Consider the following 54,087-nt stretch of genomic DNA (forward strand, 5'->3'; position numbering starts at 1 on the left):
TGATCACGCCACGCTCGATACGACCGGTCACAACCGTACCACGACCCGAGATCGAGAACACGTCTTCGACCGGCATCAGGAACGGCTGGTCCACGGCACGCTCGGGTGTCGGGATGTATTCGTCGACCGCTGCCATCAGCTTCTTGATCGACTCTTCGCCGATCGCAGGCTCGGTGCCGTTCATCGCGTGCAGAGCGGAGCCGGGGATGATCGGAATGTCGTCGCCGGGGTATTCGTACTTCGACAGAAGCTCGCGGATTTCCATTTCCACCAGTTCCAGCAGTTCCTCGTCGTCAACCTGGTCGACCTTGTTCATGTAGACGACCATGTAGGGAATGCCCACCTGGCGGCCCAGCAGGATGTGCTCGCGCGTTTGCGGCATCGGGCCGTCGGCTGCGTTCACGACCAGGATCGCGCCGTCCATCTGGGCGGCACCGGTGATCATGTTCTTGACGTAGTCGGCGTGGCCGGGGCAATCGACGTGCGCATAGTGACGCGTTTCGGTCTCATACTCGACGTGTGCGGTCGAGATGGTGATGCCGCGGGCTTTCTCTTCGGGGGCGCCGTCGATCTGGTCATACGCACGGAAGTCACCGAAATACTTGGTGATCGCCGCGGTCAGCGTGGTCTTGCCGTGGTCAACGTGGCCGATGGTGCCGATGTTGACGTGCGGTTTGTTGCGTTCAAACTTTGCCTTACCCATGAGAGGTGCCCTTTTTGGTTGTGGAATCCTTGCAGACCCAAATGCGTTCCGCGCGGCATGTATTGCCATTGCGCAGGAAAATCAAGCGGTCTTCATCGTTTTGCCCCCCTGCCCGGCCGCTGCGGCATCGGCCTATTGGCGCAAACCCCCGCGCGCAATTCACGCGCGGGAAAATCTTTACTCGGCGGCCACTTCCGCGTCCGCAGACAGGGCCGGCGCGTCGGCCATCGCCGTTTCCGATGTCTCTGCCGCCACCACGCCCGGACGTCCGGAGCCGGTGGTGACGAACCAGCCTTCCTCGTCCATCTGTTTGACCAGATAGCGCTCGATCGCCTTGGCCACGTTTTCAGACAGCTGTTGCAGCTGCTCTTCGGCAGAAAGCGTATAGCCCGATCCGACGACGGTGCCGGTGCCGAAGGTTTCCAACACGGTGATCGTGTGCGGCTTGTCGGTCAGTTTCTTACCCGCCGCGTCATCCCAGACCGTCAGGTTGATGATCAGGATCGACTTTGGCGACAACACCAGCGGCACGCCGGGGGCTGCCAGCACATAGCCCTCGACCGAGACGCCGAAGTGATAATTGCTGTCGCCGTCATAGCGGTCGAACCGCTGGGCGATGGCGCTCTGGACGGCCGAGGTCAGCTGCTCTTCGGTGGCATCGCGGCTCAGCGGGCCCTTTTGCGCCTTGGGCGCGACGACGACGTTGTGCATCAGGTTGAAATTGCCCAAAGGCACCGGTTTGTCGTTCAGGTCTCTGGCACCGCCACAGGCCGTCACCAGACCCATCACGCACATCATCATCACAAGCCGCAGCATTGCAGTCCTCCCGAAAGGATTGTTCGGGCAAAGGCCTAGCGGATGATCGACACAGGTGCAATTGGTCGCAGCGCGATTGCACGCGGGGTCAATGCACTTATATCCTAACCAAACAAGGAGAGCATGATGCCCGACACGGTTCTGCCGCAAGCCGCCCTGAGCCCCCTGCCCGTCCGCGTGCCATTGGTCAACGAGCCCTGGGGCCTGCTGCGCAGCCTGCAGGAGGCGCGGCGCAACGTGCTGTCGATCCTGCCCGAGATTGCCACGACGCAGCCGATGGTGTCGGGCAAGACCGGCAAGCGCTGGCATATGGTCATGGACCCACAGGCGATACGCGAGATGCTGCTCGACCGGGTAGATGATTATCCCAAGTCGCTGGTGACCAAGAACCTGCTGAAGCCCGCCATCGGAGAATCGCTGTTCATCGCAGAGGGCGCGCACTGGCGCTGGCAACGGCGCACGGCGGCACCGGTGTTTTCGCACCGCAACGTATCGGCCCTGGCCCCGATCATGTCAGAGGCCGCCGACCGCGCCTGCGACCGGATCGCAGATGCGGGTCCGCGTGCGGTCAACCTGCTGGACGAAATGGTGACCACGACCTTCGACGTGATCGCCGATGTGACCTTCTCGGGCGGCGATACGTTCGACCGCGACGGGGTGCACAACGCCATCGACAGCTATATCTCCGAGGCGGGCAAGATCTCGCTCTTCGATATTCTGGGCTTTCCCGACTGGGTGCCGCGCCCCGGTCGGGTGATGTCGGGCAAGGCGCTGAAAGAGATGAAATCGGTCGCCGACAAGGCCATCGAGGCGCGCGCCGCCCGTGGCACCAGCCCGGTGCCCGACCTGCTGGATCTGCTGTTGGCGGGTGAGGACCCCAAGTCCGGGCGCACGATGTCCACCGCCGAGCTGCGCGACAACCTGCTGACCTTCATCGTCGCGGGCCACGAGACGACCGCGCTGACGCTGGCGTGGTCGATGTACCTGGTGGCCTTCGATCAGGACGTGCAGGACCGCGCCCGCGCCGAGGCGCAATCGGTGCTTCAGGGGCGCGCGGCGGGTGCGGATGACGTGGTCAACCTGCCTTTCATCCGGCAGATCGTCGACGAGGCGCTGCGCCTCTATCCGCCTGCCGGGATCGTGTCGCGCACCGCGCTGAAAAAAGACACTCTGGGCGGGCGCGACATCCTGCCGGGGGATACGGTGATGATCCCGATCTACGCGCTGGGACGGTCGAAACTCTTGTGGGAAGACGCCGATGCGTTTCGCCCGGAGCGGTTTGCAGACCGCAAGTCCATCGACCGCTACGCCTATCTGCCCTTCGGCGACGGCCCGCGCATCTGCATCGGCGCGTCCTTCGCGCTGCAAGAGGCGGTGATCATTCTTGCGACCATATTGTCGCGGTTCCGGTTCAAACCTGTAGAGGGGCGTGATCCCAAGCCGGTGATGATCCTGACGCTCCGGCCCGAGGGCGGCGTCTGGCTGACCGCGGAACCTGCGTAGGGTGGGGGCGCTGCCCCCGACGCTTCGCGTCTCCCCCGGAGTTTAGTTGGCAAGATGAAGCAGCCTCAGTCACAGATCGCTTTCAGCGCCTTGAATTCGACATCGTTCAGCAGCGGCTCCGTCGCTCCTTGTGTCGCGGCAAAGTCGCGGGCGGCGTCGGCGCGCGCGGCGGTTTCGGGATGGCTGGACATATAGGTCGGCAGGTCCGGCATGATGCTTTCTATATCGGACAGACTGTCGAAGAAATCTGCAAAGCCGCGGGTCGTGACCCCGGCGTTATCCAGCATGGTCAGCGCGTAAAGATCGGCCTCGGCCTCGGCCTCGCGGGTGTAGCTTGAGTTGAGCATCCATTCCGCCATCGCAACCGCAACCGTGCCGCCCGCGAAATCGCCCAGCACCAGACCCAGAAGCCCCGCCGAGCCTGCCGCGCGCAGCGCGCCGCGCGTGCTGTCGCGGTTCTCGACATGGGCAATCTCGTGGGCCAGCACAGCCCCCACCGCTTCGGGCGTCACGGCGGCCTCGATCAAGCCGCGCACCAGCACGATCTGACCACCGGGCGCGGCAAAGGCGTTGACCATTTCGTGGTTCATCACCGAGATATTCAGATCATATGCGACGCCCGTGGTCCCCGTCAGCCTGTCGGTCAGCTTCTCCAGCGCCGCGTCGCCTGCAGGGCTGGAACAGATCAGCGTACCCGCCTCGTCCCCGCCCATGAAACGCTCCATCTGGCGGACCATGGACTTGCCCCAGGCGACTTCTCTTTCGATCGGGATGATCAGCGCCATCGTGCCAGCCATCGCGGGCAGGATGACAAAGATCATCACCGCCAGCGCCCCGACCGCCAGCCCCAGCCGCGTGAGCACCTTTTGCGCCGTACCCTTTGCCACGTCACGGCGGCGCAGATCGGGGCAAAGCCGCGTGATGTCGCGGATCATCTGCGCATCGAACACCGTCAGCCGCGCGGTCTCGATAAGCCCGCTGTCGTAGGAATGATCGGCCCGCAGGGTCAGCACCAGCTGATCCGAACGGGCCTGATCCGCAAGCGCGCGCAGGGCATCCATTGGCCAATGCTGAACGCCCTGCGGCAGATCGGGGTGGCGCAATGTCAGAACCTGCGCAGCGGGGTCCAGCGCCAGGTCCACGTCCAGACGCAGACCCGTTTCGCCGTCGAAATACCGCGCAGTCTGCTCCACTCAGATCGCTCCACCGATGTCGAGCGCGTCGGCGAAACCTTCCGCATCCGCTCCAGGATCGGCGGCACGCTGGCGGACCTGTTCGAGATGCGGCGCGTTGCCCACGACCACCGACGACACCACGTGACCGATGATGCGCTGGGTGATCATCACCAGCGACAGCCCGCCCAGCGCAAGGATCAGCGCCACGTAGAGCACGGCAACCAGGATGCCGCCGAGAATGCCGCCGCTCGGGTCAAAGTCCCCCGGACCGGCATCGCCGAACACCGAGGCCACCGATCCGAAACTCAGCCCTAGCGAGGCCATCAAAACCAGCCCCATCACCAGCACGCCGACAATCGTAGCACCGATGATCGCCGCAATTCCCGTCAGCACGATCCAGACCACCCGCCCCGTGCGCGCACCGGAATCGAAGGTCACCGCACCATCAAGCACCTTGGCGCGCGTCATCACGTTGAACGCGTAGATGCGGTAATAAACACCGCCCACGATCAACCAGATATATCCGACGAACGCCGATCCGATCACCAGAAAGGGGGACTCGGCAGAGATGCCCAAGGCGGTGCCGATCCCGATCAGCAGCACGGCAAAAAGCACATGTTTCAACCCCGGATAAAGCGATTGCCAGCGGCCGGACTGCTCGAACTTCGCATCGCCGTACCACATCCGGTCAGTCATGTACTTTTCCAGCCAGAAGGTCTGGCGCGGCAGCAGGATGCCCAGGGTGATCAGTGTCAAAAGCCCGTGGCCCAACGCGCGCCAGACATAGCCCCAGGCGCCGTTGTCCATGCCGAACCGCAGACCCCGCCAGCGGGTGCGCGCGGTCTTGTACCGGCGCGCGCGATAGGCGGCGAACAACAACAGCGGCAGCACCGCCAGCAATGTGATGTAGATCGCGCCGACCTGCGCCAGCGCTTCGATGTCGTTGCGCGGCTCGGTAAACAGGTTCAGACCGAAGTAGAACAGCGCCATCTGCACGATGCCCAGGTAGATCGCCAGAACCACGATCGCGAACAGAAAACCCAGCAACTTTTCCAGCCCGGTGCCGGTGTATTCAAAGCTGTCGCCATCGCCCGAGGTTGCCGACCAGATGTATTTGCGAATGCGGGTCTTTGCCCAGAACCGATAGATGCCCAGAGTGATCAGGGTCAGAAATGCGGTCTTGAAATAAAGCGAGAACAAAGGTCCCGCCTTGCCGTGATATTCACCGCTGATTGTCGCGTTCATGATGTGCCGTGTCCTTCGTCAAAAATAGCTTTTTACATGCGCATGTTGCCTGCGCATTTCTGTCGAGCCGGAAATGGGTCTCGTACGTGCAAGACTAGCTTTGGTTGAATCGGTTGTCGCGGGGAAATCCACGTGGAGCCATGCGGCCCGAACCCGCGCGCTTGCCACGCCACTCGGCCAGGTCGGTCTGCGTGCGGGTGCGGCCCGCCGGGTCCAGCCATGTCAGCCCGTCGGCCAGGGTAAAGGTCGTGGCATCGGACAGGCCACCGTCCTTGTATTTTTGCAGACGCACGCCCTTGCCCCGGCCCATTTCGGGCAGCTCAGTCAGATCGAACACCAGAACCTTGCGGTTTTCGCCCACCACGGCGACGGCATCGCCGGTCACGCGCTTGCACACCAGTGCCGAGACATCGCCGCGCACGTTTAACACCTGCTTGCCGCTGCGGGTCTGCGCGATCACCTCGTTTTCGGGCACCACGAACCCGTCGCCTGCGGTCGAGGCGACCAGCAATCTGGCGTCGGGCTGGTGGATGAACAGATCGACGATCTGCGCCTCGTTCGGCAGATCGACCATCAGACGCAGCGGCTCGCCCATGCCACGCCCGCCGGGCAGATTGGCAGCCGAAAGCGTATAAAACCGCCCGTTCGACCCGAAGACCAGCAGCCTGTCGGTGGTTTCGGCATGAAAGACAAAGCGCGGCGCGTCGCCGTCCTTGAACTTCAGCTCGCGCGTCAGGTCGATGTGGCCGGTCATCGCGCGGATCCAGCCCATCTGGCTGCACACCACGGTGATCGGTTCGCGGTCGATCATCGCCTCCAGCGGCACGTCTTCGACCTGTCCGGCTTCGGCAAATGTGGTGCGGCGTGCGCCCGCGTTGGGCGTGTCGCCAATCGACCAGTCCTTGCCGAACTGCTTCTTGGTCACCTTCAACTGCTCGGCGATCGCGTCCCATTGCAGGTGCGGGTTTTCCAGCAGATCTTCAAGGCCCGCGCGCTCTTCCATCAGGGCGGATTGTTCGCGCAACAATTCCAGCTCTTCCAGACGGCGCAGGCTGCGCAGACGCATGTTCAGGATCGCGTCGGCCTGAACGTCGGTCAGCGATTCCTCGGTCGCGGGCGGCGGCGAGCGGTAGTCGTTCTCGTCCGTGGCACGCACATGATCGCGGCCCCAGTCTTCGCGCATCAGCGCGGCCTTGGGCGCGTCGTCATAGCGGATGATGTCGATCAGACGGTCCAGGTTGAGGAAGGCAATGATGAAGCCTTCCAGCACTTCCAGCCGATGGTCGATCTTTTCCATGCGGTGCAGGCTGCGCCGCTCCAGCACTTCGCGGCGGAAATCGAGGAAAGCGCGCAGCACCTCCTTCATCGAGCAGACCTTGGGCGTCACGCCGTCGATCAGCACGTTCATGTTCATCGAAAACCGCACTTCCAGATCGGTGTTGCGGTAGAGCATCCCCATCAGCACATCGGGGTCGACGTTTTTCGAACGCGGTTCCAGCACCAGCCGGATGTCATCAGCGCTTTCGTCGCGCACGTCGCCCAGGATCGGAACCTTCTTGGTCTGGATCACCTCGGCCAGCTTTTCGATCAGCTTGGATTTCTGCACCTGATAGGGGATCTCGGTGACCACGATCTGCCATTGCCCGCGCCCCAGGTCCTCGACCTCGTAGCGGCAGCGCAGACGAAAGCCGCCTTTGCCCGTGCGATAATTCTCGGCGATGCTTTCAGGCGGCTCGACGATGATCCCGCCGGTGGGGAAATCGGGGCCCTTGACGAAATTCAACAGCGTGTCGTCGCGCGCATCCGGTGTCTTGATCAAATGCAGGCAGGCATCGCACAGCTCGGCAATGTTATGGGGTGGGATGTTGGTCGCCATGCCCACGGCGATGCCCGACGATCCGTTGGCCAGCAAGTTGGGAAACTGCGCGGGCAAAACGACCGGTTCGGTCAGCGTACCATCATAGTTGTCGCGAAAATCGACGGCGTTTTCGTTCAGACCGTCCAGCAGCGCCTCGGCCACGGCGGTCATGCGCGCTTCGGTGTAGCGGCTGGCGGCGGGGTTGTCGCCGTCGATGTTGCCAAAGTTGCCCTGACCGTCAACCAGCGGGTAGCGCACGTTGAAATCCTGCGCCAGACGCGCCATCGCGTCATAGATCGCGGCGTCGCCGTGCGGGTGATAGTTGCCCATCACGTCGCCGGAAATCTTGGCGGATTTGCGAAAGCCCCCGGTAGACGACAGGCGCAATTCGCGCATCGCGAACAGGATACGGCGGTGCACCGGTTTCAGCCCGTCGCGCGCATCGGGCAAGGCACGGTGCATGATCGTGGACAGCGCATAGGTCAGATAGCGATCCCCCAGCGCGCGGCGCAGCGGTTCGGACAGGTCCAGATTGGAAGGTTCGGTGATATCTGACATGGATGCTGTGTAGTCATCTGCCCCAAACGGGACAAGAGGGCAAAACACTGCAATCCGCGCAGGGAACCGTTTGCACGGGTGCGGCGTTGCATAACCAACACGGGGACTACAGGTGCAGACGCCTGAACCCGTTTCTCGCTGCGCTTTGTGCGCCTGCATGATAGGGTACAAACAGCCCGCGCATAAGCTGCCGCGCATGCAGGGTTTTTTCTGGGGGTTATTTGTATGTTTCGTTTCATTATTCTTACGTTTGTGTTTTTGGGCTGGGCCTTTTTCGAAATGAGCGGGGGGACCGACTTTGACGGCGAAGCCCTGCGGATGTCACGCATTGACGCTGATGACACCACACCGACCGCACCGACCGCGCCCAAGACACTGCTTGCCGATGTCGACACGCAGCGCAGCGCGGGCGAAGTCACACGCGTGTCCCTGAACCTGGCCAGCACCAGCGATGTCGCAGCACCCGCCAAGCCGTTGCCCACCGTGGTGCAACCTGCGGGTTTCGACGGCGCGACGCTCAGCAGCGCATCAATGAACGTCTCGGATGGCCCAGAGATCATCCTGCCCAGTCTGATCCCATCGGCCCAACCCGAAGCGGCAAGCCAGCCCGAGACCGAACAACTGGTCACGGTGGACAACGGGTTTTCCGACATGCGCTCGGTTTCGGCCAGCCGCGTGAACGTGCGCGGTGGCCCCGGCACGCAGTACGGCGTTGTCGACAATCTGACACGGGGCACACAGGTCGAAATCCTGCAGGACCCCGGCAACGGCTGGGTCAAGCTGCGCCCGATCGAGGGCGGCGCCGAGGGTTGGATGGCCGACTTTTTGCTGACCAGCGGCTGATTGCCAACAGCGCGCACCCGTGACACACCTGCCCGCATGATCTTGCGGGCAGATATGTCATGAAATCCATTCTCATCACCGGATGCTCTTCGGGCATCGGATATGCGGCGGCGCATGGCCTGCGGGCACGCGGCTGGCGGGTCTTTGCATCCTGCCGACAGGCCGAGGATTGCGCCCGCCTGCACGCTGAAGGGTTCGACAGCCCGCGCATCGACTATACCGACGAGGCCAGCATCACCGCGGGCCTTGCCGAAGTGCTGGCGGCCACGGGCGGCACGCTGGACGCGCTCTTCAACAACGGCGCGCATGCAACGCCCGGCGCGGTCGAGGATCTGCCAACCGACGGGCTGCGCGCCCTGTTCGAAGCGAATTTCTTTGGCTGGCACACGCTGACCCGCGCCGTGATCCCGGTGATGCGCGCCCAAGGGCACGGGCGGATCGTGCAATGCTCGTCGATCCTGGGGTTCATCACGATGCCGTGGCGCGGTGCCTATAATGCATCAAAACACGCGCTCGAAGGGCTGACGAGCACCCTGCGTGTCGAGATGCGCGACACCGATATTCACATCTGCCTGATCGAACCCGGCCCCGTCACCAGCCTGTTTCGCACCAATGCAGTCACACATTTCGAACGCTGGATCGAATGGCGCGCCTCGGCGCGTGCCGACCAGTACCAGACCAAGCTGCTGAAACGGCTCTATGCCGAGAATACAGGGCCCGATACCTTCGAACTGCCCCCCGAAGCGGTTGTGAAAAAGTTGATCCACGCCATCGAAAGCCCCCGCCCGAAGCCGCGTTATTACGTCACGGTCCCAACGCATGTCATGGGATTCCTGCAGCGGATTTTGCCGACGCGGGCGCTCGACTGGATACTATCACGGGCCTAAGTGGCGCAAACGGGTTCGCATTCGTCGCGCAGACCACTACATCAGTCTACAAACACAGAATAAGGAACTGGTCATGACCTCTGATCCAATGTTCATCCTGATCCTGCTGGCCTGTGCGGCCGTCGTTCTGGTGCTGGTCACCGGGCTGGGCGGCTTTGCCAAGGGCGACGGCTGGGCCTCGAAGAACTCGAACAAGCTGATGCGCATGCGGATCATGGCACAATTTGCCGCCGTGGTGTTGATCGTGATTGCCATTCTGTGGCGCCAGTCAGGAGGTTGAAATGGTCGTTCTGAACAAAATCTACACACGTACCGGCGACAAGGGCGAAACGGCCCTGGGCGACGGCAGCCGCGTGGCCAAGCACAACGCTCGGGTCAACGCCTATGGCACTTCGGACGAACTGAACGCCTTTGTGGGTGTCGCACGGCTTGAGGCGACGGGGGCCACCGACGCAGCCCTTGCGCGTATCCAGAACGATCTTTTCGATCTGGGCGCGGACCTGTGCCGCCCCGACATGGAGGGCGACGCCAAGGCCGAATATCCGCCCCTGCGCATGATCGACGCCCAGGTGGACCGGCTGGAGCAGGAGATCGACGTGATGAACGCCGAGCTTGAGCCCCTGCGCAGCTTCGTGCTGCCGGGCGGTGCGGCACTCGCCGCACATCTGCACGTCTGCCGTACTGTTTCGCGCCGGGCCGAGCGTCTGGCGGTAGAGCTTTCCACATTGGAACAGGTCAACCCGTCGGCGATCAGATACCTCAACCGTCTCAGCGACTGGTTTTTCGTCGCCTCGCGCATTGCCAATAACAGCGGCAAGGACGATGTGCTATGGGTGCCGGGCGCGAACCGTTGACGCAACGAAACCGGGAGGGCGGGGCCAAAACGCGGCGTCGCCAGCCCATAATGTGACGATTTTACCCTGTTTCCCCACCGAGGGCTTGGGTAAACCCGTTCGGAATGAAGTGTTGGCTTGCCTTTTGGTGAGTCGAATATTGTCAAGGAAGGAACGCTCATGAAGGTGCTGGTGCCTGTCAAACGCGTGATCGACTATAACGTGAAAGTGCGCGTCAAAGCGGACGGATCGGGTGTTGATCTTGCAAACGTGAAAATGTCGATGAACCCGTTCGACGAGATTGCCGTCGAACAGGCGATCCGTATGAAAGAGGCCGGTCAGGTCGAGGAAATCGTCGCGGTTTCCATCGGCGTCAAGCAGGCGCAGGAAACCCTGCGCACCGCTCTGGCGATGGGCGCGGACCGTGCGATCCTGGTGATCGCGGCGGACGACGTGCATCAGGACATCGAACCGCTGACCGTCGCCAAGATCCTCAAGGCGGTCGTCGAAGAAGAGCAGCCGGGCCTCGTGCTCTGCGGCAAGCAGGCGATCGACAACGACATGAACGCCACCGGCCAGATGCTGTCGGCACTGCTGGGCTGGAGCCAGGCGACATTCGCCTCGAAAGTCGAGATCGAAGGCGACAAGGCCAAGGTCACGCGCGAAGTCGACGGCGGCCTGCAAACCATCGAAGTCAACATGCCGACCGTCATCTCGGTCGACCTGCGCCTGAACGAGCCGCGCTATGCTTCGCTGCCCAACATCATGAAGGCGAAGAAAAAGCCGCTGGATGAGAAGACCGCAGCCGATTACGGCGTCGACACGGCGCTGCATCTGGAAGTGATCAGCACCAAAGAGCCCGAAGCCCGCGCGGCAGGTGAAATGGTTGCCGATGTGGACGCTCTGGTGGCGAAACTCAAAGAAAAAGGAGTCGTATAATGGCTGTTCTGCTTCTTGCTGAAGTGACCGACGGCGAACTGTCGATGGACGCCACCGCCAAAGCCGTCACCGCCTCGAAAGCCTTGGGTGACGTGACCGTTCTGTGCGCGGGCGGCTCTGCCGCTGCGGCGGGCGAAGTGGCCGCGACAATCGAAGGCGTGTCCAAGGTGCTGGTCGCCGAAGACCCGTCGCTCGGCCACCGCCTTGCGGAATCCACCGCAGCATTGATCGTGTCGCTTGCGGATGACTACGAGCACATCGTGGCCCCCGCCACCACCGACGCGAAAAACGTGATGCCCCGTGTCGCGGCGCTCCTGGACGTGATGATCATCTCCGACGCCTCCGGCGTTGTGGACGGCGACACGTTCGAGCGTCCGATCTACGCGGGCAACGCGATCCAGACCGTGAAATCGAAAGACGCGAAAAAAGTCATCACCTTCCGCACATCGACATTCGATGCCGCCGGAACCGGTGGCTCTGCTTCGGTCGAGACGATTTCAGCAGCCGCAGATCCCGGTCTGTCGTCCTGGGTCGAAGACATGGTCGCCGCCAGCGACCGCCCCGAGCTGACATCGGCCGGTGTCGTTGTCTCCGGCGGCCGTGGTGTCGGGTCGGAAGACGACTTCAAACTGATCGAGCAACTGGCAGACAAACTCGGTGCCGCCGTCGGCGCATCGCGTGCGGCTGTGGACAGCGGCTATGCCCCGAACGACTGGCAGGTCGGCCAGACCGGCAAGGTCGTCGCCCCCGAGCTTTATGTCGCGGTCGGCATTTCCGGCGCGATCCAGCACCTTGCGGGCATGAAAGACAGCAAGATCATCGTCGCGATCAACAAGGACGAAGAGGCGCCGATCTTCCAGGTGGCCGATTACGGTCTGGTTGCCGACCTGTTCACGGCTGTGCCCGAACTGATCGAAAAACTGTAAACCGGACGGGCCCGGCCCTTCCGCCGTCTACGAAAGGGCCCGCCAGCGATGGCGGGCCTGTTGCGTCTCGGTCTTACGTCTTTGCCAGACGCCCCAGCAGTTGCCGCAACACCGGGGCAAGTGCCTCTGCGGCCTCCTCGTGCGCCACCGGACCCAGCATGGTCTGCGCGGCGGGGCGCTCCATCTCGGAAAACACCATGCCGTCGGTCCCCTGCGCGCGGGCGTGATCCGATGCCTTTACCTCGACCACGGCTGAAACCCTGCCGCGCAACGCCTCGATCATCTCGCGCGTGACGAACCACGGATCGCAACCCATCGCGTCCTCGCGGTTATCCGGTTCGACAGCCCCGAACCACAACAGAACCGTCTTGCCGGGAATACGCCCCAGCAGGTGGTGCATCCACGCGACCCACGCGCTTTGCAATTCGTCACGAACGGTGCGGAACCGCACGGGCGAAACTGCGCTCAGATGCGTCAGCATGTGCTTGTTGAAATTGAATTCAGCAAAGTCCACATCGCGAAAGATCGCCTCCAACAGACCAGACGGCTTGAGAAACCTGTCATTGCGGCGCGGATGGACCGAATAGAACCGGTTCGACATATTCTGTGCGCTCAGCACCTGCAGCACGGTCACCTTCGCCTTGGCCCCGATCTCCGTCAGTTGCGGATCAGAGGCAAAGACCTCGATGCCCGCATTGGTGCAGCCCAGATTGACGCAAGGCAGCCCCAACTGCTCCTCGACCAGCACCGGAAACGGTTTGGCCACGAATTTCCCATATGTCTCCGTACCGCCGAAAAACGCCACATACGGCTTTTTCAACGACTTGCGCGGCCCGCGAAACAACACCTTCGACGTGCCATAACGACACGGCAAATAGTCCAGGGGCCCCTGGCCCATAGCATCATAGGTCATCAACCCACCTCTCATTTTCACCCGAAGCCGGGTATAACGGGCAGGTCCTTAGAATTTGCTAACAGGGTCAGACCCGCCCGCGCGGCTCTTCACACCTTGCGGCCAGAGGCACGGGACGCATATGGTGCGCTAACAGCAGAAGGGGCATTTCATGGACATCAAGACGGTCGGGATCGTGGGCGCGGGTCAAATGGGCAACGGCATTGCGCATGTGATGGCGCTTGCAGGCTATGACGTGACGATGACGGACATCAGCGACGACGCGCTGAAAGCCGCCATAGCGCTGATCGACAGCAACATGGAACGGCAGGTCAGCCGCGACAAGATCACCGCCGAAACCAAGGCCGACGCGATGGCGCGGATCACCACGACGGTGAAGCTGACCGATCTGGGCCCCAGCGATCTGATCATCGAGGCCGCGACCGAACGCGAAACCGTCAAGCAGGCGATCTTCGAGGACCTGCTGCCCCACCTGAAACCCCATACGATCCTGACGTCGAACACCTCGTCGATCTCGATCACCCGGCTGGCCAGCCGCACGGACCGGCCCGAGAAGTTCATGGGCTTTCACTTCATGAACCCGGTGCCGGTGATGCAACTGGTCGAACTGATCCGCGGCATCGCCACCGATGCCGAAACCTACGACGCCTGCAAACAGGTCGTGGACAAGCTGGGCAAGACCGCTGCCAGCGCCGAGGATTTCCCCGCCTTCATCGTCAACCGCATCCTGATGCCGATGATCAACGAAGCAGTCTATACCCTCTACGAGGGCGTCGGCAGTGTGCAATCCATCGACAGTTCGATGAAACTGGGTGCGAACCACCCGATGGGGCCGCTGGAACTGGCGGACTTCATCGGTCTGGACACCTGCCTTGCGATCATGAACGTCCTGCACGACGGGCTGGCGGACACCAAGTACCGCCCCTGCCCGCTGTTGACCAAATACGTCGAGGCAGGCTGGCTGGGTCGCAAGACAGAGCGCGGGTTCTACGACTATCGCGGTGAAACGCCGGTGCCGACGCGCTAACGGCCGCGCTCAACCTTCAAGGTTGAGCGTATGCGCGCGCAGCCACGCCATGAAGCCGCGCGGATCATCGGCCCAGGCCTTGATGTCCTCTGGCGGGATCGGGTCGCCGACGATAGGCCCCTGCGGCTTGTTCAGCGAATAGACGATCTCGTGCAACAAAAGCCCCTGCCGCAGCATCGGCGACAGCTTGTTGGCGATCTGGTAGGCGCGGCTGTTCTGACCGGGGAACTTCATCGGCACCACGGTCGCACCTGACCGGCGGATCAACGCGGCGGTGAACACGTTCCACTCCGCCTCGACCGCTGGCCCCATATAGGTTTCCGATGCAGCGACCTGCCCCGAAGGGAACAGGGCGACGACACCGCCCTCCTTCAGGTGCTTCATCGCCTTGGCCCGCATCTCGACGCCCTTGCGCTGCGCATCGGGGTCGTGCGGGAACGGCACGGGGATCATGTAGCTGCCCGCCACCTCGTCGATGGCCGTCAGAAGCGAACGGGTCAGGATGCGGTAATCCGGGCGCACACGCCCGATCAGATCGCCAAAGATCATGCCGTCGACCATGCCGTGCGGATGGTTCGCCACCACGATGACCGGCCCTTCCTTGGGGATACGGTCCAGCTGGTTCTGCGGCGTGGTAAGCTCGATGCCCATCACATCGAGGCAGGCGCGCCAGAACGCCTGGCCCTGCGGCGCGCCCCGGCGTTCAAATTTGCGGATCAGACGCAGGATCGTCAGCTTGCCGGTAAACGCCTCCATCAGACGGATAAAGCGCGCTTTCCACGGATCGTCAAAGGTCGAGGCATAGGACAGGCTGCGGCGGTCATATTTGGTAAACGTGACCGTTTCGTCCTGCCTCTGTGTCAAGCCTGCTGAGCTCTGCGAGCTTTCAACCACGTCTGTGTCACCCTTTGTCATGCCGTGAAATCAGCGACCGCCTGAGGTTCAGGCGCCTTCGCCGAATTTGTCCGCGACCAAGGCCGTCAACGCTTCTGCAAGCGCCTCGGCGTCCGGACCGGAGGTTTCAACGTCAATAAAGGTTCCTTTGGAGGCTGCCAACATCAAAAGCCCCATAATACTGTCACCCGAAGCCGACATTCCGTCCTTGACGACCTCGGCCTGCGCGTCGAATGCCTCGACGACTTCGACCAGTTTGGCCGACGCGCGGGCGTGCAGCCCCTTTTCGTTGACGATCTTCAGGGTGCATTTGGTCATACGTGGTTCGGGCTTTCTGCGCTGACATTCTGGCTGTCGATATACTTTTTGCCCGCGTCCAATGCCGCGCGAACGGCATCGCCTACAGGTTTGTGCCGACTTTTGGCCAGTTTGATCAGCATAGGCAAGTTCGCACCGTAAAGAATGCGGCGTCCCTGCGGCTGACAGGCCCGCAGCGACAGATTGGACGGCGACCCGCCATAAAGATCGGTCACCACGACGACACCGTCGCCATCATCGACTTCGTCGGCTGCGGTGCAGATCTCGGCCTGTTTTTCGGCCCGGTCGTGGTTCGCCTCGATGGCGATGGCGCGCACACCGGATTGCGAGCCGACAACATGTTCGATGGCGGCGAGATACTCTCGCGCCAGTCCGCCATGTGCAACAATCACAATTCCGATCACTCTGCCCCGTCCTTTTTCCGGCGGTCCAATTCGCGATGCCTAATTGACACCTGCCAGCCTGCCTTCGCAAGGGCCGCAGCACAGGTTTCCGCCATGGCAACCGACCGATGTTGCCCGCCGGTACATCCAAATGCGATCGACAGGTGCGATTTCCCCTCTTCCGCGAATGCCGGCAGCAACCACAGCGCGAGATCGGTGGTCTTGGCGACAAATTCCGCATGGCGCGAATCTGTGGCGATATGGTCCTGCACGATCTTCTCGGTGCCATTGGCCGCGCGCAACGACGGCTCCCAATAGGGGTTCTTCAGGAACCGGCAGTCAAACACCATGTCGACGCTGCGCGGCAGCCCGCGCTTGTACGAAAAGCTCTCGACCGAGACCGACAGATGGTCCTGCTCGTCCGGGGCGAACCATTCCTCGACAGCGGCGCGCAACTGGTGGACGTTCAACTGCGAGGTGTCGATCAGGATGTCGGCACGGGCACGCAGAGGTCCCAGCATGTCAAGCTCGCGCGCGATACCCGCCTCGGGGCGGTCACCATCGGCCAGCGGGTGCCTGCGGCGCGTCTCGGAAAAACGACGCAGCAGCACGTCGGTGTCGCAGTCGAGATACAAAAGCTCCGGCACCAGCCCCGGCACGGCCGCGATCTGTCCCAGGGCGTCCGTGACCGCATTCACCGAAAAATCGCGCGTGCGCGGGTCTATCCCCAGCGCCAGCGGACCGGTGCTGGACGGATCATCGAGCAGCGCGCGGATCAGACGCAGGGGCATGTTGTCGATCGCCTCGAACCCCAGATCTTCCAGCGCGCGGATGGCACTGGACCGGCCGGCACCTGACGGTCCGGTGATCAACACGAGGCGGCGATGGGTGGGTTCTGTCTGGGTCATATCCTGCTGCGTCATAGGTCGGCGGCTCCGGCCCTAAGATACTGTCTGATTGCGGCAGGCCAAGCGGCGGTATCGCACTTGTGAAGACAGGGCAAGTCGACGCCCAGCAGCGTATACGAATGCGGCTGCGGCAGGCGTTGGGTCTCATCTTGGTCCAGATCAATCACCAGCGTCACCGGGACCGGCCCGGCAGCCTCGGCGTTAAGGACGCCGACACCCCGCGCCTCGATCAGACCGCGCAGCGCGTCGGGTGCATCCGCCATGATCCGGGCACCCTCCTTGTGCAGCACTGTGCGGTCATCCGAGACCAGCACAGCCCCCAGTGCCATCATGTGCAGTGCAAGCGATGATTTCCCCGAACCCGCCGCGCCCACGATCGCGACGCCGCGGCCCGACATTGCCACTGTCGTTGCGTGGATCGTGACCGGGTCCGCCGGGGTCGGCATATCAGACCGGCAGACCCACGACGAAACGGGCGCCCAGCGGCTCGCTGGTGATATCGGCATCGGTCGGGCGAATGTTCTCTGCCCAGATCACGCCGCCATGCGCCTCAACGATCTGTTTCGAGATCGCAAGGCCAAGGCCGGAGTTGTTGCCAAAATGCTCTTCGGGACGTTGGGAATAGAACCGCTTGAAGATCTTCGTCAGCGCCTGATCGGGAATGCCAGGCCCGGTGTCCTCCACCACCACCAGCACGCGGTTTTCCTTCTTGCGGGCCCAGACGCGGATCGCGTCGCCGTCCTCGCAGAAGGAAATCGCATTGGTGATCAGGTTGACGAAGACCTGCGCCAACCGCGCCTCAAGCCCGTGCACCTGCAAAGGTTGCGCGGGCAGATCAGTGATAAAGTCGATGCCCTTGGACTTGGCGTCCTCGCCCAGATATTCGCTGAGATTGCCCAGCATCTTGAGCAGATCGAAAGGCTCTTCCTCTTCCTTGACCAGTTCTGAATCCAGCCGCGAGGCATTGGAAATATCGCTGACCAGACGGTCGAGACGGCGCACATCGTGGTCGATCACGTCCAACAGCTTCTCGCGCTGGTCTTCGCGCTTGATCAGCCGCAGCGTGCCCACGGCGGACCGCAGTGAGGCCAGCGGGTTCTTGATCTCGTGCGCGACGTCGGCGGCGAATTGTTCGTTGCCGTCGATACGATTGTAGAGCGCCGCGATCATGCCGCGCAGCGCACCCGAAAGCCGTCCGATTTCATCGGGCCGCGCGGTCAGGTCGGGAATGCGGATGCGGCCGGGGTTCACCTTGCGCTGGTTGCGGTCGCGGCCCAGTTCGGCGGCGGCGGCCAGATCTGCCAGCGGGTTGGCGATAGTCGACGCCAGCACCAGGCTGAGCCCGACGGATACCAGCGTGGCGATCACGAACATCTGCAAGACGCGCTCGCGCTCGCTGCGGACCAGGTTGTCGATCTCGCCGGCAGCCGAGGTGATGCCGACGACGCCAACGGCGGTGCCACCTTGCAGGATAGGGGTCACGACGCTGAAAAGCGTGCCGCCAACGGTATCAAGCCCGTCGCGCACCTGCGTGCCGCCGGTCAGGCTGACCGGGACCAATGTGCGCAACTGATCCTCGACCGTGGGCACGTTCATCGGCGGATCGGTCGCAAAGGGTGCCGACAGCTTGCCCCAGAGCCAGCTGAGCCCGTCGGTCAGGATCGTCCGGTTGCCACCATCGGGCAGCCCAATCAGGGGTTGCACCGCGTTGCCTTCGATGCTGGACACCAGCGTGCCCGACGGGTCGAACACCAGAACCTCGATACCGCTGCGCAGGTCCAGCCCTTGCAGGGTGGTGGCCACATCCACGCCGTCGCCCGTGGTAAGGCTGACAGGCGCGCCCACGGGCAATTGCGCCTCGATCACGTCCGCGATCAGTTCGGCCTCGCTGACCATCGAGGTGGCGCGCTGCACGGCCAGACTGTCACGCGACGAATTGAGGTAGAGGATACCGGCGACCAGGACGTTCAGCGCGATCAGGTTGAAGGTGATGATCTTGCGTGTCAGAGGCGACCCGCGCAACGAAAAGAGCCCGCGCCGCGCGCGGCTGGCACGGATTTCCCTGCCGGTTTCCGAGCGGTCGGGCGCGACCCAATCGTCGCCCAGCACAACGTCGCCATCACGCGATGGGGGTGGGGCCAAGTCCCGCACAAAGTTCCTTTCGGCCAGCGCCATTTGCCCGTGTCACTCTTCGTTGTAACGATAGCCGATCCCATACAGCGTCTCAATCGCCGAAAAGGAATCGTCGGCGGTGCGCATCTTCTTACGCAACCGCTTGATGTGGCTGTCAATTGTCCGGTCGTCGACATAGACCTGATCGTCATAGGCGACGTCCATCAGCTGGTCTCGCGACTTGACGAAACCGGGCCGCTGGGCCAACGCCTGCAGCAGCAGAAATTCGGTCACGGTCAGCGAGACATCGTTGCCCTTCCAGCTGACCGAATGGCGCAGCGGATCCATCCGCAGATCGCCGCGTTCCATCACCTTGGTCTCTTCGGTGTCGCCGACCTCGTCCGTGGCGACCGCATCCTGACGGCGCAACAGCGCGCGGATGCGTTCGACCAGCAGGCGCTGACTGAAGGGCTTCTTGACGTAATCGTCAGCGCCCATGCGCAGACCCAGAACCTCGTCGATCTCATCGTCCTTGGAGGTCAGGAAAATCACCGGCATCGAAGTCTTCTGGCGCAGCCGCTGCAACAGGTCCATCCCGTCCATGCGCGGCATCTTGATGTCCAGAACCGCCATGTCCGGCAGCCCCTTGTTGAAGGCGTCCAGCGCCGCCTGCCCGTCATTATAGGTTTCCACCTCAAAGCCTTCGGCCTCAAGCGTCATCGAAACTGACGTCAGGATGTTCCTGTCGTCATCTACCAATGCGATCTTCGACATTGCCCATACCCTTTATGCTGCTCAATATTGTTTTTTACCCATACATCCAGAAATTAACGGGTCGAATCAATCCTTAACTGCGAATCGGCTGGCTCCAACGCCGCAATTGCGCCACAATTTGGTTAGGAATGGCTAAATTGACGCACTTTTTCTTACCGTGGCAAGCCCTGGATCAAGGCACGTAGCGCTACTTGGGCCAAAGATCGCGGTGGTGGCGCTAACTGTGCCAAAGCGTCCTGTTCATGTTTGGAAACCTCATGTTATGAGGCGATCAGGCCATGATGGCCGCGGCGCGCCAGCGTCGTATTTGGCACCATCCGCCCGTGGCGGCGACAGGGAGACGACACATGACATCTGGACGGGTGAACCCGAATTTCCGGCTTGAAGATCAAGGGATCGAGGAGCTGGGCAATGTCTATTACAACCTGATCGAGCCTGCGCTGGTCGAAACAGCCCTGTCACGCGGCGAAGGCACCCTGGGCAAGGGCGGTGCCTTTTTGGTGACCACGGGCAAGTTTACGGGGCGCTCGCCCAAGGACAAGCACGTGGTGAAAACCGCCAGCGTCGCCGACAATATCTGGTGGGAAAACAACGCCGCGATGTCCGAGGCGGGCTTTGACGCGCTCTATGATGACATGCTGGCCCACATGAAGGGCCGCGATTATTTCGTGCAGGACCTGATCGGCGGTGCCGACCCCGCCTATGCGATCAACGTGCGCATGGTCACCGAACTGGCCTGGCATGGCCTCTTCATCCGCCATCTTCTGCGCCGCCCCGACCGCGAGGACCTGGAAGACTTCGTGGCCGATTTCACCATCATCAACTGCCCCTCGTTCAAGGCGGACCCGGCCAAGCACGACTGCCGCTCCGAGACCGTGATCGCGCTGAACTTCGACCGCAAGATCATCCTGATCGGCGGCACCGAATATGCGGGCGAGAACAAGAAGTCGGTCTTTACCCTGCTGAACTACATGCTGCCCGAAAAAGGCGTGATGCCGATGCACTGCTCGGCCAACCACGCCACGGGCAACCCTGTCGACACTGCCGTGTTCTTCGGCCTCAGCGGCACCGGCAAGACCACCCTTTCCGCCGACCCTGCCCGCACGCTGATCGGCGACGACGAACACGGCTGGTCGGATCGCGGCACCTTCAACTTCGAGGGCGGCTGCTATGCAAAGACGATCAACCTGAGCGCCGAGGCCGAGCCGGAAATCTATGCCACGACCGAAAAATTCGGCACCGTGATCGAAAACATGATCTTCGACGACGAAACCAAGAACCTCGACTTCGCCGACGACAGCCTGACTGCGAACATGCGCTGCGCATATCCGCTGCACTATATCTCGAACGCGTCCAAAACCGCCCTGGGCGGGCACCCCAAGAACATCATCATGCTGACCTGCGACGCATTCGGCGTGCTGCCCCCCATCGCGCGGCTGACACCGGCGCAGGCGATGTACCACTTCCTGTCGGGCTTCACGTCCAAGGTTGCCGGAACCGAGCGTGGCGTGACCGAACCCGAGCCCACGTTCTCCACCTGCTTCGGTGCGCCATTCATGCCGCGCCGTCCCGAAGTCTACGGCAACCTCTTGCGTGACAAGATCGCCCGCCACGGCGCGACCTGCTGGCTGGTCAACACCGGCTGGACGGGCGGCGCCTATGGCACCGGCAGCCGGATGCCGATCCGCGCCACCCGATCGCTGCTGACGGCGGCGCTGGACGGCAGCCTCGGCAATGCGAAGTTCCGCAAAGACGCCAACTTCGGCTTCGAAGTGCCGGTCAACGTGGACGGCGTCGCCGACATCCTGCTGGACCCGCGGCGCACTTGGGGCGATGCAGCAAGCTATGACCGTCAGGCCGAAAAGCTGGTCGAGATGTTCGCATCCAACTTCGCGCAGTACCTGCCGCATATCGACGACGACGTGCGCGCCGCTGCCATCGGCTGAACGCACCCCATCCAGACACGACACAAGAAAGCCCCCGACACCCCTAAGGTGCGGGGGCTTTTTCATGCGAGGTCAGGATCAGGCCGCAAGGTCCAGCGGCACATGGATGATGTGCTGAAGATCCTCGAACCCCATATAGACCATGTTGCCCTCGACCGGCTTGTTCTGGCCTTCGATCTTCCAGCTCAGGCAGAACGGATCGACGTGCATATACCCCTCGCGCTCGGCCAGTCCACGCCGGGCGATGGTTCGCGGCATGAAGCCAAAGACGTAATCGGGCTGCCACTGCAACAGGCTGGTCAGGAACGCGAACCGCGCAAGGATATCGACGATCCCGCGCCCGCGATAATTGCCCTCTTCAGGGTTGATCCACATTTCGCCGTGATAGCAGACCTTGCCCGCCATGCGACGCGCCCCCGGACCCGACTTGTACCAGGAATCGTCCAGATCAATCGGCACGCCCGACGGCGGATAGGCGCGAAAGTTCTGCTCCATGTGATCGGCCAGCGTATGCCCCTGAAGGTCGATCAACCGCACCGCCTGTGTCTGCACGATCTTGCCCTGCGGGTTGCGCCCGACAGACCAGAACCCCTTGTCCGCCGTCATGTCAGAGCGCGCGGTATCAAACGGCAGGCTGACCGGCTGGTGAGGCCGACACTGTGAAATCAAGGCCTTATATTCGTTGAAATCGTCACCGACAGAAATGTAAAGCTGTCGCTTTGCCAACAACTCAACCGTTTCCGTCAGCAAACGCGAGCCTTCAAAGACAGTGTGGATGCTCATCAGGATTCTCCTTCGTGAGACGCATGAACAGGATGAACGGTGGCAGGCGGACATCCCGTTCATGCCCGCATCAGACACAGTTCCAGCCCGAGACATACACCAAACGTGTTGCATTTGCATGGCAGAAGACATGCGCCAGCCAGATCGGCGTGGCCCTGACACGCATGGCCAGCTCCGTCAGCGGTCAGATATCGACGTTCATTTCCCAGTCCGCGTCCATCGTGTTGGCGAATTTCTCCGGCAGGTCGTCGATCATCAGATCGTTGGTCCGCTCGATGATGTTGACCAGCGCAAAGGATCCGTCAGGGAACCGCGCGCCCAGCAGCAGACGCGCATAGCTCAGCGGCATCAGCGGTGTGCCGGGCTTTCGCGCCACCGTTGTGTGTATGTGGTCAAAGCGCAGCGCGTTGTTCGCCGCGATCTCCTGAAAGGTGCCCTCCATGAGGTCACTGATCAGCGGCCCGCCCGGGAGTGCCTCGAGCGTGCGGCCAATGGAACTGCTTTGCCATTCCCAGCCGAACCAGGTGGCGAAGGAAGACTCGCGCCCCACGTCCACACAGACCCAGTGCTGATCGTTGGGCCGGAACACCATCGCATAGGGGCGCACGGGCTGGAACGCGGGATGCTCGATGTTGCCGCCAGACTCGGCCCAGTACCGCATGCACGCGCGCATGAACTCGGACCCGTTCTGCCACAGATCGCCCAGGGGGCGTTGCTGCATGAAAAAGCGCCATTCGCCATCTTCCTTGGAAATGCGCAGCATGCCGTGTTCAAAACCGACCTCGGAGGTCAGCCAGGCGTTGCCGCGCGACAGCAGCGTCAGAGCCTCTGGCAACGCACTGGCGCCGCGCTCGGTCAGCTCGTATCGGCGGTCCCTGATTCGAAACAGGTCGAATCCCTTGGCCTGCTCCAGGAACGAAATGTGCCGTCGCACGGTCTGACGAGTGCTTCCCAGTTCCTCTACAGCCGAAGACAGGTTCAAATGACGCGCCAAAGTGGTGAATGAGCGCAGCATTTCAAACAAGAGGGGGTGATGGTCGTAGTGTACATCTGAAGGCTTACGTGTAATTTTACGGCCCCTTTCAACCTATACTTTTATTAGTGGTACATAAATCATCCAGTGATGCAACATCTATGCACCCCATTTGTAAAAATCTATGCACTTGATTGCGGACGAGATTCCGATGATCACTGACCGCCATACAACCGGAGGTACTTAAACAGATGTCTCATCCCGTAGATATTCATGTTGGTCGTAAGCTGAAACAAGCACGCACCCTGCGACGCATGTCGCAAACAGATGTTGCACGTCAGCTGAAACTGTCTTTCCAACAAATCCAGAAATACGAAATCGGCTCGAACCGCATCGCGGCCAGCCGTCTTTACGACCTGTCACGCATTCTTCAGGTGCCGACCTCTTACTTTTTCGAAGGCCTGACCGACGCGGACAGCGCACAGGAAAGCACCCGCGATCACGGTCTCGATATCGTCAACGCAGTGGCCTCCATCGAGGATGAGCAGATCAAGTCCCGCATCGTCACCTTCATCGAAGACGTGTCCGGGCGTACCGTCGCCAAATCAGCCTGAAGGCTATTCAACCAGCGCGCGACGCACCAGGTTCACCCCTGCCACCAGCAGAACGAACAGCGTCGCGCGGCGGAACAGCACCTGGTCGATCCGGTCCATGACCCGGCTGCCGCAGACCATGCCCAACAGCGCCGGAACGACCATCGCGGCACTCAGCGGCCAGGTCGCCGCGTTCAGCACACCCGACCCGACGTGCGCCCCCACCAACGACACCGCCCCCAGCCCATAGATCACGCCCTGCGCGCGCATCTGTTCATGTTTCTCGGTCCCCAGTGCCGTCAGATACATCACCGTCGGCGGGCCCCAGATGCCGGAAATACCGCCCAGAAACCCGGCAACCGTCCCGATCACCACCTCGAAGACCGTGCTTTGCCCATTCAGCTTCAGCGTCCAGCCAACGATCTGCATCAGCGCAAAACCGGTCACCGGAACCCCGATGATCAGCAGCATCACCTGCATCGGCAGCACACTGACCAATTGCGCGCTCAGAACCAGAACAATCCCGCCCACGATCATGTAGGTCCTGAACTTGGTGATCGACGCCCAGGCGGCACGAGGCCCCTGACGCAGCGCCTGCACTCCGTTCGTGGCCAATGTCGGCAACAGCAGCATCGCCAGCGCCAGATCGGGCGCCAGGAACGTCGACAGCCCCGAAACGAATATCATCGGCATCGCGAACCCCACGACGCCCTTCACGAATCCGGCCAGCAATGCAATCCCGAGGGCAAGTCCGAATTGAAGCGGCGTCAGCAGTGTCAGAAGGATGTCCATGACCCCGCTATACCACCCTGTCCAGCCGCTGCACCTCCAAAAACACGGCGTAACTTTCGATCAAATTGCCGCATGTAAACGCAAATAAGTTGCGCTGCACCTGCGAAGGCCCTATCTCAACCGGCAAGCAAACAAGGGATTTCAGACATGGCGCACGATGGACAAGACATGACTTCGGCTACTTCGGTGATTATGGGCGATCTTTTGGCGACAACCAGCCACGCGATCGCGCCAGTCGATGCGATTCTCGACACCGCCAAGGACAAGCTGCGCGTGATGCTCAGCGAAAATGGCCGTGTCTCCGCCACCCTCGTCGAACAGAACCAGACCGCGGCACACGGGCTGGCGTGGCTGGCGACCTATGCGCAGTCCCTGCACGAGATGCACAAATGGGCGACCGCACTGGATCAGAACGGCCGCTTTGGCGAAGTCGAACAGCTGCTGCTGCAGATCGGTTTCGGCGAATACCTTGCCCAGATCCAGGGCGGCATCGCGATGAACCAGGGCGAGGTCGTGCGCGCGCACGACATGGGCCTGTCTCCCGACGATATGGCGGGCCTGTCCACGCCCGCGATCACCGCACTGATCCAGCATGGCAATACCCAAGCCGCGCGCATCCGTCTGGTCGAGCTGATGCAGGAACGCAGCGCCGAGATTACGGTGGGTGCGTCCGGCCTCGACGAAGAGCTTGAGATGATCCGCGAACAATTCCGCCGCTATGCGCTGGAAAAGGTCGAGCCCTTTGCCCACGACTGGCACCTGAACGACCAGCTGATCCCCATCGAAGTGATCAACGAGCTGGCCGAAATGGGCGTCTTCGGCCTGACCATCCCCGAAGAGCACGGCGGCCTGGGCCTGTCCAAGGCGTCGATGTGCGTGGTCTCCGAAGAGCTGTCGCGCGGCTATATCGGCGTGGGCTCGCTGGGCACCCGCTCGGAAATCGCAGCCGAGTTGATCATCGCGGGCGGCACGGACGAACAGAAAGCCAAATGGCTCCCCGCCCTCGCCTCGGGGGAAAAGCTGCCCACGGCCGTCTTCACCGAACCCAACACCGGCTCTGACCTTGGTGCGCTGCGCACCCGCGCCGTCAAGGATGGCGATGATTACAAGGTCACCGGCAACAAGACGTGGATCACCCACGCCTCGCGCACTCATGTGATGACGCTGCTTGCCCGAACCGATCCGACCACCACCGACTACAAGGGCCTGTCGATGTTCCTGGCCGAAAAGACACCCGGCGACGACGCGAACCCCTTCCCCACCGACGGCATGACCGGCGGCGAAATCGAGGTGCTGGGCTACCGCGGCATGAAGGAATACGAGCTGGCCTTCGACAACTTCCACGTGAAGGGCGAAAACCTGCTCGGCGGCGAAGAGGGCAAAGGCTTCAAGCAGCTGATGGAGACCTTCGAATCCGCCCGCATCCAGACCGCCGCACGTGCCATCGGCGTGGCCCAATCGGCGCTGGATATCTCGATGCAATACGCCATCGACCGCAAGCAGTTCGGCAAATCGCTGATCGAATTCCCCCGTGTCGCAAACAAGCTGGCGATGATGGCCGTAGAGATCATGATCGCCCGCCAGTTGACCTACTTCAGCGCCTTCGAGAAGGACCAGAGCCGCCGCTGCGACGTCGAGGCCGGAATGGCCAAGCTGCTCGGCGCACGCGTGGCATGGGCCGCCGCCGACAACGGCTTGCAGATCCACGGCGGCAACGGCTTTGCACTGGAATACAAGATCAGCCGCGTGCTTTGCGATGCGCGCATCCTCAACATCTTCGAGGGGGCCGCCGAAATCCAGGCTCAGGTCATCGCCCGCCGCCTGCTGGGCTGACCTGCCGCTTTTGCGGGCACCCCCGCCCTGCCACACCGCAAGCTTTCGCGTATATGCTGCACCCGCAGCATATGCCGCTTGTGACCTGCGCAGCGACGCTCTACGCTTAAATCCATGAAACATGCCCGTCTCAATCGCGAGAAGTGGATCAGCGCAGGTATCACCGCCCTGCGCAGCGATGGCCCGCCCGCGTTGCGCGCCGAACCCCTGGCAAGGCGCATGGGCACGACCAAGGGCTCGTTCTATTGGCACTTCACCGATGTCCCGGCCTTTCACGCGGCCCTGCTGGACCATTGGAAAAGCGAGGCGTTCGCCGATGTGGTCGCACTGCTGGAAGGTGAAGGCTCCCCCGCCGACCGCCTGCAGGACTTCGGCACCCAGGTGCTCGACGACACCACAGCCCCTGCGATCCGCTCGTGGGCGCGCGAGAACAAGGACGCCGCCGATGCGCTGGCGCAGGTCGACGCCGAACGTCTGACCTACATGGCGACGCTGCTCACGCAACTGGGCCTCAAGAACCCTGATTTCGCCCGCGCCGCCTATGGTGCGCTGATCGGAATGCCGATGCTGCCCAAATCCGAACGGCACGATTCCGCCAATGCCTATACCGCGTTGATCGACCTCGTGTTGGCGTTGCGCTAGTCAATGCCATGCGCATTGCCCTGATCCTCGCACTTACCTTCGCCGCCGCCTGCAAGGCAGATGAGACCGCCCGCGCCTATGGGGCCGGGGACAAGACCTGGGTCCTGACTGAAATCGACGGGCAACCGTTCAGCGCCACAGCAACCCTCAACTTCCCCGAAACCGGCAAGATCGCGGGTCAGGGTCCGTGCAACGGCTATGCGACCACCATGTCCGTGCCCTATCCGTGGTTCGAAACCGGCCCGCTGCGCGCCACCCGCCGCACCTGCCCTGAAATCGCGGACGAAAGCCGGTATTTCAATGCGCTGGCCTCCATGACGCTGATCGAGGTACTGGGCGACGTGATGATCCTGAAGAATGAAAAGGGCCGCGAACTGCTGTTCAGAGCCGCCGACTGAACGCCTCGACAAAGCGCGCCCGTGCCACGGGCAACGCACGGTTGCCCTGATCGCCCGCCAGATGCGCCGACAGAAAGTGACCCGTGGTCTTCAACCCTTCGGCAATCTCGGTGTCCGGCGCTTCGCCGCGCCCGCGCAGCACATCAGGCAGCGGCAACATCCTGTCCGCCCATTCGCCCGCCCCCTCGGCTGACACGGCACGTCCCGACCTGGGCGAGACATAGACCAGCCCCTCGGTCTTCCCCGTCACCGCGCAGGCAGTCAGATCCAGCCCGTAACCCATCTCTTCCAACAGCGCCAATTCCCAGCGCAGATAGGCCAGCGGCCACAAATCCTCTTGCCCCATCAGGTCCAGCAACCCTTCGGTGCGACGGTAAAGCGGCGCGTGAACCTCGCGCTCGGGCAGGCAAAAGCACAACAGCGCCGTGACCGCGTTCAGCCCGGCCAGCGACATCCGGTCACCCATCGCCTGCGCCGCCCTGCTGCGCACCGGCTCGACGGTGAAGCTGCCGATGTGATCTTCCAGCCGCGCGCGCCACGCCACGTCCAGCTGCGCGCCGGGCTGCAGGATCGGCGCGATCTTGCGGCTGGTGCCGCCCCGGACAACGCCCGCGTGGCGTCCCCGCTCTTCGGTAAACACTTCGATGATGACTGAGGTCTCGCCGTGTTTGCGCGCGGCCAGCAATATGCCCGTTCCCCGCCAGTCCATGCTCAGGCCAGCCCGTCATGATCCAGCAGATGCCGCCCCGCACGGTCCTCGACCTCGATCACCCACAGATCGGGATCGAACCCGCGCTGGCGCGTCACCACCGCATCCACATCCGCCTCGACGCCCTTGGCAAGCTCGGCCCACACACGCGTGTCGCTGGACAGATCGAAACTGCGTTGAAACACCGTCGCCTGCCCGTCCAGCGTGTTCAGCTTGACCAGAACCGCCCCGCCAGTGTCATCCCCATGCGCCGCCACAAAGGCCGGAATATCGAACAGCCGCAGCCGCGTCAGATAGGCATCGACCCAAAAGCGCGCGGTCAAACGGCTCATGGCTTCATCTTGCCCGACAAACTCCCCCCGGAGGGTCGCTTGGCCACAGGATCAGGCGTTGCCATCTTTGAAATCCAGCCCCATTTCCGAATAGCGCTCGGCCTCTTCCTGCCACTTCTCGCGCACCTTCACCTGCAAGAACAGGTGCACGCGACGGCCCAGGAACTCCTCCAGCTCGGTGCGGCTGGCCTTCGAGACGGACTTGATCGTCTCGCCCTTATTGCCCAGCACGATGCCCTTGTGACCATCACGGCTGACGTAAACCACCTGGTCGATCCGCGCGGTGCCGTCAGGGCGCTCTTCCCAATGCTCGGTCTCGACCGTCAGCTGGTAGGGCAGCTCCTGATGCAGGCGCAGAGTCAGCTTTTCACGGGTCATTTCGGCGGCGATCATCCGCATCGGCAGATCGGCGATCTGATCTTCCGGATACAACCAAGGCCCCTCGGGCAGTTGCCCCGCCAGCCAGGCGCGCAGCGCATCGACGCCAAATCCCTTCTCGGCGGAAATCATGAAGGTCTCGACGAAGTTGTAGCGCTCGTTCATGTCCTTGGTCAGCCCCAGCAGAACCTGCGATTCCACCCGGTCGATCTTGTTGATCGCCAACGCAACCTTGCGGCCCTCGCCGATGTTGCCCAAGCCCTCCAGAATACGCTCCACGCCTTCGGACACGCCCCGGTGCGCCTCGATCATCAGCACGACCACGTCGGCATCCGCAGCCCCGCCCCACGCGGCTGCGACCATCGCGCGGTCCAGCCTGCGGCGTGGCTGGAACAGGCCGGGCGTGTCCACGAACACGATCTGCGCATCGCCTTCGATGGCGACGCCGCGGATGCGCGTGCGGGTGGTCTGGACCTTGTGGGTGACGATCGACACCTTGGCCCCGACCATCCGGTTCAACAGGGTGGATTTGCCGGCATTCGGCTCTCCGATCAGGGCGACGAAACCGGCGCGGGTGTTCATTGGGTCTTCTCCATTTGCGCCAGCAATGCGGCGGCGGCGGCCTGTTCGGCCTGACGTTTCGATTTCGCGGTCGCCTGCGCAGATGCGCCCGTGGTCAGCTGTGCGGCAATGGTAAACACCGGCGCATGATCCGGCCCCTCGCGGCCCACCTCGACATAGCGCGGCGGTTGCAGCCCTTTGGCCTGCGCCCATTCCTGCATCGCGGTCTTGGCGTCGCGGGCATCGGCATCGACATCGCCGATGCGCTTGCCCCACAGCCGGATGATCATCGCCTGAGCGGCATCAAAGCCCGCGTCCAGATAGACGGCGGCAATCACCGCCTCCATCGCGTCGCCCAGCAGCGCCTCCTTGCGGCGCCCTCCCGACAGCATTTCCGACCGGCCCAGCCGCAGCACGGCGCCCACGTCGATTTCGCGGGCCACGTCGGCGCAGGTTTCCTTGCGCACCAGCGCGTTGAAACGCGGTGCCAGCTTGCCCTCGGCGGCCTCGGTGTCGGCCTCAAGCAGCGCTTGCGCCATCGCCAATCCCAGCACCCGGTCGCCCAGGAATTCCAGCCGCTGGTTGTCGCCCCGCGTCGGCGACGACATCGAGGCATGGGTCACCGCTTCGGTCAACAGGCCGGGATCGGCGAATGCATGTCCGATCCGTTTCTGAAAGTCCCTGAGCTCGTTCGAAATCTTCATCAAATCGCCTAGTGGATACCCTTGAAGAACCGGTCGCCGCGCCATGTCCAGAAGAACAGCATTGATCTGCCCGCGGACGAGAACATGATGCGGTCGGCCCGCCCGATCAGGTTTTCATAGGGCACAAAGCCGACACCCCCGGCCAATTGCGCAAACCGGCTGTCGGACGAGTTGTCGCGGTTGTCGCCCATGAAGAAGTAATGCCCCTCGGGCACCTGAAACACGTTGGTGTTGTCAGACCCCTGATCGGTCATGTTCAGCACAGTGTAACTCACACCATTGGGCATCGTCTCGATAAATCGCGACTTGTTGCATGTGCCGCCTTCGCCGACGGGCCCGTTTTCACAGCGCGGCACCAGACCTTGCGGCCCCTGCCGCGTCATCGGCTCCGAGAACGTGCCCGCAGGCTCCTGCGGCAGCGGCTCGCCGTTCAGGATGACAACGCCGTCCTGGACCTGCACTGTGTCGCCCGGCGCGCCGATCAGGCGCTTGATATAGTCGCGGCCCGACACCGGATGCCGGAACACCACCACATCGCCGTGCTGAGGCGTGCCGCCGAACAGGCGCGTGTTGTCACCGTCAAAGACACCGCAGATGTCCTCGGCGTCGACGTTGATGCCGAAACGCGGCATGATCACGCTGGGGCACGAAGCATAGGAATATCCGTAGACCATCTTGTTCACGAACAGGAAATCGCCGATCAGCAGCGTCTCTTTCATCGACCCGGACGGAATCCAGAACGGCTGAAAGAACAGGGTGCGAAACACACCCGCAATCAGCAATGCATAGACGATTGTCTTGATCGTTTCGACGAATCCGTTACCGGATTTTTCCTTGGCAGCCATGTCGGCGCTCCCCGCGTTGGTCAGGATGCTACATGCGGGTGCAATGCATGGGTGTCAAGGCAGGCCATCTGCGGCCAAAGCGTCAACCTACTATGGGCCGCGCTTCGATCAGCACGAAGGCCTGCGCCCAAGGGTGATCGTCGGTCAGGGTCACGTGAATGATCGCCTCGTGTCCCGGCGGCGTCATTTGCGCCAGCCGGTCGGCGGCCCATCCGGTGACATGCATCACCGGCTGTCCGGTACGCAGGTTGCTGACGGCCATGTCCCGCCACGCGATGCCCATGCGCAGCCCGGTGCCCAGCGCCTTGGAACAGGCCTCCTTGGCGGCCCACCGTTTGGCATAGGTGCCCGCCACGTCCCTGCGACGCTCGGACTTGGCCTGTTCGATCTCGGTGAACACGCGATTGCGAAACCGGTCGCCAAAGCGGTCCAGCGTGCCTTGAATCCGCTCGATGTTGGCAAGATCCGTGCCGATGCCAAGGATCATCGCGCAGGCCCTCTACAATCGCCAGGCAAGAAAGACGTCATGCAATCACCTTCCCAAGCGCGCCTTATGGCAACCGCCGCATTTCGCTGCGCGCCCCCAGGGCAAAGAACACCCGCGCGACCAGCACATAGACAATCGCCATCACCGCGACCATGGCCGCGATCAGCCCCAGGCTCAGCCCGGTCAGATCCCCCAGCATCAGCGGTGCCACCACCAAAACCACGGCGGCCAGCAGCATCGACAACATCACGCCAAAGAGGGCAAACAGCCCCGCCATCTTCCACGCCTCGCGGTTGGTCGGTCGCCGCTCGGTGGCGCGGGTAAACCGCGCCCCTTCGTTCAGCGTGGTCAGCATGATCGGGATCAGCGACACACCGCCCGAGTTCAGGTTGATGCCCGCATAGGTGCGGATCAGGTACAGCAGGATCGGCAAGCCAATGCTCAGCGCCAGATAGATCGTCGCAAAGCGCGGTATGTTGAAGCGATAGCTATCCACGGGCGTCCTCCATCAGGCGGCGCATTTCCGCGATTGCAGGCTGTAACCCGCGAAAGATCGCCTCGCCGATCAGGAAATGGCCGATGTTCAACTCCATCACCTCGGGAAACGCCGCGACCGGCTGCACGGTTTCATAGGTTAGCCCGTGGCCCACGTGCACCTCCAGCCCCAGCCCATGCGCAAAGCCCGACATCTCGCGCAGCGCCTCCAGCTCGCGGTCGCGGTCCTCGATGCGCCCTTCGTGGTGGGCATCGCAATAGGCCCCGGAGTGCAGTTCGATCACCTGCGCGCCGATGCGGTGCGCCGCTTCGATCTGGCGCTTGTCGGCAGCGATGAAGATCGACACCCGGCACCCGGCGTCGCGCAGGGGCGCGATGAAATGCGCCAGACGGTTCTCTTCGCGCGCCACTTCCAGCCCGCCCTCGGTCGTGCGTTCCTCGCGCTTTTCCGGCACGATGCAGACCGCGTGGGGGCGGTGCCGCAGGGCAATCTTCTGCATCTCTTCCGTGGCTGCCATCTCGAAGTTCAGCGGCACGGTCAGCACCTCCATCAGCCCCTCGATGTCGGCGTCGGAAATATGCCTGCGGTCCTCGCGCAGGTGCGCCGTGATCCCGTCGCACCCGGCCTCTTGCGCAATCCGCGCCGCCCGCAGCGGGTCGGGCGTGTCGCCGCCACGCGCGTTGCGCACCGTTGCCACGTGGTCGATGTTCACGCCAAGACGAAGGGGGCCAAGCGGTTTCATAAGGTTACTCCAGATCTTATTTGCGCCGCAGACTAATACCGGCGCGCCCCAAGCGCGAGGGCTTCTTTGTACCGATACACAAGGAGCGCCCTCAGTCCCGGTCCGGGCGGGCTTCGGACTTGCTGGCGGCCTTCGCCGCCGCCTTCTGCGCCGCCTTGGACTTCAGCGCCTCGAATTTGGCCTTGATCGCGCCCTTGCGCCGTTTCTGATAGGCACGCAGCAGCGGGACCGCCATGTAATAGGCGATGCCACCGCAGATCACGCCGGGAATGATGCCGCCAACGAGGTAGGGAAAGAATATCTCGTGAAAGAACCGCTCAAGCCCCGCCCAATCGGTCGGATTGCCCTGAGCCACAGCAATCAGATTATCCCACAGGTCGGACGCGGCATCGTAGAACTTGCCGCCGAACGACCGGTGTGCGTCGTCCTCCATCTGGGTGCCCAGCAACCAGTGGCCGGTTTTCAACGATGCAATCCCGATGGGCACATAGGTCAGCGGATTGCCAAAGAACGTGGCCATGAGTGCGGCCAGAATGTTGCCGCGCATCGCCGTGGCCACGGTCGCCGCCACGATGAAATGCATCCCGTAGAACGGCGTGAATGTGGTGAACACGCCCGCACAGATGCCGCGCGCGATGCGCTCGGGCGTGTCGGGCAGCCGCCGCACCCGGTGCTTGACGTAATGAAACGCACGGGCCCAGCCACCGCGGGGCCACAGGGCTTCGGCCAGTGCGCGCAAGATCGGCTTGGAGTCTCGACGTTTGAAGATCACCGGGGCAAGATCCTTCCCTTGCGGGCTCAGCGCGCGCGTGCCGGTTCGGCCGCGCCATGTGTGACATCGCGGAAGCGTTCGATCGACGCAACCTCGCTTTCGGCTTCGAGGGTAAGCATCAGCGAATGCAGATGCTCCACGTCCCGCAGTTCAACATTAATCAGCAACCGGTAAAAGTCCGGTTTCCTGTCGAGGAACTCAAGATTGGAGATATTTGCGCTGCTGTCGCCAATCAAGGTGCAGATGCGCCCCAAAACGCCTGCATCGTTGCCGATAGTAAGATCAAATGTCGCACCATAGACCGCCGGATGGCTGCCGTCATGCCAATGCAGGTCCAGCCAGCGTTCGGGCTGGTTGTCAAAATCCACCAGCCGCTGACAGTCGATGGAATGCACGACCACGCCCTGCCCGCGATAGGTGATCCCGACGATCCGCTCGCCGGGCAGAGGCTGGCAACAGGTCGCGCGGTCAAAGCTTTGACCCGGCGAAAGCCCGATCACCGCGCGCCGCTTGTCGACCTTCTTGCCAGGTTTCGGTGCCAGATCGGGATAGATCGCCTGCACCACTTCGCGCCCCGTCAACTCGGCACTGCCCAGCCGCGCCAGAACCTCGTCGCCCGAAGACAGGCGCAGGTGCTTGGCCACGGTGTCCAGTGCCTTGTCCGTCGCCTTGCGGCCCACATGCGAAAACGCCGAACGTGCCAGTTCCTGCCCCAGCTTGATGAACCGCTCGCGGTCCGCCTCGCGCAGGGACCGGCGCACCGCCGACTTTGCCTTGCCGGTCGTCGCGATTTCCAGCCAGGTCACCTGCGGCGTCTGCCCTTCGGCGGTGATGATCTCGACCGACTGGCCGTTCTTCACCCGCGTCCACAGCGGCACGCGCATCCCGTCGACCTTCGCCCCCACGCAGGCGTTGCCGATGCGGGTGTGGATCGCATAGGCGAAATCAATCGGCGTCGCCCCGCGTGGCAGCTTCACCACGTCGCCCTTGGGCGTGAAGCAGAACACCTGATCCGAATACATCTCAAGCTTCACCGCTTCGAGAAAGTCGTCGTGATCATCCTCGTCGTTGAACTGTTCGGTCAGGCCCGCGATCCACTTGACCGGATCGACAGCAAAGGGGTTCTGCGACCGCACGCCATCGCGGTACGACCAATGCGCCGCCACACCGCTTTCGGCCACGTCGTGCATCTGACGGGTGCGGATCTGCACCTCGACCCGCTTGCCGTCGCGGCCAGACACGGTGGTGTGGATCGACCGATAGCCGTTGGTCTTGGGCTGGCTGATGTAATCCTTGAACCGCCCCGGCACCGCACGCCAGCGCTGGTGGATCGCGCCCAGCGCACGATAGCAATCCTCTTCACTGCCGGTGATCAGCCGAAAGCCATAGATGTCGGACAGCCGCGAAAACGACAGGTCTTTCTCCTGCATCTTGCGCCAGATCGAAAACGGCTTTTTCGCGCGGCCAAAGACATCTGCCTCGATCCCGGCCTTTTCAAGCTCGTGGCGCATGTCGTTGGTGATCCGCTGGATCACATCACCGGTTTCACGTTGCAGTGTGACGAAACGGCGGATGATCGACGCGCGCGCCTCTGGGTTCAGCACGCGAAAGGCCAGATCCTCCAGCTCTTCGCGCATCCACTGCATGCCCATCCGCCCCGCCAGCGGCGCAAAGATGTCCATCGTCTCGCGGGCCTTCTGCACCTGCTTGTCCACGCGCATGGACTTGATCGTGCGCATGTTGTGCAAACGGTCGGCCAGCTTGACCAGAATCACCCGCATGTCCTTGGACATCGCCATGAACAGCTTGCGAAAGTTCTCGGCCTGCTTGGTTTCCAGCGAACTCAGCTGCAGATTGGTCAGCTTGGTGACGCCGTCGACCAACGTGGCCACGTCGTCACCGAACAGTTGCGATACCGTCTTGTAAGAGGCTTTGGTGTCTTCGATCGTGTCGTGCAGCAATGCGGTGATGATCGTGGCATCATCCAGTTGCTGCTCTGTCAGGATCGCGGCGACGGCCACGGGGTGCGTAAAGTACGGCTCGCCGGAATGGCGAAACTGTCCTTCGTGCATCGCACTGCCGTAATCATAGGCAGCGCGAAGCTGTTTCTCGTTTGTCTTCGGGTTGTAGTTTCGGACCAGCGCGATCAGGTCGTCGGCAGAGATCATTTGGTCCGCACCTTGAGGCGTTAGCCTTGCCCCTGAGCCGCCATCAACTGACGCAGCAGCATTTCTTCGGTCATGCTGTCTTCGTCCGGCTTGTCGGCTGTTTCCTGACCCATCAAGAGCGCCATTGCGTCTTCTTCGGGCTCATCGACTTCGATCTGGTTCTGGTTGCTTTCGATCATCCGCTCGCGCAGGTCGTCGGCACCTTGGGTCTCTTCTGCAATCTCGCGCAGGGACACGACGGGGTTCTTGTCGTTGTCGCGGTCTACAGTCACAGCCGAGCCAGCCGCAATTTCGCGCGCCCGGTGAGCGGCAAGCATCACCAGTTCAAAACGGTTTGGAACCTTGTCTACGCAGTCTTCGACGGTTACGCGGGCCATATGGGTGCTCCTGCATCGGATAAAACATCAGAAGAAATGTATCTAGGCCGATCCGCACCTGATGACAAGGCGAAAACAGGTCTGCAAGGCACCTGTCACAGCGGCCGCACCTCTGCCAGATCGGCGGCATTCAGCGCATCGCGCATCTCGATCACGCTCAGCCCCGACAAGGGATGCACCCAATCGGGGGCCACATCCGCCAGCGGCACCAGCACGAACGCGCGGTCCTGCATCCGCGGGTGCGGCAGAACCAGCTGATCAGGCGCTGCCGACCTTTGCTCTTCCAACGGCAGATCACGCCACTGCGCATAGGTTTCGGCATCGGGCAGCACCCGGTCCCCGACCGCGATCAGGTCCAGATCGACGGTGCGCTGGCCCCATCTGTGTACGCGGGCACGGCCCAGATCCGCCTCGATCCGGTGCAGCGTCGCCAGCATCTCCTCCGGCGACCCACTCCACTCCAGGTTGATTGCGGCGTTCACATAATCGGGACCGGCCCCGGCGGGAAAGCAGGGCGTTGCATAAAAACGGCTGATCGCGCGAATCACCACGCCGGAGTCCGCTATGAGCGCGCAGGCCCTTTTCAGTGTTTCTTCGGGCGTCCCAGCGGAAGATTGCTGATTTGACCCGAGGGCAACCAGTGTATCTGACCGGATTTGCATCAACTGAACGTCCCTTTTGACCCCTGGGGTGCCTTGCGGCATACTCAGAAATACTTATTTTTGCGCGACACGCCCGTCTTAAAGCAACAACACACTCACGGAAACAGGCAGACCGGGCGATTTTCGAAAGGACCTTTCATGTTTTATAAAGACGAGCGGCTTGCGCTGTTCATCGACGGTTCCAATTTGTATGCGGCCGCGAAGGCATTGGGCTTCGACATCGACTACAAGTTGCTGCGTCAAGAGTTCATGCGCCGTGGCAAATTGCTGCGCGCGTTCTACTACACCGCCCTGCTGGAGAATGAAGAGTATTCCCCCATTCGCCCTCTGGTTGATTGGCTGAACTACAACGGCTTCTCGATGGTGACCAAACCCGCCAAGGAATACACAGACTCGATGGGCCGCCGCAAAGTCAAAGGCAACATGGACATCGAACTGACGGTCGACGCGATGGAGCTTGCCCCGCGTGTGGATCACATCGTTCTGTTCTCGGGCGACGGCGACTTTCGACCCCTCATCGAAAGCCTGCAACGCCAGGGCGTGCGCGTCTCTGTCGTCTCCACGATCCGCAGCCAGCCCCCGATGATCTCGGACGACCTGCGCCGCCAGGCCGACAATTTCATCGAACTGGACGATCTGCGCGACGTGATCGGGCGACCGCCCCGCGAAGAAGCGACCCAGCGCACCGCCGAGGTCGCAAGCGAATCCTGAAATCAAACACTGCGGCCAACGTCGTCTCGCGACTGGCTGCACCGTTTGTATATTGTGTTCACACATCACTAATGCCGGACCTCTTCAACGAAGAGGCCCGGTTTTTTCGTTGAATAGACTGATTCAAATAATCGTGTCTGACAGCCTAGCCTCTTCGGTCGCAACCGCGACCCCCCTGAACAGGGGGGGGGGGGGGGGGGGGGTAAGCACAGACGCCTGTGGCCCGTACCGCCCTCGACAAAAGCTGCTGCCAGCAGCGCCGGGGTTTACGCAAGCCCCCCGACACCCTACCTCTAGCCTAACCGCATGCGCCCCCGGAGCCTTTCCATGTCGTCCAAGCCCCCGCTGACCCTCTACCTTGCCGCCCCGCGCGGATTTTGCGCGGGCGTCGACCGCGCCATCAAGATCGTCGAGATGGCGCTGGAGAAATGGGGCGCGCCCGTCTACGTGCGCCACGAGATCGTGCACAACCGCTTTGTCGTGGACGGATTGCGCGACAAGGGCGCGGTGTTCGTCGAGGAACTGGACGAATGCCCCGACGACCGCCCCGTGATCTTTTCGGCCCATGGCGTGCCCAAGGCGATCCCGGCCACGGCCGAGCGCCGCAATATGGTCTATGTCGATGCCACCTGCCCGCTGGTCAGCAAGGTCCACATCGAGGCCCAGCGCCACTCCGATGCAGGCCTGCAGATGATCATGATCGGCCATGCGGGTCACCCTGAAACCGTCGGCACCATGGGCCAGTTGCCCGAGGGCGAGGTGCTGCTGGTGGAAACCCCCGACGACGTCGCCCACGTCAACGTGCGCGATCCCGCGAAGCTGGCCTATGTCACGCAGACCACGCTCAGCGTCGACGACACCGCCGATATCGTCGCAGCGCTCAAGGCGCGCTTTCCCGCCATCGTCGGCCCGCACAAGGAAGACATTTGCTACGCCACGACCAATCGGCAGGAAGCGGTCAAGGCCATTGCCCCCAAATGCGACGCGATGCTGGTGGTGGGTGCCCCCAACTCGTCGAACTCGCGCCGCCTGGTCGAAGTTGGCGCCCGCGCAGGCTGTGACTACGCCCAACTGGTGCAACGCGCCGACGACATCGACTGGCGCAGCCTCGAGGGAATCGCGTCGATCGGCGTGACAGCCGGCGCATCCGCGCCCGAAGTGCTGATCAACGAGGTGATCGACGCTCTGAAGGCGCGTTTCGACGTCACCACCGAACTGGTCGAAACCGCAATCGAGAATGTCGAATTCAAGGTGCCCCGCGTTCTGCGCGCGCATGCCTGACCTTATCCGAGGAAACCGCAGATGCCCAAGACCACCGGCCTCAGTCACCTTGGCCTTGCCGTGCGCGACCTCGACACGACGACCGGCTTTTTCGTCAAATGTCTCGGCTGGCTACAGATCGCCCAGGATCTAAGCTATCCGCGCACCACCCTGACCGATGGCAGCCTGCGGTTGTCGCTTTGGCAGGCAGACGAGGCCGCAGCCGACTTTGACCGCCACAGCCAGATCGGCCTGCATCATCTTGCCCTTGCCGTGCCCGACCGCGACAGCCTGACCCAGACCGCCGAACTGGTCGCAGGCTGGCCCGGCGTCACCGTCGAATTCATGCCTGAACCGATGCAGGGCAGCGCCCGCCACCACATGATGTTCGCCGAACCCGGCGGGCTGCGCATGGAACTGGTCTGGGACGGAACCTGACCCGCGCCAATGATCGAAGGACCACAAGACCGATGACCACGATCCCCCGCGCCCCTCTGGTTCTGGGCCTTTTGGGCCTCATCCCCTTCGTCTGGGGCGCCGCCACCGTGCTCAGCCCCGATCTGGCCGACTGGTCCCTTGCCACCTTCGGCGCGCGCTTCGTCGGGCCCTATGTGCAGTTGTTCTATGGCGCGGTGATCCTGTCGTTCATGTCGGGCGTGCTCTGGGGCTTCGCCACCAAGGCCGAGGGGGCGCAAGCCGCCACCGGCTACGCGCTGTCGGTCATCCCCGCCCTCTGGGCGTTCTTCACCACAGGCAGCGGCCCCGTCGCCGCCGGACTGAACCTGATGGCGGGCTTTGCCGGTCTGTTGTTGCTCGATTTCGCCTTTTGGCGCTGGGGGCTGGCCCCCGCCTGGTGGATGTCGCTGCGCGTGCTCTTGACCGCAATCGTGCTGGCCTGCCTTGCCGTCGGTGTGATCCTATGAGCGACAAGGCGACATTGGACGTCTACGCGGCCCAGGCCGGTGAATACGCCGCGATGAACGACCGCGAAGACCCGCAGCTGACCGATTTCATGGCCGCATTGGGCAAGGGGCGCGTTCTGGATCTGGGCTGCGGGCCGGGCCGGGCCGCCGGGCGCATGGCGCAAGCAGGCTTTGACGTGGTCGCGATGGACGCGGTGCCGGAAATGGTGGCGATGGCCGCGAAACATCCCGGCGTCACGGCGCGATTGGGCACCTTCGACAACATCACCGGCACCTATGACGGCATCTGGGCCAACTTCAGCCTGCTGCATGCCCCGCGCGCCGATATGCCGCGTCATCTGGCGACGATCAAGGCAGCCCTGCGCAGCGGCGGCCTGTTCCACATCGGCATGAAACTCGGCACAGGGTCCGCCCGCGACAGCATCGGCAGGCTCTATACCTATTATACCGAAGCCGAACTGACCGGCCTTCTGACCGATGCAGGCTTTGCCATCGACACCCGCAAGGATGCCCGCGCACATGGACGCAACAAGGGGCTGGACGGCACCTATGCAGACTGGCTATGTCTGCGCGCTCATGGCTGAATTATTCGCATATACCGATGGCGCGTGCAGCGGCAATCCCGGCCCGGGAGGCTGGGGTGCCCTGATGCTCGCAAAGGAAAATGGCGCGGTCGTCAAACAGCGCGAGCTGCAGGGCGGCGAGGCCGCGACCACCAACAACCGCATGGAACTGCTGGCGGCGATCAACGCGCTCGAGGCGCTGGAACGCGCGAGCAAGATCACCGTTGTGACCGACAGCAACTATGTGAAAAACGGCATCACCGCGTGGATCTTCGGTTGGAAGAAAAACGGCTGGAAGAACGCCGCGAAAAAGCCTGTCGCCAATGCGGAACTGTGGCAGCGTCTGGATCTGGCGCAGGCCCGCCATGACGTGACCTGGAAATGGGTCAAAGGGCACGCAGGCCATCCTGAAAACGAACGCGCCGACGCGCTGGCACGCGCGGGCATGGCCCCGTTCAAACCCAAGTCGAAATGAAACAGATCGCCTGCCCCGTCGCGCTGCACCCTGACGGCGCACCGCGCAGGCTGGCTGTTGCGACGTACCCACTGACAGCACTGGTGCTTAGCGACATAGCCCAAGGCATCCGGCCCGAGGCGGCTGCCGCCCACGCGCTTTACGACATCAGCGGACTGGAAACCCGCGCCGCCCTGCTGTTGGGCACATCGGACGACATCGTCGCAGGCGAACGCTGGCACTTTGCGCTTTGTCGCACCGTGCCCCCCGTCCGCGACCGCTGGCAGAACGCAGGTCCCGACGGCACGTTGCACCGCTTCGGCTGGCTGGCGCTGGATGACGCAGCCCACCACGACTTCGCCCCGACCCACCAAAGCGCCCTCGACTGGATCAGGGCCGCACTATGAGCTGGCTCGCACTTCTCGACTTCGGCGCGGTGATGATCTTTGCCCTGACCGGCGCGCTGGTCGCCAGCCGCGCCCAGATGGACCCGGTCGGGTTCCTGTTTATCGCCTGCCTGACCGCAATGGGCGGCGGCACCCTGCGCGACGTGCTTCTGGACCGCAACCCGGTGTTCTGGATCGCGCAGCCGACCTATATCGCGGTCGCCTGCGGGGCCGCCATCGTGGTCTTCTTTACCGCGCACTTGCTGGAAAGCCGCCTGCGCACATTGCTCTGGCTCGACAGTCTGGCGCTCGCCATCGCGGTGCCTGCGGGTGCGGGTGTCGCGCTCGAACTGGGCGCACCGCCGCCCATCGTGATCCTGATGGGCATGATCACCGGCTGCATGGGCGGGCTGATGCGCGACGTGGTCGTGGGCGACGTGCCCGTGGTGCTGAAACAGGGCGAACTTTACGTCTCGGCGGCCTTCGGTGGCGCGCTGGCACTGTGGCTGACATCGACCTACTTCGCGCCAGATGTGCCCGCACTGGTCGCAGGGGCCGCCGTCACATGGGCCCTGCGTGCCGGATCGCTGGCCTTCGGCTGGCAGTTGCCCACCTACCGCTCGACCCCGCCGAAATCCTGAACAGCCCTGCCGACGGCAACGCTATCTGCGCCAATGGGTCGGCACGATGATCAGCGCCCCGATGCTGGACAGGATCGCGTTCAGCCCGGCGCTGTTGAACCCAAACCCGAACATCAGCCGGATGAAATAGAACACGAACGCGCCACCCACGCAGATGATGATGCTTTGCAAAATTCCATTGTGGGTAAAGCCCGAGCGTTCGGAAACATAGCCCACGATGCCCGCAATCACCACGGTGCCGATCATGACGGGAAACATCGCGCGCTCCTAAAGTTTCGAGCCTGCGGGCAGTGCCGTGCCGCGCAGGAACTCCGTGGCATCCTGCGCTCCGCGCCCGGCCTTTTGCAAGCGTGTCAGTTGCACCGCACCGCTTGCGCAAGCAACGGTCAGCGCGTCGTCCAGCACCACGCCCGCCTGCCCCTGCCCTTCGGCAAGTCGGCTACCCAGCACCTTGATCCGCACGCCACCGTGTTCAAACCACGCCCCCGGAAACGGCGAAAGCCCGCGAATTTGACGATCCACCTCGACCGCATCGCGCGACCAGTCCAGCGCCGCCTCTGCCTTGTCGATCTTGTGGGCATAGGTCACGCCCACATCGGGCTGCGCCTGCGGCGTCAGCGCATCCAGCTGCGCCAGCGCGCTTACGATCGCGTCCGCCCCCAGCGTGCTCAGCCTGTCGTGCAACTCTGCCGTGGTTTCATCCGCCCCAATCGGCGTCTCAACCCGCAACAGCACCGGCCCGGTGTCCAGCCCCGCCTCCATCTGCATGATGCACACGCCCGTCTGCGCATCGCCCGCCATGATCGCCCGGTGGATCGGCGCAGCCCCGCGCCAACGCGGCAACAGGCTCGCGTGGATGTTCAGACAGCCACGATCCGGCGCGTCCAGAATAGCCTGCGGCAGGATCAACCCATATGCCACGACCACTGCAACCTCCGCGTTCAACGCGGCAAACTCCGCCTGCGCCTCGGGTGATTTCAGCGAGACCGGGTGCCGCACCTCAAGCCCCAGCGCCTCGGCGCGGGCATGGACTGGCGTGGGCCGGTCCTTCTTGCCACGGCCCGCCGGGCGCGGCGGCTGGCAATAGACCGCGGCGATGTCGTGGCCTGCCTGTACCAGCGCGTCCAGCACCGGCACCGAGAAATCGGGCGTACCCATGAAGACGATGCGCATCGGATGTCCTTTCCTGACGGGTCGTGACTAGCGGGCCTTGCGCGCCTTGCGGATCAGCATGTCCCGCTTCACGCGGCCCAGATTGTCGAAATACATCCGCCCCGCCAGATGGTCGATCTGGTGCTGAACCGACCGCGCCTCCAGCCCTTCAAAATCGCGCCGGTCGATCATTCCATCCGCGTTCAGGAACCGCACCGTGACCTTCTTGGGGCGGGTGATCTCGGCATGGACACCGGGCAGGTTGGGCGAGGCTTCGGTGCCCGCCTCTGTCTCGTCCGACGCCTGGATAACCGAAGGGTTCGCCAGCAGGATCCGGCGGCTGCGGTCGGACGTGGCATCGACCACGGCCACCTGCAACATCACCCCGATCTGCGGTGCAGCCAGCCCGACGCCGGGCATCGCGTCCATCGTTTCGACCATATCGGCCCAAAGCATCCGGATTTCATCCGTGATCGCCGCGACGGGCGCGCAGGCTGTGCGCAGGCGCTTGTCCGGCCAGGGCACGAACGCCCGAACGGTCACGCAGCGCCGCCTTCGTAGTCGGCCAGCAGCGTCGCGCGCGCCTCCGCGTCGATCCGGTCAAATGTCAGAACACCGTCCAGATGATCGCTTTCATGCTGCGCGCAAACTGCATCAAACCCCGTCATTTCGCGGCTCACCCGTGCCCCGTCCATCGCCGTATATGACAACCGCACAGCCGAAGGCCGTGACACATCCGCGGCTACGCCGGGGATCGACAGGCACGCTTCGGAGTTGACCGCGAGGGTCTCGTCCAGCACCTCGATCTGCGGATCGATACACACCAGCGGATCGGACGCACCCTCTTTCCAGCCGGTGTCCATGACGAATATCCGCTGCATCACGCCGATCTGCGGCCCCGCCAGCCCACGCCCCTTCGCGGCATACATCGTCTCCAGCATGTCGGCAGCCAGGATCTGCACCTCGGCCGTCACCTCGCCCACCGCGGCACAGGGCTGCGTCAGACGCGCATCGGGCCACTTCAGGATCGGACGTGTGCTCATGACTTCTCCCGCGCCAGCTCGCGTTTCAGCTTGGTCATCTTGCGGGTGATCATCTGACGCCTGAGCGGCTTGAGATAGTCGATGAACAGCTTGCCATCCAGATGGTCGATCTCGTGCTGCACGCAAGTCGCCCAGAGGCCACCCATCTCTTCGTTGTGCTCCTTACCGTCGCGGTCCGTCCAGCGCACCTGCACCTCGGCGGGGCGGGTCACGTCGGCAAAATGCTCGGGGATCGACAGGCAGCCCTCTTCAAAGACGTTGGTTTCCTCCGAAGATGCGACGATCACAGGGTTGAACATGATCAGCGGGCGCGGCGTCTCGTTTTCATCCTTGACGCAATCCAGCACGATCAGCCGTTCCAGCACGCCGACCTGCGGGGCCGCCAGCCCGACGCCCGGTGCGTCGTACATCGTGGCCAACATGTCATCGCCCAAGCGGCGCAGTTCGTCCGTCATATCGGTGACGGGCGCGCAGTGCTTCTTGAGCCGTGGATCGGGGTGCAAGAGAATGGGGCGTTTCATGGCAGGTCATTTATGCCAACACGGGCTGCGGTGCAACGGCCCCTTGCGCTTGGCGGCTGGGGCGTTAGCAATACGGGCACAATCACAGGAGAGACCCATGAGCTTTGACGAGATCATCGACCGCCGCGGCACCCATTGCGCAAAATGGGACATGATGGAAAAGCTCTACGGCGTTCCCACCGACGACGGGCTGGCGATGTGGGTCGCGGACATGGATTTCAAACCACCCCAATGCGTGATTGATGCGCTTCAGGCGCGGGTCGATCACGGCATGTTCGGCTACTTCGGCGACGACAGCAAATACCGCGCCGCGATCCAGTGGTGGATGAAGGAACGTCATGACTGGCAAATCGACCCTGCGTGGATCTTCACCACGCACGGGTTGGTCAACGGCACAGCGATGTGCATCGACGCCTTCACCAAACCAGGCGACGGGGTTGTGCTGTTCACACCCGTCTACCACGCCTTTGCCCGCGTGATCGAAGCCGCCGACCGCCGCGTGGTCGAATGCCCCCTTGCCGTGAACGATGGCCGTCACGAGATGGACTTCGACGCGTGGGATGCGCAGATGGACGGCAGCGAAACGCTGCTGGTCCTGTGCAGCCCGCACAACCCCGGTGGCCGCGTCTGGACCCGCACCGAGTTGGAGGGCGTCGCAGAGTTCGCCAAGCGGCACGACCTGATCCTGGTCTCGGACGAGATCCACCACGATCTGGTGATGCCGGGTCATACCCACATCCCGATGGCCAAGATCGACGGCATCGCCGACCGTCTGGTGATGATGTCCGCCACGACCAAGACGTTTTCGATCGCAGGTGCGCATCTGGGCAACGTGATCATCGCGGACGAGACCCTGCGCAAGACCTTCGAGAAACGCATGAACGCGCTGGGGCTGTCGCCAAACGCCTTTGGCCTGTTCATGGCAACGGCTGCCTATTCCCCCGAAGGTGCGGCCTGGGTCGATGACCTGATGGCCTACCTGGCCGAAAACGCGCGGATCTTCGACGCGGGGGTAAACGCCATTCCCGGTCTGAAATCCATGCCGCTGGAAGCCACCTACCTCAGCTGGGTTGATTTCTCCGGCACCGGCATGTCGCGCGAGGAGTTCACCCGCCGCGTTCAGGACGACGCCCACATTGCGGTGAACTACGGCCCGACCTTCGGCACCGGCGGCGAAAGCTATCTGCGGTTCAACATCGCAACACAGCGCAGCCGGGTGGAAGAGGCCGTAACGCGCCTGAAAGCCGCCTTCGCCGACTTGCAGTAGGCTCTCAGCCCGCCACAAACGACCCGCTTCGCCCTATCGGCGGGGCGGGCGCGCCCAAGCCGCCAGAATCACATATCGACGACAGGCTGATCCGTCAGCAGGGCAACCGGCGCATCCGCCGCCTGTTCGAAATCCAGCGCAGGCTTGTCGGCCACGGCAGTCGCGCGCTTGAACTCATAGATCATCTCGCCCGCCTCTTCATCCGTCGCGATAATCAGACACTGGAACAGATGGATCGCCCCATCGTACAGATCGGCATAGCCGCGCAGATAGGGAGCGGTTGCGGCATCGACCGAAAATCCGGTCTTCCACATGCGCAGCACCGGATAGGTTTGTCCGTCGATGTTCACACGCAGGCGCGACGCCTTCTTCAGGCTGAGCAGACGGGCGCTGTCCAGTCCGGCCTGAACCTCTTTTGGCAAAAATGTCGTCATGATTTACCCCACTCTCTTGCCTTTTAAAATTGGCGTTACTCTGCCCCGCATCAAGTGAAATTATTATGAATTTTCAATTGCTGCGCTGCGGCTGTTGCAGAAATGTGCGCTCGCGCAGGTGGGCTGCGCGGTGACGGGTGATGTGCCTCTGCCCCTCCGCGCCCTAGGTTCAATACAAAGAACTGAGGAGAAATGACATGGGTTTGCTCGTAGACGGCGAATGGCAAGACAAGTGGTACGACACCGACAAGACGGGCGGCAAATTTGAACGCTCGAAATCCGAATTCCGCAACTGGATCACTGCAGACGGCGCGGCAGGACCATCCGGCGAGGGGGGCTTTGCCGCTGCATCCGGGCGGTATCACCTCTATGTTTCTCTGGCGTGCCCCTGGGCGCACCGCGCCCTGATCTTTCGCAAGCTCAAGGGGCTTGAGGATCACATCGGCCTGTCAGTCGTGCATCCCGAAATGCTGGGCGATGGCTGGACCTTCGACACCGACTACGAGGGCGCGACCGGCGACACGCTCTTCGATCTGCCCTTCGCGCGCGACATCTATACCCGCGCCGACCCCAAGTTCACCGGGCGCGTAACCGTGCCGATCCTGTGGGACAAAGAGCGTGGCACCATTGTCAGCAACGAAAGCTCGGAAATCATCCGGATGCTGAACAGCGCCTTTGACGGGATCACCGGCAACACCGACGATTACTGGCCCGCAGAGTTGCACGACGCGATCGAGCCCGTAAACGACCGCATCTACGACACGCTGAACAACGGCGTCTACAAATCCGGCTTCGCCACTTCGCAGGACGCCTATGACGAGGCTGTGCATCCGCTGTTCGACACGCTGGACTGGCTGGAAGACCGCCTGAGCCAGAACCGCTACCTGATGGGCGACCAGATCACCGAGGCCGACTGGCGGCTGTTCACCACGCTGATCCGCTTCGACAAGGTGTATCACACCCATTTCAAATGCAATCGCGCGCGGATTACCGATTATCCCAACCTCTGGGCCTATACCCGCGAGCTTTACCAATGGGACGGCGTGGCCGAGACCGTCAACTTCGACCATATCGTGCACCACTATTACTACAGTCACGACAACATCAATCCGCACAGGATCATCCCGATCAACCCCGCCCCCGACTACGACGCGCCGCACGGGCGCGGCTAGTCACGCAGTGTGCGCCGGGGGTCTGGCCGCGTAATATTCGACCATCGCGGCCAGATCGTCGGGCGGCGTCTCGCTCTGGACAAAGGCGCAGGCGTTCTGCGCGTGGGCAAAGATCGACCCGTCCGAAAAGAACGACGTGTTGGTCACGAAAATCACCTGCGTCTCGGGGCTGCGGTAGCTTGCGAAATCCGAGACCGCCAGCGCACTGCCGTTCTTCAGGATGAGGTCCAGAATCATGACCTCGGGGCAGGTCTCGATGATCTGCAGCGTCGCCTCGGCCTGCGTGGTCGCCACGCTGACGTCCATGTTCAGACGTCGCAGATGACGGCACCAGACGTCGGCAAGGTTGGGCTCACTTTCGACGATCAGAACTTTCATTGGCAACCCCGCACTTTCTTTCGTTACCGCCACCGCTTTCGGCAACCTGTTCCAAGACAACTCCGACCAAAAAGTTAACAACTTATTAACTAGAAGGGGAAAACCCTAACAAGTCGTGAAAACGGTCGAAAGCGGCTTGTTTTTGCCATCGGCCCGGTGTGAATAGGGCGAAAATCGGCCCATATGGCAAAGGAACACAGCGTGATGCAAAAGCGGGATCACGGCGGCAACCTCGATGCGGCGATGGCGCGCTTTGGCGGGGGGCGCAGCGATTGGATTGACCTGTCCACGGGAATCAACCCACAGCCCTATCCGGTCCCGTCCCTGCCCGAAGACGCCTGGACCGCCCTGCCTGACGCCACCGCCACCGCAGGGCTTGAAGCCGCCGCGCGCATCTTCTGGGCCGTGCCGGAGGAGGCCGCAATTCTGGCCGCCCCCGGTGCCTCCTCCCTGATCGCGCAGATCCCGCGTCTGGCGGCACCGGGCAGCGTGGCCATTCCGGGGCCCACGTATAACGAACACGCCGCCGCATTTCAGGCCCACGGCTGGGACGTGCAGTTGCAAGGTGGGGCGCAGGTTCTGGTCAACCCCAACAACCCCGATGGTCGGATATGGTCTGCGGGCGACCTGCACGGCGACCTGCGGGTGATCGACGAAAGCTTTTGCGACGTGACGCCCCATGCGTCCCTGATGGCACAGGCGACCACTCCCGGCACCGTGATCCTGAAAAGCTTCGGCAAGTTCTGGGGGCTGGCGGGCCTGCGTCTGGGCTTTGCCATCGGCGACCCCGCTCTGATCGGCGCCTTGCGCGAGATGCTGGGGCCTTGGCCCGTGTCTGGCGTGGCCCTTGCAACAGGCACCGCGGCCCTCCTGGACCCCGACTGGGCACGGCAAACCCGCGCACGACTGGCCCAGGATGCCGCCCGTCTGGACGATGTGATGACCGCCAAGGGTGCTGCAATCGCGGGCGGCACCGATCTTTTCCGTCTCTACGAGGTCGATAACGCAACCCACTGGCGCGACCGTCTGGCCGAGGCGCATGTCTGGAGCCGGATCTTCCCCTACTCCGACACATGGCTGCGTCTGGGCCTGCCCGCGCCCGACCGCTGGCCCCAGATCGAGGCCGCCTGATGGACACCGCCCCGATCCTCATCTGCGCCCTGCTGCTGGACGCCGCCTTGGGCGAACCCGCGTGGCTCTGGAAACGTCTGCCGCATCCCGCCGTGCTGATGGGCCGCGCCATCGCGGTCCTCGACCGGCGGCTGAACCACGGCCCTGACCGAAAAGCACGCGGCGTCGCGGCCCTTGCCCTTCTGGTGCTGGGCGGCGGCGCGATTGGCGGCGTGTTGTCCCTGTTCGGCCCGGTCGTGGTGACGATCGCCGCCGCGATCCTGCTGGCGCAGCGCTCGCTGGTGCAGCACGTCAGCGCCGTGGCAGACGGATTGCGTATGTCGCTGGCGCAGGGCCGCCGCAACGTCGCGATGATCGTCAGCCGCGACACCACCGCCATGGACACCAGCGCCACCGCCCGCGCCGCCATTGAAAGTGCTGCGGAAAACCTCAGCGACGGGGTGATCGCCCCCGCCTTCTGGTTCCTGATCGGCGGCCTGCCCGGTCTCGTGATCTACAAGGTGGTGAACACCGCCGACAGCATGATCGGCTACCGCACCGAAAAATATCTCGACTTCGGCTGGGCCGCCGCGCGCATGGACGATCTGCTGAACTGGGTGCCTGCCCGGCTGACCGCGCTGATGATCGCAGCGCTTTCCGGCGGGTTGCACCGATGGTCCGACATTACAGACGACGCCCACCGCCACCGCAGCCCCAACGCAGGCTGGCCCGAGGCCGCGATGGCCCGCGCGCTGAAGGTGGCCCTTGCCGGTCCGCGCAGCTATGATGGCACGATCCAGCCGTTGTCTTGGGTCAACGCAGGCGGACGTGTGCCGCTGACACCCGCAGACATTGACGCCGCCTGCGCAATCCTGTGGAAGACATGGGGTGTTTTTCTGGGCCTCACCGCCCTCGTACTCTTGCTTTGAACTGGACCCCATATGCTGCGCCTTGCAACCCTCGCCCTTTCCCTGACCCTGCCCATGGCCGCATTCGCCCAATGCGGCGGCGCGTTCTCGGAGTTCAAATCGGGCCTGAAAGCCGAAGCCGTCAGCATGGGCATCCCTCCCGCCTCAGCCGACGCCTTCCTGTCGGGCGTGCGGCAGGACGCGTCGGTGCTCAGGGCGGATCAGGCGCAGGGCGTGTTCCAGAAACCCTTCATCGACTTCTCGCGGCACCTGATCTCGTCCCAGCGTCTGAACAAGGGACAGCAGCTGGCCGGTCAATACGACAGCACCTTCGACCGGATCGAGACGACCTACGGCGTCGACCGCTCGGTCCTGCTGGCCTTCTGGGCGTTCGAGACCGATTATGGCGCGTTCCAGGGCGACTTCAACACTGCCAACGCGCTGGCGACACTGGCCCATGACTGCCGCCGCCCCGAACTGTTCCGCCCACAAGTGCTGGCCGCGATGCGCCTGCACGCCGATGGCCAGTTTGATCCGCGCACCACGACAGGTGCATGGGCGGGCGAGATCGGCATGGTGCAGATGCTGCCGCAGGACATCATCGAAAACGGCGTCGACGCCGATGGCAACGGGCGCGTGGACCTCAAAACCTCCGCCACCGACGCGCTGCATTCGGGCGGCAAGATGCTGCAACATCTGGGATGGCAGGCAGGCCAGCCCTGGCTGCAAGAGGTAACCGTGCCCACCACGATGGACTGGGCACAAAGCGGGCTGGAGACGGTGAAATCCACTGCCTACTGGCAGGCACTGGGCGTGGCGGCGCGCAACGATACGCTCGCCGATCTGCCCGCATCGCTGATCCTGCCGCAGGGCCACAAGGGGCCTGCCTTCCTCGCCTACCCGAACTTCAACGTCTATTTCGAATGGAACCAGTCGTTCACCTACGTCCTGACCGCGGCCTATTTCGCCACCCGCCTTGGCGGTGCGCCCATCTATGACGCGGGCAACCCCGATACCGGCCTCGACAGTGCCCAGATGAAACGCCTGCAACACCGCCTCCAAGACAAGGGCTATGATGTCGGCGACATCGACGGCATCCTGGGCGCGGGCACCCGCGCCGCCGTGAAAGCCGAGCAACAACGCCTCGGCCTGCCCGCAGACGCATGGCCCACGCCCGCGCTGCTGAACCAGATCTGAAGGATACCGCCCATGCCCCTTACCAAAACCAGCGCCCAGATGGTCGCCGACGCCCGCGCCCGCATCGAGGAAATCGAAACCGCCGACCTGATCGCCATGGTCAATGACCCGAGCGTGCAGATCGTCGATCTGCGCGACCCGCGCGAACGCGAGCGCACGGGCTTCATCCCCGGCAGCTTTCACTGCCCGCGCGGCATGCTGGAATTCTGGGTCGATCCTGACAGCCCCTATTTCAAGGACATCTTCGCCGAAGACCGCAAGTTTGTCTTCCACTGCGCATCGGGCTGGCGGTCTGCCATATCCGTCGACACCCTGAACGACATGGGGTTCAAGGCCGCCCACCTGAAGGACGGCTTTTCCGACTGGGTCAAGCAGGGCGGCCCCGTCGAAACCAAGTCCTGAGCGGCTTTCCGTCACCGCAGGCGGTTTCCCGCTCTGTGTTCTGAAGGGCCGCGACAGGGTGGGAACCGCTTTCAATGATCGGCGTTCTCCTGAGATACGTTTTCAGGATCAGGAGGATCAAATGAAACATTTTCTAGCAACCACCGCAGCCGCCGCACTGATGGCCACAACCGTCTATGCCCAAACCGAAATGCAATCGCCCTTCGTCGACAGCACCGCAGAGAACGTCGCAAGCGCCCAGACCGTGCGCGCGTCGAACCTGATCGGCAAATCCGTCTATGTGACGCAAGCCGAGGTTGATGGCCTTGAGGTCGACACCGACGCAATCGAATGGGAACGCGTCGGCGAGGTGAATGATCTGATCATGAGCCCGGATGGCGAAGTCAACGCCGTCCTTCTGGACATCGGCGGGTTCCTCGGCATCGGTGAACGCAGCGTCGCACTCAGCGTCGATCAGGTGAAACTGGTCAGCGGCATGAATGATGGCGGCGAATACTACGTCGTCTTCAACGGCACGCCAGAAACTCTGGAAAATGCGCCCGAGTATGACAGCACCATGATCGGCACCTGGGCCGAAGACAGCGATGCAAACGCCGGTGCCACAGAGGGTGCCGCCGTCGATCCCGCGATGACCGACACCGATATGTCCGCCGATGCGGACGCGCAGACCGGTGATACGGCAATGACGGAAACGGCGACCGCCGACACCGAACTGCAGACCGATGACACGACGATGGCCGATACCGACGCCACCATGGATACGGATGCAAACGCCGACATGACCGCCGATACGGACATGAACGCAGACGCGGATGCGCAAGCGACCGATCCGGCGATGGCAGACACCGACACCGCGACCACCGAAGAGATGAGCACCGACACCCAGGTCATCACGACGGACAACGAGGCATCCACGTCCGAAGGTAACCAGGACGGCCTCTACGCCGCGACACCGCCGAACGTGGCGGTCGAGGGCTGGTCGCAAGTCCAGTTCGAGGATCTGACGACCGACGATCTGACCGGCGCAGTGGTGATGGACGCCAACATGGAAGACATCGGCGAAGTCGCCGAGCTTTATATGTCGGATGACGGTCAGCTGACCGGTGCACGTCTGGATATCGGTGGTTTCCTGGGCATCGGCGAAGACCACGTGCGCGTGGACATGCAAAGCCTGAACATCCAGCGTGAAGGCGATGCAGGCCAGTTCCGCGTCTACGTCGACATGACCGAAGAAAGCCTGAAAGCGATGCAAGAGGCAAAGTAATCCCGCCTCCTTACACATACTACGCCCGTCCCCTGACCGGGGGCGAGCGTTTTTGTTTCAGGCGACCAGCTTCGCCGCCTTTTTCAGATCGACCGACACCAGCTGGCTCACGCCCTGCTCGCCCATCGTCACCCCGAACAGCCGGTCCATCCGCGCCATCGTCACCGCATGGTGCGTGATGATCAGGAACCGCGTGTCGGTCTGGCGGCACATCTCGTCCAGCAGATCGCAGAACCGCGTCACGTTGGCGTCGTCCAGCGGCGCGTCCACCTCGTCCAGCACGCAGATCGGTGCGGGGTTGGCCAGGAACACCGCAAAGATCAGCGCCATCGCCGTCAGCGTCTGCTCGCCTCCCGACAACAGGCTCAGCGTCGACAGCTTCTTGCCCGGCGGCTGGCACATGATCTCGAGGCCGGCCTCAAGCGGGTCATCCGATTCCACCATCACCAGATTGGCCTCGCCGCCGCCGAACAGATGCGTGAACAGCAGGGAAAAGTTGCTGTTCACCTGCTCGAACGCGGTCAGCAGACGCTCGCGCCCTTCGCGGTTCAGACTCGCGATGCCCGAGCGCAGCGTCTTGATCGCCTCTTCCAGATCGGCCTTTTCGCTGACCAGCGTGTCGTGTTCCTCCTGTACCTCGCGCGCGTCTTCCTCGGCGCGCAAGTTCACGGCCCCCAGGGCCTCGCGCTGGCGTTTCAGGCGGTTCACATCCGCCTCCAGCGCATCCGATCGCGGCATCTGACCGGGGTCCACATCCAGTGCCGTCAGCAACTGGTGCGGCGCCTGCTGCTGCTCTTCCGCGATCCGCTCTGCTGCGGCCTGAACCGTCTCGCGCGCCGCCTCCGCGCGTGCCTCTGACGCCGCGCGGGCCTCGCGTGCCTCTGACGCGGTGCGCTCCGCGTCCCGCTCGGCCACGGTCGCCTCGCGCAATGCGGCTTCGGCCAGGCTCAGCGCATCGGTGGCTGCGGCCTTGCGGTCTTCGGCCCCGTCCATCATTTCCGACAACTCGGCGCGTTTCTCGGCCAACTCCTCCGGCAGCGCCTGCGCCGCCTTCAGCTCAGCTTCGGACTGCGCCTTGCGCCCGACCAGTTCGGCGCTGCGCTTCTCCGCCGTCTCCAGCCGGTGCCGCCAGCCCGAAAGTTCCTTGGTCACCTCTTGGCCCCGGCGGGTGCGCGCCTCGCCCTCGCGGCGCAACTCGTCCTGCGCCGACCTGCGAGACATCATCGTGATCCGCGCCGCCTCGACGGTCATCCGCAGGTCTTCGACTGCCGCACGCGCCTCGTCCACATCGTCCAGCTCTTCCAGCGCCCGCTGCGCCTCCAGCACGCGGGCACGGGCGGCCATCGCCTCTTCCTCGTGCCGCTTCACCGCCAGCGACAGGGATTCCAGCCGCCCCTCTGCCAGATTGCGATCCGCCTCGGCTCGGCTCAGCGCGCGGCCTGCGTCGGCCACCAGACGATCCGCCTCGCGCCGCGCCTCGCGGGCGGCCTTGT

General features: G+C 62.9%; 64 protein-coding genes (1 of these 64 only partly in view). 28 read left to right on the forward strand and 36 right to left on the reverse strand.

The genetic code is table 11. From position 1 onward, the window contains the following. Both NTA49_RS00005 and NTA49_RS00010 read right to left on the reverse strand, forming a co-directional pair. A partial coding sequence (locus NTA49_RS00005; RefSeq protein WP_258292594.1) for a GTP-binding protein occupies positions 1–703 on the reverse strand: 703 nt, incomplete at its 3' end. Positions 704–880: 177 nt separating this feature from the next. Next, positions 881–1,519 carry a hypothetical protein gene (locus NTA49_RS00010; protein WP_258292595.1) on the reverse strand — a complete coding sequence of 213 codons (639 nt, stop codon included), beginning with the start codon at positions 1,517–1,519 and terminating at the stop codon, positions 881–883. 126 nt (positions 1,520–1,645) lie between these two features. Between NTA49_RS00010 and NTA49_RS00015 the strand changes: the two genes are divergently transcribed. Further along, a complete protein-coding gene (locus NTA49_RS00015; protein WP_258292596.1) occupies positions 1,646–3,022 on the forward strand; it encodes a cytochrome P450 in 1,377 nt (458 codons plus the stop codon). Between the two features lie 65 nt (positions 3,023–3,087). Here NTA49_RS00015 and NTA49_RS00020 read toward each other — a convergent pair whose 3' ends face one another. The 3 genes from NTA49_RS00020 to parC form a co-directional block, all read right to left on the reverse strand. Next, positions 3,088–4,215: a M48 family metallopeptidase gene (locus NTA49_RS00020; RefSeq protein ID WP_258292597.1), complete on the reverse strand. Its 1,128-nt coding sequence runs from the start codon at positions 4,213–4,215 to the stop codon at positions 3,088–3,090. Beyond that, positions 4,216–5,442: a YjgN family protein gene (locus NTA49_RS00025; RefSeq protein WP_258292598.1), complete on the reverse strand. Its 1,227-nt coding sequence runs from the start codon at positions 5,440–5,442 to the stop codon at positions 4,216–4,218. A gap of 94 nt (positions 5,443–5,536) precedes the next feature. Continuing rightward, entirely contained in the window at positions 5,537–7,858 is a 2,322-nt protein-coding gene (parC, locus tag NTA49_RS00030) for a DNA topoisomerase IV subunit A (protein WP_258292599.1), read from the reverse strand. 279 nt (positions 7,859–8,137) lie between these two features. On the opposite strand from parC, the gene NTA49_RS00035 reads away from it, so the two are divergent. The 6 genes from NTA49_RS00035 (at position 8,138) to NTA49_RS00060 (ending at position 12,286) form a co-directional block, all read left to right on the forward strand. After that, positions 8,138–8,701 (forward strand): SH3 domain-containing protein, encoded by a 564-nt coding sequence (locus NTA49_RS00035; protein WP_258292600.1) that lies wholly within the window; start codon positions 8,138–8,140, stop codon positions 8,699–8,701. 59 nt (positions 8,702–8,760) lie between these two features. After that, positions 8,761–9,588, forward strand: a complete 828-nt coding sequence (locus NTA49_RS00040; RefSeq protein WP_258292601.1) for an SDR family NAD(P)-dependent oxidoreductase — start codon at positions 8,761–8,763, stop codon at positions 9,586–9,588. Between the two features lie 73 nt (positions 9,589–9,661). After that, on the forward strand, positions 9,662–9,868 hold the full coding sequence (locus tag NTA49_RS00045; RefSeq protein ID WP_258292602.1) for a twin transmembrane helix small protein: 207 nt from the start codon (positions 9,662–9,664) through the stop codon (positions 9,866–9,868). Between the two features lies 1 nt (position 9,869). Continuing rightward, the gene (locus tag NTA49_RS00050) at positions 9,870–10,442 is read left to right on the forward strand and encodes a cob(I)yrinic acid a,c-diamide adenosyltransferase (protein WP_258292603.1); all 573 of its coding nucleotides are present in this window, start codon (positions 9,870–9,872) and stop codon (positions 10,440–10,442) included. A gap of 159 nt (positions 10,443–10,601) precedes the next feature. Continuing rightward, positions 10,602–11,360, forward strand: a complete 759-nt coding sequence (locus NTA49_RS00055) for an electron transfer flavoprotein subunit beta/FixA family protein (RefSeq protein WP_258292604.1) — start codon at positions 10,602–10,604, stop codon at positions 11,358–11,360. Continuing rightward, a complete protein-coding gene (locus tag NTA49_RS00060) occupies positions 11,360–12,286 on the forward strand; it encodes an electron transfer flavoprotein subunit alpha/FixB family protein (RefSeq protein ID WP_258292605.1) in 927 nt (308 codons plus the stop codon). Before NTA49_RS00055 ends, NTA49_RS00060 begins: the two co-directional genes overlap by 1 nt. A gap of 73 nt (positions 12,287–12,359) precedes the next feature. Here NTA49_RS00060 and NTA49_RS00065 read toward each other — a convergent pair whose 3' ends face one another. Then, positions 12,360–13,199 carry a DUF6473 family protein gene (locus NTA49_RS00065; protein WP_258292606.1) on the reverse strand — a complete coding sequence of 280 codons (840 nt, stop codon included), beginning with the start codon at positions 13,197–13,199 and terminating at the stop codon, positions 12,360–12,362. Between the two features lie 151 nt (positions 13,200–13,350). On the opposite strand from NTA49_RS00065, the gene NTA49_RS00070 reads away from it, so the two are divergent. Beyond that, the gene (locus tag NTA49_RS00070; protein ID WP_258292607.1) at positions 13,351–14,226 is read left to right on the forward strand and encodes a 3-hydroxybutyryl-CoA dehydrogenase; all 876 of its coding nucleotides are present in this window, start codon (positions 13,351–13,353) and stop codon (positions 14,224–14,226) included. Between the two features lie 9 nt (positions 14,227–14,235). Here the strand turns inward: NTA49_RS00070 and NTA49_RS00075 are convergent, their stop codons facing one another. Genes NTA49_RS00075 through NTA49_RS00105 form a run of 7 tightly spaced genes read right to left on the reverse strand, consistent with a single transcriptional unit; the run spans position 14,236 to position 19,615 of the window. Beyond that, positions 14,236–15,120, reverse strand: a complete 885-nt coding sequence (locus tag NTA49_RS00075) for a lysophospholipid acyltransferase family protein (RefSeq protein WP_332844275.1) — start codon at positions 15,118–15,120, stop codon at positions 14,236–14,238. A 48-nt stretch (positions 15,121–15,168) separates the two neighbouring features. Further along, positions 15,169–15,438 carry an HPr family phosphocarrier protein gene (locus NTA49_RS00080; RefSeq protein ID WP_258292609.1) on the reverse strand — a complete coding sequence of 90 codons (270 nt, stop codon included), beginning with the start codon at positions 15,436–15,438 and terminating at the stop codon, positions 15,169–15,171. Next, positions 15,435–15,842 (reverse strand): PTS sugar transporter subunit IIA, encoded by a 408-nt coding sequence (locus tag NTA49_RS00085; protein WP_258292610.1) that lies wholly within the window; start codon positions 15,840–15,842, stop codon positions 15,435–15,437. The genes NTA49_RS00080 and NTA49_RS00085 overlap by 4 nt, the downstream gene beginning before the upstream one ends. Next, positions 15,839–16,729, reverse strand: a complete 891-nt coding sequence (rapZ, locus tag NTA49_RS00090) for an RNase adapter RapZ (protein WP_258292611.1) — start codon at positions 16,727–16,729, stop codon at positions 15,839–15,841. Before rapZ ends, NTA49_RS00085 begins: the two co-directional genes overlap by 4 nt. 11 nt (positions 16,730–16,740) lie before the next feature. Further along, the gene (locus tag NTA49_RS00095; protein WP_258292612.1) at positions 16,741–17,175 is read right to left on the reverse strand and encodes an HPr kinase/phosphorylase; all 435 of its coding nucleotides are present in this window, start codon (positions 17,173–17,175) and stop codon (positions 16,741–16,743) included. A 1-nt stretch (position 17,176) separates the two neighbouring features. Next, positions 17,177–18,904, reverse strand: coding sequence for a sensor histidine kinase (locus NTA49_RS00100; protein WP_261368046.1), 1,728 nt, complete (start codon positions 18,902–18,904; stop codon positions 17,177–17,179). 9 nt (positions 18,905–18,913) lie between these two features. Next, complete coding sequence (locus NTA49_RS00105; protein WP_258292614.1) at positions 18,914–19,615, reverse strand: response regulator transcription factor; 702 nt, start codon at positions 19,613–19,615, stop codon at positions 18,914–18,916. Between the two features lie 347 nt (positions 19,616–19,962). On the opposite strand from NTA49_RS00105, the gene NTA49_RS00110 reads away from it, so the two are divergent. Then, on the forward strand, positions 19,963–21,561 hold the full coding sequence (locus NTA49_RS00110) for a phosphoenolpyruvate carboxykinase (protein WP_258292615.1): 1,599 nt from the start codon (positions 19,963–19,965) through the stop codon (positions 21,559–21,561). A gap of 78 nt (positions 21,562–21,639) precedes the next feature. Here NTA49_RS00110 and NTA49_RS00115 read toward each other — a convergent pair whose 3' ends face one another. Both NTA49_RS00115 and NTA49_RS00120 read right to left on the reverse strand, forming a co-directional pair. After that, positions 21,640–22,344, reverse strand: a complete 705-nt coding sequence (locus NTA49_RS00115; protein ID WP_258292616.1) for a hypothetical protein — start codon at positions 22,342–22,344, stop codon at positions 21,640–21,642. A 184-nt stretch (positions 22,345–22,528) separates the two neighbouring features. Continuing rightward, positions 22,529–23,359, reverse strand: a complete 831-nt coding sequence (locus NTA49_RS00120; protein ID WP_258292617.1) for a helix-turn-helix domain-containing protein — start codon at positions 23,357–23,359, stop codon at positions 22,529–22,531. A gap of 209 nt (positions 23,360–23,568) precedes the next feature. On the opposite strand from NTA49_RS00120, the gene NTA49_RS00125 reads away from it, so the two are divergent. Further along, positions 23,569–23,931: a helix-turn-helix domain-containing protein gene (locus NTA49_RS00125; RefSeq protein WP_258292618.1), complete on the forward strand. Its 363-nt coding sequence runs from the start codon at positions 23,569–23,571 to the stop codon at positions 23,929–23,931. A gap of 3 nt (positions 23,932–23,934) precedes the next feature. Here NTA49_RS00125 and NTA49_RS00130 read toward each other — a convergent pair whose 3' ends face one another. After that, on the reverse strand, positions 23,935–24,702 hold the full coding sequence (locus NTA49_RS00130; RefSeq protein ID WP_258292619.1) for a sulfite exporter TauE/SafE family protein: 768 nt from the start codon (positions 24,700–24,702) through the stop codon (positions 23,935–23,937). Positions 24,703–24,849: 147 nt separating this feature from the next. Between NTA49_RS00130 and NTA49_RS00135 the strand changes: the two genes are divergently transcribed. The 3 genes from NTA49_RS00135 (at position 24,850) to NTA49_RS00145 (ending at position 27,575) form a co-directional block, all read left to right on the forward strand. Continuing rightward, complete coding sequence (locus NTA49_RS00135) at positions 24,850–26,535, forward strand: acyl-CoA dehydrogenase family protein (RefSeq protein WP_258292620.1); 1,686 nt, start codon at positions 24,850–24,852, stop codon at positions 26,533–26,535. Positions 26,536–26,649: 114 nt separating this feature from the next. Then, positions 26,650–27,177: a TetR/AcrR family transcriptional regulator gene (locus NTA49_RS00140; protein WP_258292621.1), complete on the forward strand. Its 528-nt coding sequence runs from the start codon at positions 26,650–26,652 to the stop codon at positions 27,175–27,177. An 8-nt stretch (positions 27,178–27,185) separates the two neighbouring features. Then, positions 27,186–27,575 (forward strand): META domain-containing protein, encoded by a 390-nt coding sequence (locus NTA49_RS00145; protein WP_258292622.1) that lies wholly within the window; start codon positions 27,186–27,188, stop codon positions 27,573–27,575. Here the strand turns inward: NTA49_RS00145 and recO are convergent. From recO to folK, 12 genes are all read right to left on the reverse strand, one after another. Beyond that, positions 27,559–28,284, reverse strand: a complete 726-nt coding sequence (gene recO / locus NTA49_RS00150) for a DNA repair protein RecO (protein WP_258292623.1) — start codon at positions 28,282–28,284, stop codon at positions 27,559–27,561. The genes NTA49_RS00145 and recO overlap by 17 nt on opposite strands. Before the next feature lie 2 nt (positions 28,285–28,286). Next, positions 28,287–28,616, reverse strand: coding sequence for a DUF1491 family protein (locus NTA49_RS00155; RefSeq protein ID WP_258292624.1), 330 nt, complete (start codon positions 28,614–28,616; stop codon positions 28,287–28,289). A 51-nt stretch (positions 28,617–28,667) separates the two neighbouring features. After that, a complete protein-coding gene (era, locus tag NTA49_RS00160) occupies positions 28,668–29,576 on the reverse strand; it encodes a GTPase Era (RefSeq protein WP_258292625.1) in 909 nt (302 codons plus the stop codon). Continuing rightward, entirely contained in the window at positions 29,573–30,259 is a 687-nt protein-coding gene (gene rnc, locus NTA49_RS00165; RefSeq protein WP_258292626.1) for a ribonuclease III, read from the reverse strand. Before rnc ends, era begins: the two co-directional genes overlap by 4 nt. Before the next feature lie 8 nt (positions 30,260–30,267). Beyond that, the gene (gene lepB, locus NTA49_RS00170; protein ID WP_258292627.1) at positions 30,268–31,104 is read right to left on the reverse strand and encodes a signal peptidase I; all 837 of its coding nucleotides are present in this window, start codon (positions 31,102–31,104) and stop codon (positions 30,268–30,270) included. A gap of 82 nt (positions 31,105–31,186) precedes the next feature. Continuing rightward, a complete protein-coding gene (gene acpS, locus NTA49_RS00175) occupies positions 31,187–31,591 on the reverse strand; it encodes a holo-ACP synthase (protein ID WP_258292628.1) in 405 nt (134 codons plus the stop codon). A gap of 64 nt (positions 31,592–31,655) precedes the next feature. Further along, a complete protein-coding gene (locus NTA49_RS00180; protein WP_258292629.1) occupies positions 31,656–32,087 on the reverse strand; it encodes an ABZJ_00895 family protein in 432 nt (143 codons plus the stop codon). After that, on the reverse strand, positions 32,080–32,829 hold the full coding sequence (locus NTA49_RS00185) for a pyridoxine 5'-phosphate synthase (protein WP_258292630.1): 750 nt from the start codon (positions 32,827–32,829) through the stop codon (positions 32,080–32,082). Before NTA49_RS00185 ends, NTA49_RS00180 begins: the two co-directional genes overlap by 8 nt. A 91-nt stretch (positions 32,830–32,920) precedes the next feature. Continuing rightward, complete coding sequence (locus NTA49_RS00190) at positions 32,921–33,601, reverse strand: DUF2062 domain-containing protein (protein ID WP_258292631.1); 681 nt, start codon at positions 33,599–33,601, stop codon at positions 32,921–32,923. A 26-nt stretch (positions 33,602–33,627) separates the two neighbouring features. Then, on the reverse strand, positions 33,628–35,769 hold the full coding sequence (locus NTA49_RS00195) for a RelA/SpoT family protein (RefSeq protein WP_258292632.1): 2,142 nt from the start codon (positions 35,767–35,769) through the stop codon (positions 33,628–33,630). Between the two features lie 20 nt (positions 35,770–35,789). After that, the gene (gene rpoZ / locus NTA49_RS00200; protein WP_261368047.1) at positions 35,790–36,146 is read right to left on the reverse strand and encodes a DNA-directed RNA polymerase subunit omega; all 357 of its coding nucleotides are present in this window, start codon (positions 36,144–36,146) and stop codon (positions 35,790–35,792) included. Between the two features lie 95 nt (positions 36,147–36,241). Next, positions 36,242–36,850 carry a 2-amino-4-hydroxy-6-hydroxymethyldihydropteridine diphosphokinase gene (gene folK / locus NTA49_RS00205; RefSeq protein ID WP_332844269.1) on the reverse strand — a complete coding sequence of 203 codons (609 nt, stop codon included), beginning with the start codon at positions 36,848–36,850 and terminating at the stop codon, positions 36,242–36,244. 96 nt (positions 36,851–36,946) lie between these two features. On the opposite strand from folK, the gene NTA49_RS00210 reads away from it, so the two are divergent. The 8 genes from NTA49_RS00210 (at position 36,947) to NTA49_RS00245 (ending at position 41,746) form a co-directional block, all read left to right on the forward strand. Continuing rightward, complete coding sequence (locus NTA49_RS00210; protein WP_258292634.1) at positions 36,947–37,519, forward strand: LabA-like NYN domain-containing protein; 573 nt, start codon at positions 36,947–36,949, stop codon at positions 37,517–37,519. A gap of 327 nt (positions 37,520–37,846) precedes the next feature. Further along, positions 37,847–38,800, forward strand: a complete 954-nt coding sequence (gene ispH, locus NTA49_RS00215; RefSeq protein WP_258292635.1) for a 4-hydroxy-3-methylbut-2-enyl diphosphate reductase — start codon at positions 37,847–37,849, stop codon at positions 38,798–38,800. Positions 38,801–38,821: 21 nt separating this feature from the next. After that, the gene (locus NTA49_RS00220; RefSeq protein WP_258292636.1) at positions 38,822–39,217 is read left to right on the forward strand and encodes a VOC family protein; all 396 of its coding nucleotides are present in this window, start codon (positions 38,822–38,824) and stop codon (positions 39,215–39,217) included. 32 nt (positions 39,218–39,249) lie between these two features. Beyond that, entirely contained in the window at positions 39,250–39,702 is a 453-nt protein-coding gene (locus tag NTA49_RS00225; protein WP_258292637.1) for a DUF3429 domain-containing protein, read from the forward strand. Then, positions 39,699–40,286, forward strand: coding sequence for a class I SAM-dependent methyltransferase (locus tag NTA49_RS00230; RefSeq protein ID WP_258292638.1), 588 nt, complete (start codon positions 39,699–39,701; stop codon positions 40,284–40,286). The genes NTA49_RS00225 and NTA49_RS00230 overlap by 4 nt, the downstream gene beginning before the upstream one ends. Beyond that, complete coding sequence (gene rnhA / locus NTA49_RS00235) at positions 40,279–40,740, forward strand: ribonuclease HI (RefSeq protein ID WP_258292639.1); 462 nt, start codon at positions 40,279–40,281, stop codon at positions 40,738–40,740. The genes NTA49_RS00230 and rnhA overlap by 8 nt, the downstream gene beginning before the upstream one ends. Beyond that, entirely contained in the window at positions 40,737–41,126 is a 390-nt protein-coding gene (locus NTA49_RS00240; RefSeq protein WP_258292640.1) for an NUDIX hydrolase, read from the forward strand. Before rnhA ends, NTA49_RS00240 begins: the two co-directional genes overlap by 4 nt. Further along, on the forward strand, positions 41,123–41,746 hold the full coding sequence (locus NTA49_RS00245) for a trimeric intracellular cation channel family protein (RefSeq protein WP_258292641.1): 624 nt from the start codon (positions 41,123–41,125) through the stop codon (positions 41,744–41,746). Before NTA49_RS00240 ends, NTA49_RS00245 begins: the two co-directional genes overlap by 4 nt. Before the next feature lie 21 nt (positions 41,747–41,767). On the opposite strand, the gene NTA49_RS00250 is transcribed toward NTA49_RS00245, so the two are convergent. Genes NTA49_RS00250 through def (NTA49_RS00270) form a run of 5 tightly spaced genes read right to left on the reverse strand, consistent with a single transcriptional unit; the run spans position 41,768 to position 44,462 of the window. Continuing rightward, positions 41,768–42,004 (reverse strand): hypothetical protein, encoded by a 237-nt coding sequence (locus tag NTA49_RS00250; protein ID WP_258292642.1) that lies wholly within the window; start codon positions 42,002–42,004, stop codon positions 41,768–41,770. A 9-nt stretch (positions 42,005–42,013) separates the two neighbouring features. Next, on the reverse strand, positions 42,014–42,919 hold the full coding sequence (fmt, locus tag NTA49_RS00255) for a methionyl-tRNA formyltransferase (protein ID WP_258292643.1): 906 nt from the start codon (positions 42,917–42,919) through the stop codon (positions 42,014–42,016). 27 nt (positions 42,920–42,946) lie between these two features. After that, positions 42,947–43,441, reverse strand: a complete 495-nt coding sequence (gene def, locus NTA49_RS00260) for a peptide deformylase (protein ID WP_258292644.1) — start codon at positions 43,439–43,441, stop codon at positions 42,947–42,949. Continuing rightward, the gene (gene def / locus NTA49_RS00265) at positions 43,438–43,941 is read right to left on the reverse strand and encodes a peptide deformylase (protein WP_258292645.1); all 504 of its coding nucleotides are present in this window, start codon (positions 43,939–43,941) and stop codon (positions 43,438–43,440) included. The genes def (NTA49_RS00260) and def (NTA49_RS00265) overlap by 4 nt, the downstream gene beginning before the upstream one ends. Next, entirely contained in the window at positions 43,938–44,462 is a 525-nt protein-coding gene (gene def / locus NTA49_RS00270) for a peptide deformylase (RefSeq protein WP_258292646.1), read from the reverse strand. Before def (NTA49_RS00270) ends, def (NTA49_RS00265) begins: the two co-directional genes overlap by 4 nt. Before the next feature lie 97 nt (positions 44,463–44,559). On the opposite strand from def (NTA49_RS00270), the gene NTA49_RS00275 reads away from it, so the two are divergent. Next, positions 44,560–45,729, forward strand: a complete 1,170-nt coding sequence (locus NTA49_RS00275; protein ID WP_258292647.1) for a MalY/PatB family protein — start codon at positions 44,560–44,562, stop codon at positions 45,727–45,729. A 68-nt stretch (positions 45,730–45,797) separates the two neighbouring features. Here the strand turns inward: NTA49_RS00275 and NTA49_RS00280 are convergent, their stop codons facing one another. Continuing rightward, entirely contained in the window at positions 45,798–46,163 is a 366-nt protein-coding gene (locus tag NTA49_RS00280) for a hypothetical protein (RefSeq protein WP_258292648.1), read from the reverse strand. 197 nt (positions 46,164–46,360) lie between these two features. Here NTA49_RS00280 and NTA49_RS00285 point away from each other — a divergent pair, with 197 nt between their 5' ends. After that, positions 46,361–47,335, forward strand: a complete 975-nt coding sequence (locus NTA49_RS00285) for a glutathione S-transferase family protein (protein WP_258292649.1) — start codon at positions 46,361–46,363, stop codon at positions 47,333–47,335. On the opposite strand, the gene NTA49_RS00290 is transcribed toward NTA49_RS00285, so the two are convergent. After that, a complete protein-coding gene (locus NTA49_RS00290; RefSeq protein WP_258292650.1) occupies positions 47,336–47,713 on the reverse strand; it encodes a response regulator in 378 nt (125 codons plus the stop codon). A 201-nt stretch (positions 47,714–47,914) separates the two neighbouring features. Between NTA49_RS00290 and NTA49_RS00295 the strand changes: the two genes are divergently transcribed. The 5 genes from NTA49_RS00295 (at position 47,915) to NTA49_RS00315 (ending at position 52,594) form a co-directional block, all read left to right on the forward strand. Beyond that, complete coding sequence (locus NTA49_RS00295; RefSeq protein ID WP_332844270.1) at positions 47,915–48,844, forward strand: threonine-phosphate decarboxylase; 930 nt, start codon at positions 47,915–47,917, stop codon at positions 48,842–48,844. Beyond that, the gene (gene cbiB / locus NTA49_RS00300; RefSeq protein WP_258292652.1) at positions 48,844–49,752 is read left to right on the forward strand and encodes an adenosylcobinamide-phosphate synthase CbiB; all 909 of its coding nucleotides are present in this window, start codon (positions 48,844–48,846) and stop codon (positions 49,750–49,752) included. The genes NTA49_RS00295 and cbiB overlap by 1 nt, the downstream gene beginning before the upstream one ends. A gap of 12 nt (positions 49,753–49,764) precedes the next feature. After that, entirely contained in the window at positions 49,765–50,928 is a 1,164-nt protein-coding gene (locus NTA49_RS00305; RefSeq protein WP_261368048.1) for a lytic murein transglycosylase, read from the forward strand. A gap of 12 nt (positions 50,929–50,940) precedes the next feature. Next, a complete protein-coding gene (locus NTA49_RS00310; RefSeq protein ID WP_258292654.1) occupies positions 50,941–51,330 on the forward strand; it encodes a rhodanese-like domain-containing protein in 390 nt (129 codons plus the stop codon). A 121-nt stretch (positions 51,331–51,451) separates the two neighbouring features. Next, the gene (locus NTA49_RS00315; RefSeq protein ID WP_258292655.1) at positions 51,452–52,594 is read left to right on the forward strand and encodes a PRC-barrel domain-containing protein; all 1,143 of its coding nucleotides are present in this window, start codon (positions 51,452–51,454) and stop codon (positions 52,592–52,594) included. Between the two features lie 57 nt (positions 52,595–52,651). Here NTA49_RS00315 and smc read toward each other — a convergent pair whose 3' ends face one another. Next, positions 52,652–54,087 carry the final stretch of a chromosome segregation protein SMC gene (smc, locus tag NTA49_RS00320; protein WP_261368049.1) on the reverse strand. 2,020 nt of this gene lie beyond the right edge of the window, so only the last 1,436 of its 3,456 coding nucleotides appear in the window; the start codon falls outside the window, past its right edge; its stop codon occupies positions 52,652–52,654.

This window comes from Pseudosulfitobacter koreensis (assembly GCF_024733015.1).
In the GTDB taxonomy this organism is placed as follows: domain Bacteria; phylum Pseudomonadota; class Alphaproteobacteria; order Rhodobacterales; family Rhodobacteraceae; genus Pseudosulfitobacter; species Pseudosulfitobacter koreensis.

Excerpts from the sequence above, each read along its gene's own strand:
- NTA49_RS00220 (WP_258292636.1), top strand. The coding sequence starts at position 38,822 with ATGCCCAAGACCACCGGCCTCAGTCACCTTGGCCTTGCCGTGCGCGAC.
- NTA49_RS00060 (WP_258292605.1), top strand. The coding sequence starts at position 11,360 with ATGGCTGTTCTGCTTCTTGCTGAAGTGACCGACGGCGAACTGTCGATG.
- NTA49_RS00080 (WP_258292609.1), bottom strand. The coding sequence starts at position 15,438 with ATGACCAAATGCACCCTGAAGATCGTCAACGAAAAGGGGCTGCACGCC.
- NTA49_RS00070 (WP_258292607.1), top strand. The coding sequence starts at position 13,351 with ATGGACATCAAGACGGTCGGGATCGTGGGCGCGGGTCAAATGGGCAAC.
- recO (WP_258292623.1), bottom strand. The coding sequence starts at position 28,284 with ATGGACTGGCGGGGAACGGGCATATTGCTGGCCGCGCGCAAACACGGC.
- NTA49_RS00310 (WP_258292654.1), top strand. The coding sequence starts at position 50,941 with ATGCCCCTTACCAAAACCAGCGCCCAGATGGTCGCCGACGCCCGCGCC.
- NTA49_RS00110 (WP_258292615.1), top strand. The coding sequence starts at position 19,963 with ATGACATCTGGACGGGTGAACCCGAATTTCCGGCTTGAAGATCAAGGG.
- NTA49_RS00230 (WP_258292638.1), top strand. The coding sequence starts at position 39,699 with ATGAGCGACAAGGCGACATTGGACGTCTACGCGGCCCAGGCCGGTGAA.
- NTA49_RS00050 (WP_258292603.1), top strand. The coding sequence starts at position 9,870 with ATGGTCGTTCTGAACAAAATCTACACACGTACCGGCGACAAGGGCGAA.
- NTA49_RS00285 (WP_258292649.1), top strand. The coding sequence starts at position 46,361 with ATGGGTTTGCTCGTAGACGGCGAATGGCAAGACAAGTGGTACGACACC.
- NTA49_RS00045 (WP_258292602.1), top strand. The coding sequence starts at position 9,662 with ATGACCTCTGATCCAATGTTCATCCTGATCCTGCTGGCCTGTGCGGCC.
- NTA49_RS00140 (WP_258292621.1), top strand. The coding sequence starts at position 26,650 with ATGAAACATGCCCGTCTCAATCGCGAGAAGTGGATCAGCGCAGGTATC.
- folK (WP_332844269.1), bottom strand. The coding sequence starts at position 36,850 with ATGCCGCAAGGCACCCCAGGGGTCAAAAGGGACGTTCAGTTGATGCAA.
- NTA49_RS00095 (WP_258292612.1), bottom strand. The coding sequence starts at position 17,175 with ATGCCGACCCCGGCGGACCCGGTCACGATCCACGCAACGACAGTGGCA.
- NTA49_RS00225 (WP_258292637.1), top strand. The coding sequence starts at position 39,250 with ATGACCACGATCCCCCGCGCCCCTCTGGTTCTGGGCCTTTTGGGCCTC.
- NTA49_RS00280 (WP_258292648.1), bottom strand. The coding sequence starts at position 46,163 with ATGACGACATTTTTGCCAAAAGAGGTTCAGGCCGGACTGGACAGCGCC.
- NTA49_RS00155 (WP_258292624.1), bottom strand. The coding sequence starts at position 28,616 with ATGAGCCGTTTGACCGCGCGCTTTTGGGTCGATGCCTATCTGACGCGG.
- NTA49_RS00025 (WP_258292598.1), bottom strand. The coding sequence starts at position 5,442 with ATGAACGCGACAATCAGCGGTGAATATCACGGCAAGGCGGGACCTTTG.
- rapZ (WP_258292611.1), bottom strand. The coding sequence starts at position 16,729 with ATGACCCAGACAGAACCCACCCATCGCCGCCTCGTGTTGATCACCGGA.
- NTA49_RS00275 (WP_258292647.1), top strand. The coding sequence starts at position 44,560 with ATGAGCTTTGACGAGATCATCGACCGCCGCGGCACCCATTGCGCAAAA.
- lepB (WP_258292627.1), bottom strand. The coding sequence starts at position 31,104 with ATGGCTGCCAAGGAAAAATCCGGTAACGGATTCGTCGAAACGATCAAG.
- NTA49_RS00240 (WP_258292640.1), top strand. The coding sequence starts at position 40,737 with ATGAAACAGATCGCCTGCCCCGTCGCGCTGCACCCTGACGGCGCACCG.
- NTA49_RS00305 (WP_261368048.1), top strand. The coding sequence starts at position 49,765 with ATGCTGCGCCTTGCAACCCTCGCCCTTTCCCTGACCCTGCCCATGGCC.
- NTA49_RS00245 (WP_258292641.1), top strand. The coding sequence starts at position 41,123 with ATGAGCTGGCTCGCACTTCTCGACTTCGGCGCGGTGATGATCTTTGCC.
- NTA49_RS00065 (WP_258292606.1), bottom strand. The coding sequence starts at position 13,199 with ATGACCTATGATGCTATGGGCCAGGGGCCCCTGGACTATTTGCCGTGT.
- NTA49_RS00115 (WP_258292616.1), bottom strand. The coding sequence starts at position 22,344 with ATGAGCATCCACACTGTCTTTGAAGGCTCGCGTTTGCTGACGGAAACG.
- NTA49_RS00145 (WP_258292622.1), top strand. The coding sequence starts at position 27,186 with ATGCGCATTGCCCTGATCCTCGCACTTACCTTCGCCGCCGCCTGCAAG.
- def (WP_258292646.1), bottom strand. The coding sequence starts at position 44,462 with ATGAAACGCCCCATTCTCTTGCACCCCGATCCACGGCTCAAGAAGCAC.
- NTA49_RS00185 (WP_258292630.1), bottom strand. The coding sequence starts at position 32,829 with ATGAAACCGCTTGGCCCCCTTCGTCTTGGCGTGAACATCGACCACGTG.
- NTA49_RS00125 (WP_258292618.1), top strand. The coding sequence starts at position 23,569 with ATGTCTCATCCCGTAGATATTCATGTTGGTCGTAAGCTGAAACAAGCA.
- NTA49_RS00035 (WP_258292600.1), top strand. The coding sequence starts at position 8,138 with ATGAGCGGGGGGACCGACTTTGACGGCGAAGCCCTGCGGATGTCACGC.
- NTA49_RS00100 (WP_261368046.1), bottom strand. The coding sequence starts at position 18,904 with ATGGCGCTGGCCGAAAGGAACTTTGTGCGGGACTTGGCCCCACCCCCA.
- era (WP_258292625.1), bottom strand. The coding sequence starts at position 29,576 with ATGAACACCCGCGCCGGTTTCGTCGCCCTGATCGGAGAGCCGAATGCC.
- def (WP_258292645.1), bottom strand. The coding sequence starts at position 43,941 with ATGAGCACACGTCCGATCCTGAAGTGGCCCGATGCGCGTCTGACGCAG.
- NTA49_RS00120 (WP_258292617.1), bottom strand. The coding sequence starts at position 23,359 with ATGCTGCGCTCATTCACCACTTTGGCGCGTCATTTGAACCTGTCTTCG.
- NTA49_RS00010 (WP_258292595.1), bottom strand. The coding sequence starts at position 1,519 with ATGCTGCGGCTTGTGATGATGATGTGCGTGATGGGTCTGGTGACGGCC.
- parC (WP_258292599.1), bottom strand. The coding sequence starts at position 7,858 with ATGTCAGATATCACCGAACCTTCCAATCTGGACCTGTCCGAACCGCTG.
- NTA49_RS00315 (WP_258292655.1), top strand. The coding sequence starts at position 51,452 with ATGAAACATTTTCTAGCAACCACCGCAGCCGCCGCACTGATGGCCACA.
- NTA49_RS00290 (WP_258292650.1), bottom strand. The coding sequence starts at position 47,713 with ATGAAAGTTCTGATCGTCGAAAGTGAGCCCAACCTTGCCGACGTCTGG.
- NTA49_RS00015 (WP_258292596.1), top strand. The coding sequence starts at position 1,646 with ATGCCCGACACGGTTCTGCCGCAAGCCGCCCTGAGCCCCCTGCCCGTC.
- rnc (WP_258292626.1), bottom strand. The coding sequence starts at position 30,259 with ATGAAGATTTCGAACGAGCTCAGGGACTTTCAGAAACGGATCGGACAT.
- rnhA (WP_258292639.1), top strand. The coding sequence starts at position 40,279 with ATGGCTGAATTATTCGCATATACCGATGGCGCGTGCAGCGGCAATCCC.
- NTA49_RS00135 (WP_258292620.1), top strand. The coding sequence starts at position 24,850 with ATGGCGCACGATGGACAAGACATGACTTCGGCTACTTCGGTGATTATG.
- NTA49_RS00040 (WP_258292601.1), top strand. The coding sequence starts at position 8,761 with ATGAAATCCATTCTCATCACCGGATGCTCTTCGGGCATCGGATATGCG.
- NTA49_RS00250 (WP_258292642.1), bottom strand. The coding sequence starts at position 42,004 with ATGTTTCCCGTCATGATCGGCACCGTGGTGATTGCGGGCATCGTGGGC.
- acpS (WP_258292628.1), bottom strand. The coding sequence starts at position 31,591 with ATGATCCTTGGCATCGGCACGGATCTTGCCAACATCGAGCGGATTCAA.
- rpoZ (WP_261368047.1), bottom strand. The coding sequence starts at position 36,146 with ATGGCCCGCGTAACCGTCGAAGACTGCGTAGACAAGGTTCCAAACCGT.
- NTA49_RS00210 (WP_258292634.1), top strand. The coding sequence starts at position 36,947 with ATGTTTTATAAAGACGAGCGGCTTGCGCTGTTCATCGACGGTTCCAAT.
- cbiB (WP_258292652.1), top strand. The coding sequence starts at position 48,844 with ATGGACACCGCCCCGATCCTCATCTGCGCCCTGCTGCTGGACGCCGCC.
- NTA49_RS00130 (WP_258292619.1), bottom strand. The coding sequence starts at position 24,702 with ATGGACATCCTTCTGACACTGCTGACGCCGCTTCAATTCGGACTTGCC.
- ispH (WP_258292635.1), top strand. The coding sequence starts at position 37,847 with ATGTCGTCCAAGCCCCCGCTGACCCTCTACCTTGCCGCCCCGCGCGGA.
- NTA49_RS00195 (WP_258292632.1), bottom strand. The coding sequence starts at position 35,769 with ATGATCTCTGCCGACGACCTGATCGCGCTGGTCCGAAACTACAACCCG.
- NTA49_RS00055 (WP_258292604.1), top strand. The coding sequence starts at position 10,602 with ATGAAGGTGCTGGTGCCTGTCAAACGCGTGATCGACTATAACGTGAAA.
- NTA49_RS00105 (WP_258292614.1), bottom strand. The coding sequence starts at position 19,615 with ATGTCGAAGATCGCATTGGTAGATGACGACAGGAACATCCTGACGTCA.
- fmt (WP_258292643.1), bottom strand. The coding sequence starts at position 42,919 with ATGCGCATCGTCTTCATGGGTACGCCCGATTTCTCGGTGCCGGTGCTG.